We start from the raw sequence: 43,420 nt of genomic DNA on the forward strand, positions 1-43,420 counted from the left end.
GCCCGCCTGCGCTTCTCCGCCTTCGCCAAGAACGCGACCCCGGAGCTGCCGGGCAGCGTCAGCCATCTCTCCCCGGCCACCACCCGTGACCCCACCACCGGCGTCAATTTCTACACCGGCGAGATCCAGATCGACGGCGATCTCGTCGCCGCTCTCGGCGACCGCAAGCTCCAGCCCGGAATGCCGGTCGAGGTCTTCATCACCACCGAAGAGCGAACCGCGCTGTCATTCCTGACAAAGCCCTTCGCAGACCATGCCAACAGGATCTTCAAGGAACGCTGAAACGGAGCCCGCCCGAGGGGAGGGCAGTTCTCGCACCTCATCTCGGCCTACTGCCGCAAGGCCGCCTCGACCCCGGCCGCAACGGCAAGCAGGGGGCGATCGCCGCCGGTCTCGCCGGTCAGCATCAATCCGACGGGGGCTTCGCCAAGCTTATGGCAGGGCAGGCTGACCGCGCAGCGATCAAGGAAGTTGCCGAGGCTCGGGTTGCGCAACAGCAGCCCGTTCAGTCGGAAATACTCGGAATCCTCCTGCAGATCGTCCAGACGTGGCGCGATGATCGGGCAGGTCGGCATCAGCAGTGCATCATAGCCTGACGTGAGTGCATCCATTGCCGCGACGATCTCGCGCCGGGCTCGGACGAGATCGAGATAATCGGCGGCGAGCGCCTGCGCGCCACTTGCGATCCGGCTGCTGACGCGGGGGTCGTAAAGCTCGCCCTTCCTTTCGAGCAGGGCACGGTGCCAGGCAAATGCCTCTGGTGCCGCAAAGCCGAATTTGCTGTTTGCCTTGCCGATTGCCGCAAGCGGCGCGAAATCGACATCGCTGATCAGCGCTCCAAGCGCGCTCAGGCGGCTGATTGCGCTGTCGAAAGCGGCGGACACGGTCGCATCCATGCCATCCCTGACGATCTGGGTCGGTATGGCAAGGCGCAGACCAGCAATCGGGCGCGGCAACGGCGGCGCGATCGAATCTGCTGCCAGGATGCCGTCGACGATGGCACAACAGGCCACGCTGGCGCCAAGCGGCCCCAATGAATCGAGGCTACTCGACAACGGGACAACACCATCGAGCGGCACGCGTCGCGCTGTCGGCTTGTAGCCGACAATGCCGCAAAGCGCGGCCGGAATTCGGCATGACCCGCCAGTGTCGCTGCCGAGAGCGACCGGTGCCATGCCATCGGCAACCGCCACGGCGGAGCCTGACGAGCTGCCACCTGGAATGCGGCGCGAAGCCCGATCCCAGGGACTGAGCGGCGTTCCATAATGTGGATTGGCACCGATTCCCGAATAGGCGAATTCGGTCATGTTGGTCCGGCCGATCGGGATGAACCCGGCCGCAATCATGCGTGCGATCGTCGGCGCATGAGCCTTCGCCGGCGCGCAATCGACCAGTGCGCGTGAGCCGGCCATGCTCCGTTCGCCGGCAACGTCGAAGAGGTCCTTCACGGCGAAGGGAATGCCGGCGAATGGACCGGCCGCACGGCCGACACGCCGCAAGCCGTCATGGGCATCAGCCGACGCCCGGGCACTGTCTGCCGAGACCGAGATGAAGGCCCGTCGACCTTCGCCCGCCGGATCTGAGATCCGTTCGAGGCATTCCTCTACCAGCGCGCGGGCGGTGATCGTTCCACCTGCCAGAGCTTCGGCACAATCCTGCAGCGTGCGCATGGTCATCGATTCTCCGAAACAGCCATCATGTCAGCCTGTATCCGGGCTGACGGTCGAAATCCATTCCTGGCGACCGATGGCTCTGCCATGGATTTCGAGGCGCGCGGCCGCGCATCAATCGAACCGGCTCCAAGACCATGAGCCCGTGTCCGGAACGGCTGGGACATCGGCAGGCCGGGGAAGCCGCCAATCTACTTTGGCATATTGCCATAAGTTGCTGTCGTGAATGGCGTTTTTGATCTATCGATCGAGTGGCTTCCTGATCGGATGGCCATTCGGCATGCAAGGACGAGCCCGGATCAGGGGCGCGAGGATCATAGGTTTTGGTTCCATAATATGTCTTATGCGAATCAAAGAGGCGCCCTTCAGGGCACTGATGAAGCCGTCGCCCGATCCGAGCCTGACGGAGCTCAGACCGGATTGTGAGCCATCAGATTGCGGGGTGAACTGCCCTACTGCAGGTATGGGCGGACAAGGCAGCCGGCAGCAGCCGCACTTGCAGCCCGGTCGAACCAATCGGCACCAGCGGGGTACCGGAACGCTTGACGGATCCGGCCACGATCTTGCCCGGTGCATGATGACACTCAGGGAGCCGAAGCCTGACGGGCCTCGCTGAACCATCAAGCTGGCCTGTTCCCGCGCAAACCGGAGCGCCCGACGGGCCTTTCAGGTTTTCTGCTCCTCGAGAAACAGGCGCCTCGAACCAGCTGGCGCTTCGACGGTCGAAACAGGCGGACGAGCTCATCACGTGCGATCCGTGCGCTGCATGGGTTCGAAGGCAGCACGGCAATGCCTGAAACGTGCAATTGCAGCCGCTCACAGCTTGGAAGTCGCCGGAGAAAACATGCCAGTAACAATTTGGTTTTATTGATTTTTTGTGTCGTGACTGGTGTCGCTCGGTTTCGTCGTGTGTCTGCTCGACAGGACGCACTGGTACCGGCGCAACGCCTGGATCTGCACCGAAGAAACCCGGCCACCCAGGGACGCTGGCGCGCGCAGCCGAGAAAGCGGCCCCCTGCCATTCCTGCCTTCATGAGGACCGGAGCCGAAGCCCTGAGCAGGCCGTCTGGTTCCCAGTGACTCCGGGCGAGCAATCCTCCGACGTCGCAGCGGAGCCGCACTCTGCCACCCCTGATCTGGCATCCGAGACGTCCAGCTCATTGCCCAACCTGGTTCATTGCCCAATCTGGCCATGATGCAAGGCTAGGCTCTAAAATGCTGAAGCACCTCAAGCGGAGCTGCGGACATGAGGCGTGACGATCATCAGAGCTGGATGTGGTCGGAAGCGATTGCGATGCTGACACGGGCCGAGCACCTCCACCGACAGTTCTTCCAGCCACGCCAGGCAGCGCAACAGGTGTCCTGGGTTCCACCGGTCGACGTGCTTGAGCTGGAGAGTGAGGTTCTGATCCTCGTGGCCTTGCCGGGGGTGTGTACCGATCAGGTCGAGATTACCATCGAAGACGGCGAGCTGATTGTGGCCGGGCGCCGCACCCTGCCCTCGGAACTCCGGACCGCGGCCATCCATCGGCTTGAGATACCCCAGGGCCATTTCGAGCGCCGCGTTGCCTTGCCCCCAGGACGCTACGCGGCCGTGACGCGCAGCGATGCGAATGGCTGCCTGGTGCTCAGCTTGCGAAAATCGGTCTGACGTCGAGAGCTGTTCGGGAGCAATTGTCTGGGAGGTATTCATGGCTGCTGAGGATGGAAAGCTGGAAACCGGGCAGCCGGCAGCATCGCCCGCGCATCCCGCTGCGCCTTCGATCGTGCCTTCCGACGCCCTGATCATCGTCCCTGTCCGCGATATGGTTCTCTTCCCCGGCACGGTATTCCCGCTCACGATTGGCCGAGAACGTTCGGTCCTTGCCGCCCAGCAGGCGCTTCGCGAAGAGCGACCGGTCGGCATTCTGATGCAGCGCAACCCCGAGATCGAGAATCCGGCGTCGACCGATCTGCACCGGGTGGGCACGGTCGCCAATATCCTTCGCTATATCAACACCCCGGACGGCAGCCATCACCTTGTCCTGCAAGGGGAGCAACGCTTCAGCCTGGTCGAGTTTGTCGTCGAGAACCCCTTCTTCGCGGCGCGTGTCGTGCGGATCGAGCAACCCGATCTCCTGACGCCGGAGGTCGAGGCCCATACACTCCATCTGCGCCAACAGGCGCTCGAGGCTCTGCAGCTCCTGCCGCAGGTTCCGCAGGAGCTGATGGCCGCCGTCCAGTCGGCCGCTTCACCTACGGCCCTGGCCGATCTCGTTGCCGCCTATCTGGATATCGGAGCCGACGAGAAGCAGGAACTCCTCGAGACCATCGACATCACCAAGCGCATGGACAGGATCTCGCACTTCCTGGCCCGCAGGATCGAGGTTTTGCGGCTGACCCAGGAAATCGGTCGCCAGACCAAGGAATCCCTCGACGCGCGCCAACGCGAAGCGATTCTGCGCGAGCAGATGGCAGCGATTCAGCGCCAGCTGGGTGAGACGGACGGCAGGGGGCCGGAGGTCGCTGAACTGACCGAAGCGATCGCCCGGGCCGGGATGACGCCGGAAGCGGAAGAGATCGCGCGCAAGGAATTGCGCCGCTACGAGCGCATGCCGGACGCCGCCGCCGAGTCGGGCATGGTTCGCACCTATCTCGATTGGCTGATCGAGCTGCCCTGGGCCCTCCCCGAGGAGAAACCGATCGATCTGGTTGCCGCTCGCCAGATTCTCGACGACGATCATTTCGGGCTCGACAAGATCAAGCGTCGCATCATCGAATACCTCGCTGTTCGGAAGCTCGCTCCGGGAGGCAAGGCGCCGATCCTGTGTTTCGTCGGCCCGCCCGGTGTCGGAAAGACCTCGCTCGGTCAGTCGATCGCACGGGCCATGGGGCGTCCTTTTTCACGCGTGAGCCTGGGCGGTGTCCATGACGAGGCCGAGATCCGCGGCCATCGCCGAACCTATATCGGTGCCCTGCCCGGCAACATCATCCAGGCGATCCGCAAGGCCAAGGCGCGCAATTGCGTGATGATGCTCGACGAAATCGACAAGATGGGCCGGGGCATTCAAGGTGATCCTTCCGCTGCCATGCTGGAAGTGTTGGACCCGGAGCAGAACGCGACTTTCCGCGATAACTATCTCGGCGTCCCGTTCGATCTCTCCCGCGTCGTGTTCCTTACCACCGCCAACATGCTCGACACGATCCCCGGGCCGCTCCTCGATCGCATGGAGATCATCAGCCTCTCCGGATACACCGAAAGCGAAAAGCTTCAGATCGCGCGGCGCTATCTTCTGCGCCGACAGTTCGAAGCCAACGGTCTCGCGCCTGAGCAGGTCGAGATCGACGACGGCTCGTTGCGCCGGATCATCCATGACTACACCCGCGAAGCCGGCGTGCGCGGCCTCGAACGTGAAATCGGCCGGGCGCTGCGCCACGCGGCGGTGCAGGTTGCCGACGGCAGTGCCACGCTTGTGCGCATCGGGGCCGACGATCTCACGGCCATCCTCGGCCCGCCCCGTTTCGAGAATGAGGTCGCCATGCGCACAAGCGTGCCCGGCGTTGCCACGGGGCTGGCCTGGACGCCGGTTGGTGGCGACATCCTCTTCATCGAGGCGACCCGCATTCCCGGCAGGGGCAGCCTGATCCTGACCGGCCAGCTCGGCGACGTGATGCGCGAGAGTGCCCAGGCCGCTCTCAGCGTGGTCAAGAACCGTGCCTCATCATTGGGTATCGACTCTGACGTGTTCGCGGATAGCGATATCCATATCCACGTCCCCGCGGGCGCCACGCCCAAGGATGGGCCGAGCGCGGGTGTCGCGATGTTCACCGCGCTGGTTTCGCTCCTGACTGGTCGTACTGTGCGAAGCGATACCGCCATGACAGGAGAGATCAGCCTGCGCGGGCTGGTTCTGCCGGTAGGCGGCATCAAGGAGAAGGTGGTCGCGGCCGCAGCTGCCGGGCTCACCCGCGTCATGCTGCCAGCCCGCAATCGCCGGGATTTCGAGGACATTCCGGACGATGCCCGCAGGAGGCTCGAATTCATCTGGCTGGAAAAGGTCGATGACGCGATGACGGCCGCGCTCGAGGCCAAGCCCGCGGAACAGGCCGCCGCTGCGGAGTGAGGAGGTCATCAGGCGACGCCGCGGCCCTCCCCCCGATTTCGCGGGGCCGTTTCCACCTGTACCCTGGGTCGGTTAACCCAGCGTAAGGAGTGCGGTAGTGAGTATCTCATCGCTCGATGGGATGGCTGAGGCGAACGATGTCGTTCGGAAGGAAACAGCAGCACGAGCCTGGCGTGCCGGAGGCCAGCCACGTGGTCGCCAAAAGGGCTGGGCGCGTCGCCAATGCCTTGCTCATTCTTGTCCTGGTGCTGCCGATCGTGACCGCAGCGAGCATCTTCGTATCCGTGAATTTTCATCTCTGGCGCTCGACGCCGTCATTCGATCCACTGCTGACAAAGATCGAAACCGCGCAGCGTGCGAGCGGCGTCGTCTCAGGTGACGACGCCGAGGCGATGAAACGGCTCTTCCAACGCCTCGAGGGCATGACCGCACAATCTGCCGAGGCCAGGAATACCGACATGGTGCATGTCGTCTTCCTCACCGTCAGTGCGGCCGAAACGATCGCGGTGACCTCTGAGGCGCCGGCCAAACTCCCGGGCAGATCGGACCCGCAGGCCATTGCCCTGGACCTGTCCAACATTGGCGCGTCTGCCGTCGTCCTCATCGCCGACAGGCCAGCTCTATGGCAGATCAGTGGAGCACTCCCGAGCCAACGGGCGAAGATTGGCATCGAAGGACCGTTTGCGTTTGATCTCGCCGGAGCCAGGGATGGACTGCTCGCGGGGTTTCGCGTCGGCGCCTTCGGGGCCGGGGACGTGGCAAGCCCGGGAGACTATTCCGGCTTCCAAACGGATCGAGCCCGGCAGCGACTGGTCTGCAAGGCGCTGGACAGATGGCAGCGCTATTTCGACATCTCCAGAGAGAATTTGCGCGTCTGGTCCACTACGAACGCACGCCGGATCGAGATCGGCCAACGAAGCGTGAAGGCGGATTCACGCGTTGATCCGGACGGGTATGGCGCAACCAGCGTCTGCCCTCGATAGGGGCGTCGACATTGCGCGATAAGACAACACGAATGCAGTGGGATCGAGACTATGTCGTTCGGTAAGAGGAAGCTTCCGGCCGCTGATCCGCAACGCCGCAACTCGGACACGCAGGCAAACTACCGCGGAACCGCGGCCGGGAGCGGCACTCTCGGCATAGGCCTGGCCGACATCGCAATCGGCGTCGTCGCCATTCTGGCAAGCTTTTCTGGCGCCTATTTCCTGCTGGGGCGAAGCTCCAGCCCCCCGCGCCCTACTGCTCCTGCCGTTGTTGCGAGCATCGGTTTCGATCCCGCTCCGGTTGCTCGGTCCTACAACAAGCAAGGAACGGTGCCGTTCATTGTCGGCCAGTCCTGGATGATGACACTTGTGATGGAGCAAACTCCCGATGGCTTCGATGCGATCGACAGCGAGCTGCACGAACGGTGCATGAAGCCCACGAGCAGAGATGCGGCGGCCTACGCGGAAAAACGCGGGCAGACATTCCTGGGACCCGAGAAAGGAGCGGAATTCCTCGCGTGCACGATGCGCATTTACAAGAACCGGTTCTGCGACGACCAGTACCGCAAGCGCTTGGTCGCACGGCTGAGCGAATTCGTTCGCGCGCGGCGCGAACACATTTCCCTTGTAAAGAATGTCCGCGAAAGCGACATGGGTCGAATGATTGTCGCTGTCGATAGTGCAAACAGAGGCAGCGGCACTGACGTTACCTCGGGCTATCAACCTTCTGCCTTTGTGCCGGAGCCGCTCGCCGAACAAATCCGCCTCTTGTCGCGAGCCGGGTTCGTCACTCAGAAGGATGTCACCGGCCTGTTCAGCTCCACCCCGGATGAATTGAAGCCCTATCTCCAATCCGAAGGCAAAGCCCCTTGCGGGTAGCCCGAACCCGTCAGCACGGCGCGAAATCTCAGGGCGATGGCAAGGCTCCCGCACGTTGGTTGGAGTACCGCTGCGATGGGCCAGGCCTCAACGCAGTGCGTCCACGCCGCAGATTTCGCCGCTACATGATTCGATCTGCCGCGTCCCGAACCTGACGCAGGGGCGGCCGATGATCGGTGTCGCAAGAACTGGCGCGGTTCCCGGACCGGCAGATTGACGCAGGCGCTCGGCAACGCGACCCGAAGGTTATCCGAACATTTGTAGAAATCGGACGATAATCGAGCAATTCGACCAATATTTAGGCAGGCCTTCGCTCGGCTTGCGCCAGGTCTCGGATGTTTTCAGTCGTTGCTCAGGGAGGTACGTAGGGTCATCCCTTGTTTTTTCAATATAATCTCAGGTGATTGGCATCAATCAGCCAATGGCACTCTAAAGCACTGATCGATACTCTAAATATACGGTGTGAATAATCTGCAGGACGATGAAATAGCGCCGTGGCCGCGCACGCGCTGGGCGCCCAGTTTCCCGGAAGTCATCTTGACGCCGTCGGCCCAGAGTTTCACTATTCCAAAGAGAACAAAGGCGAGTATGTCGCCTTCTGGGAGGTCCGGATGCTTCAAGAGCTATCGCGCCGCCAGTTTTTGAGAGGCGCAGGAACGGGACTAGCCGGAACAGCCATAGCCGCGCTGGGGTTCGGGGAGTCGGAGCAGGCGCTGGCCCAGGCCGTGCGCCCCTTCAAGTTGGCGCAAACCACCGAGACGCGAAACACCTGCCCCTATTGCTCCGTCGCCTGCGGCGTCATCATGTATGGCTTGGGCGACAAATCGAAGAACGCCCATTCGGCGATCATTCATATCGAGGGCGATCCGGATCACCCGACGAATCGCGGCACCCTTTGCCCCAAGGGCTCGGCCCTGCTCGATTTCGTCCATGCCGAGACGCGCACGAAATTCCCGCAATATCGCGGCCCCGGCCAACGTGACTTCAAGCGCATCAGCTGGGGGGAGGCGCTCGACCGCATCGCGCGGCTGATGAAGGACGACCGCGACAAGAACTTCATCGCCACCAACCAGGATGGCGTGACGGTCAATCGCTGGTTGTCCACCGGGTTCCTGGCAGCCTCGGCGACGACCAACGAAACCGCCTTCATGACCTACAAGGTGGTGCGAAGCACCGGGATACTGGCGTTCGACAACCAGGCGCGCGTTTGACACGGACCGACGGTGGCCAGTCTGGCCCCAACATTCGGTCGCGGTGCGATGACGAACTCCTGGACGGACATCAAGAACACCGATCTCGTCGTCATCATGGGCGGCAATGCCGCCGAGGCGCATCCTTGCGGCTTCAAATGGGTCACTGAAGCGAAGGCCCAGCGAGGCGCGAAACTGATTGTCGTCGATCCGCGGTTCACGCGCTCGGCATCCGTCGCAGATTTCTATGCTCCGATCAGGCAGGGCACGGATATCGCCTTCCTCCTGGGGGTGATGAAGTACTGCATCGATAACGACAAAATCCAGCACGATTACGTGCGCGCCTTCACCAACGCGCCTTATCTCGTGAAGGAAGGCTTCGGCTATCAGGAAGGCCTGTTCACCGGGTACGACGAAGCCAAGCGCGATTACGACCGCTCAAGCTGGGAATACGAACTCGGTCCGGACGGTTACGTGCAGATCGATGAGACGCTGCAGCATCCGCGAAGCGTCTACCAACTTCTGAAGACCCACATCGCAGCCTATACGCCGGAGATGGTTGAACGCATCTGCGGAACGCCGAAGGACAAGTTCCTGACGATCTGCAAGATGATCTCGGAGACATCGGCGCGCGACAAGGTCATGACGTCGATGTATGCGCTGGGCTGGACCCAGCACTCCAAGGGCTCGCAGAACATCCGCTCGATGGCGATGCTGCAGCTGCTGCTCGGCAATATCGGCGTGCGTGGCGGCGGCATGAATGCGCTGCGCGGCCACTCCAACATCCAGGGCCTGACCGATATCGGCCTGATGTCCAACCTGATCCCCGGCTATCTGACCCTGCCGACGGACAAGGAGGTCGATTTCACGACCTATATGAGCACACGCGGTTTCAAGCCGCTGCGCCCCAACCAGATGAGTTACTGGCAGAACTACAAGAAATTCATGGTGAGCTTCCTGAAGTCGATGTGGGGCAATGCGGCGACGCCGGAAAACGATTTCGCCTATCAATGGCTGCCGAAGCTCGACGTGCCGGGCTACGATGTGCTGCGCACCTTCGAACTGATGAACCAGGGGAAGGTGAACGGCTATTTCTGCCAGGGCTTCAATCCGCTGCTGTCCTTCCCCAACCGGGGCAAGGTCACGGCTTCGCTCTCCAAGCTGAAATTCCTCGTCGTGATGGACCCGTTGCAGACGGAGACATCGCGTTTCTGGAAGGACGAGGGCGTCTTCAACGACGTCAAGCCCGAGGCTATCCAGACCGAGGTGTTCGAGCTGCCGACGACCTGCTTCGCAGAAGATGAGGGCTCGCTCGTCAACTCCGGCCGCTGGCTGCAATGGCACTGGCCGGGCGCCGAACCTCCCGGCGAGGCCAAGAGCGACACCTGGATCATGGGGCAGCTCCATCTCCGCTTGCGGGCGCTCTACCAGAAGGAAGGCGGCGCCTTCCCTGACCCGATCCTCAACCTACACTGGCCGTATCGGGTACCAGACGATCCGATGCCGGACGAATTGGCGAAGGAGATGAACGGCTACGTCGTCTCAACCGTCACCGACCCGATCGATCCGAGCAAGATCGTGCTGGAGAAGGGCAAGTTGGTCGATACGTTCGGGCAGTTGCGCGATGACGGATCGACGGCCTGTGGCTGCTGGATCTATTCGGGTTCCTGGACGGAGCGGGGCAACATGATGGCCCGCCGGGATACGAGCGACCCCGGGAATACCGGCGCCTATGCCAACTGGGCGTTCGCCTGGCCAGCCAACAGGCGCATCCTCTATAACCGCGCCTCCGCCGATATCGACGGAAAGCCGTGGGATCCGAAGCGCAGGCTGATCGAGTGGAATGGCAGCAGCTGGACCGGGTTCGACGTGCCGGACATCGCGCCGGCCGCCAAGCCGCGGGACGTCGGCCCCTTCATCATGAATCCCGAGGGTACCGCGCGGCTGTTCTCGCGGGGCATGATGAAAGACGGCCCCTTCCCGGCCCATTACGAGCCGTTTGAAAGCCCGGTTACCAATGTCATGGCGCCCAAGATCCGGGGCAACCCTGCCGCTCGCATCTTCAAGGACGATCTGGCGGCGCTGGGCACTTCGGACAAGTTCCCTTATGCGGCGACATCCTACCGGCTGACCGAGCATTTCCATTTTTGGACCAAGCATGTCTGGGTCAATGCGGTGCTGCAGCCGGAGTTCTTCGTCGAGATCAGCGAACAACTGGCCGCGGAGAAGAACATCCAGCCCGGCAGCTGGGTGAAGGTCTCGTCCAACCGTGGTTCCGTGCATGCGAAGGCCGTGGTGACCAAGCGCATCAAACCGATGATTTGCGACGGCAAAACGGTCCACATCGTCGGCATCCCGCTCCATTGGGGCTTCACCGGTGCGGCAAGGAAGGGGTTCGGCCCCAACAGCCTCACTCCGTTCGTCGGCGACGCCAACATCGAGACGCCCGAGTTCAAGGCGTTCCTGGTGAATGTCGAGCCGAGCAACGGGCCGGTCACGAGCTGAGGAGGCGGCGATGGCAGGATTGCAGAGTCAGGACTTCGCCCGCATCTCGGCCACGACCTTCAGGCCGCCGGATGTTCGGCATGATTTCGAGGTGGCGAAGCTCATCGACGTCTCGAAATGCATCGGCTGCAAGGCATGCCAGGCGGCATGTCTCGAATGGAACAACCTGCGCGAGGAGGTCGGCTTCAACATCGGCGTCTATGACAACCCGCACGATCTGACGCCGAATACCTGGACGCTGATGCGTTTCACCGAATGGGAGAATGCGGAGAGCGGCAATCTGGAATGGCTGATCCGCAAGGATGGGTGCATGCATTGCGCCGATCCGGGCTGCCTCAAGGCCTGCCCCGCCCCGGGCGCCATCGTGCAGTACAATAACGGCATCGTCGACTTCGTTTCGGAGAACTGCATTGGCTGCGGTTATTGCGTGAAGGGTTGCCCCTTCAACATCCCGCGCATCAGCCAGACCGATCACAAGGCCTATAAGTGCACGCTCTGCTCCGACCGGGTCTCGGTTGGCCAGGCGCCGGCCTGCGCTAAGGCCTGCCCGACCGGTGCCATCGTCTTCGGCACCAAGGAGGCGATGCTGAACTATGCCGAGGGCCGGATCACCGACCTGAAGTCGCGCGGCTTCAAGAATGCCGGCATCTACGATCCACCGGGCGTCGGCGGCACGCATGTGATGTATGTGCTGCACCATGCCGACAGGCCGCAACTCTATGCCAATCTTCCGCAGAACCCCCGGATCAGCCAGGTCGTCGAACTGTGGAAGGGGCTGACCAAATATACCGGCATGGCTGTCGTGGGGTTCGCCGCCATGTTCGCCTTCGTCCATGCAACCGTCGCAAGACGCAACGATGTCAGCCGTGCGGAAGATCGCGAGGCCGAGCATCTGATCGACGAGGAGGCAGCCCGTGGCCGTGAGGCGTGAGGAGGAGCGCACGACCGTCGACCGCTACCCCGGCCGCGTGCGCGTCAATCACTGGGTGACGGCGATCTCGCTGATCCTGCTTGCGCTCAGCGGGGCCGCCCTGTTTCACCCGTCGCTGTTCTTCCTGTCGAGCTTCTTCGGTGGGGGCTCGAATACACGGATGCTGCATCCGTGGATCGGCGTGGTGCTGCTGCTGAGCTTTGCCATCCTGTTCGTCCAGATGGTCCGCTACAATTTCTGGACCCGTGTCGATACGGAATGGATGCGCCATATCGGCGACGTGATGGCCGGTCGCGAGGAGAATCTCCCCGAAATCGGCAAGTATAACGGAGCGCAAAAGCTCGTCTTCTGGCTGATGACTCTGATGATCCTCGTCCTGTTCGGCACAGGTCTGATGATCTGGTATGAGTATTTCGGCACCAGCTTCACGATCGAGCAACAGCGCTTCGCCCATATCGTGCACGCGCTGGCGGCAATCGCGATGCTGTTGGTCGTCATCGTCCATATCTATGCCGGCTTCTACGTGCGCGGCACGATCAACGCGATGACGGAGGGCAAGGTGACGGGGGGCTGGGCCTTCCGGCATCATCGGCTCTGGCTCCGGCGCGAAGCCCGCAAGGGCGTCATCGACGAGCGGCAAGTGCCCCCGCGCCGTCATGGCGTGGGCCCGGCCGAATAGGATTTCGCGGGGCCGCTTCGGCTGCTCCGACTCGACGTAGCCCGTGCGGTTCGTGAGGTTGATGCTTGATGAGTGACAACCAGGATTTTGCGACCTTCGAAGATGTCGGCATCGCCGAACGCGACAAGCCCCCCTTCATCCGGCTTCCAGAACCGCGCTCAATGTTCGGGCTGCGCGCCATGCGCTTCGCAGCCCTGGCTCCGGGCCACCAGCTCCAGCCTTATCTGGCCTTTCTCGCGGCGCTCTCAACCGCCCAGGAGCAGCTGGCAGGCGTGACCGCTCCGCCGTCGATGCCATCGCTGGCCGAACAGCGGAGCCGCGCGGCCAACGCGATGCCTCTCCTGCCGCGTACGGAGTTGGCCGCGGATCAGGCGACGTCTGCATGTTTTGCAGAGCTTCTCGTTTTGCTCGGAGACGTCATCATGCCGGATCTTGCTCGCGCCGCGCTGAACCGGGCGAAGGAAACGAACACCGCCGACCGCATTAGCATGTTCACAGCCGTGCTCGACGACGCCGTGCCTGCAGAGACCACCGCCGAACACATCTTCGCGGCAGCGGCCTTGCAAGTCGTTGCGGCCCAGCGCGCGGCAATGCTCGACGCCACCCTGCCCCAGCCTGTCGCTGACGGCGTTTGTCCGTGCTGCGGCGGCCCGCCTGTCGCGAGCGCAGTCATGGCCACGGCGAACATCGAGGGTGTTCGCTATGTCCAGTGCTCGCTTTGCGCAACGCAGTGGAACCATGTCCGGGTGAAATGCGTCTCCTGCGGCTCCACCAAAGGCATCACCTATCAGGCGATCGAAGGGATCGGTGACACGATCAAGGCAGAGACCTGCGACGAGTGCGGGACTTACCTGAAGATCCTGAACCAACGGAAGGATGCGGAGTTGGAGCCAGTGGCCGACGATGTCGCGAGCCTCGGCCTCGACCTTCTGGTCTCGGAAGCAGGATGGCGCCGCGCCGGTGTGAACCCCTTCCTGCTCGGCTACTAATCATGCGTCTCCCGGAGGGAGCCTGATGAACCGACCTGAACGCTTCCGCCCGCCATCGGTGGATGAGGTGCTGCGCAGCCCGCATTGCGAGCTCGCCCTCGCGCGCCACGGCCGACCGGCGACCACGCAGGCTGTCCGTCAGGTTCTGGAGCGGATGCGGCGGGCCGAACTGCCCCACCCTGCCCCCGTCAAGGCGATCGCCGAGCGCGCGCTGGCTTTCCTGGAGGATCGGGAACGGCCGTCGCAACGACCGGTCATCAACCTCACCGGCACGGTGCTGCACACCAATCTCGGTCGCGCCCTGCTGGCCGAGGAGGCGATCGACGCCGTCATCGCGGCCATGCGCTCGCCGACCAACCTCGAATACGACATCGAGGCCGGCAAGCGCGGCGAGCGCGACGCGCATGTCCGCGACCTCGTCCGCGAACTGACGGGGGCCGAGGACGCGCTGCTCGTCAACAACAATGCCTCGGCCGTGCTGCTCGTGCTCAATACCTTCGCTCGGGAACGCGAGGCCATCGTCTCGCGCGGTGAGCTGATCGAGATCGGCGGCGCCTTCCGCATGCCCGACATCATGGCGCGTGCCGGCGCGATCCTGCGCGAGGTCGGCACGACCAACCGGACCCATCTGCGCGATTATGCCGAGGCGGTCGGCTCCGCGACAGGGCTGATCATGAAGGTCCATACATCGAATTACATGGTGCAGGGCTTCACCGCTGCCGTCGAGCCCGCAGAACTCGCGGCGCTGGCCCATCAGCATGACCTCCCCTTCGTCGATGATCTCGGCTCCGGCACGCTGATCGACCTCGCGCGCTGGGGGCTGCGCCATGAGAAGACCGTGCAGGATGCGCTGAAGGGTGGCGCGGACCTTGTCACCTTCTCGGGCGACAAGCTGCTCGGCGGGCCGCAGGCCGGCTTCATCGCTGGCCGCAAGGAACTGGTGTCTCAGCTGGCGAAGAACCCGCTCAAGCGCGCCCTGCGCCTCGACAAGCTGCGCCTTGCTGCGCTTGAAGCCACGTTGAAGCTCTATCGCAACCCCGACCAGCTGGCCGACAGGCTGCCGACGCTGCGGCTGTTCACGCGCCCTGCAGCCGCGCTGCGCAGTCTGGCCGAGCGCGTGCGGCCGCACGTCGCCGACGTGCTTGGCTCGGGCTGGATCGTCGAAATCGCCGATTGCTCCAGCCAGATCGGCTCAGGCGCGCTGCCGCTCGAAACGCTGCCGAGCGCTAGCGTTACGATGAAGCCCTCCGGCAAGGCCTCCGGCGCAGGGCTGGACAGGCTCGCCGCTGCTTTTCGCGCCCTGCCCCTGCCCGTGATCGGGCGCATCGCCCAGGGGGCGCTGGTCTTCGACCTGCGCTGCCTCGAAGACGAGGACGCCTTCATTGGTCAATTGCGTGCGTTGAAGCCAGAGACCGGCGATGCCCTTGCTTGACCGCCTCCTCCGTCGCGACCGGGCGCCGTCGGCCGACACCGCTACGGCGATGGCTGCCGCCTCCGCTGCGGTCGAGCGCGGAGATTACGGTGCGGCTCTGGCGATCTGGGGTCCGCTCGCGCATGCCGGTGTGGCGCGCGCCCAGAACAATATCGGCGCCTGCTTCGCCGAGGGACTGGGCGTCGAGCCCGATCCGGCGCTCGCGTTGCGCTGGCTCTCGCTCTCGGCCGAAGGCGGCGATCCGGTCGGCCAGCGCAATCTCGCCGCCCTGCATTTCAAGGGCGACGGCGTCGCGCAAAGCGACGCCGAGGCGGCCCGGCTCTACCGGCTCGCGGCCGAACAGGGTGATGCGCCGGCGCAGGACATGCTCTCCTGGATGCTGCTGGAGAGCGGCGATGCGGCTGATCTGCCCGAGGCGCTGCGCTGGGCGGAAGCCGCGGCCGGGGCCGGGATTGCTGCCAGCATGACCCGGCTCGGCATGATGCATCACGAGGCGCTCGGCGTAGAGCGGAACCCGGTGCTGGCGGCGCAGTGGTGGCAGCGCGGCGCCGAAGCGGGCGACGCCGACGCCAAGGCCATGCTCGGCGCCGCGATCCTGCTCGGCCAAGGCGTCGCGAAGGACGCTGCCCGCGCTCTCGGCCTTCTGCTTGACGCCGAGCGCGGCGGCAGCCTGCTCGCCGCCCCCTTCATCAAGGCAGCGCGCGCGGCCGTCGCGCCCGAAGAGGCCGCGCCATGATCATCGGCACGGCGGGCCATATCGATCATGGCAAGACCTCGCTGGTGAAACGCCTCACCGGCGTCGATACCGATCGCCTCAAGGAGGAGAAGGAGCGCGGCATCACCATCACGCTCGGCTTCGCCTTTTGGCCGCAGCGGGATGGCCGGATCATCGGGTTCATCGATGTGCCTGGTCACGAGAAATTCGTGCACACAATGCTGGCCGGCGCCTCCGGCATCGACCTGCTGCTGCTCGTCGTGGCGGCCGATGACGGGGTGATGCCGCAGACGCGCGAGCATGTCGACATCGCCCGCTTGCTCGGCATTGGCCAAGCCGTCGTCGCGATCACCAAATCCGACCTCGTCGAAGCGGCGCGCCTCACCGAGTTGCACAGCGAACTCGGCATGTTGCTTGCTGACACGACATTCCCTGACGCACCGATCCTGCCGGTCTCGACTGTGACCGGGGCGGGTATCGCCGAGCTTGCCGCGCTGCTGAGCGGACGAGCCCAGTCCTCGCATATGCGCCGTGGCGATGGCGCCTTCCGCCTGGCCGTGGATCGCTGCTTTACACTCTCCGGCGCCGGCACGGTCGTCACCGGTACGGTCCTCTCCGGAGCAGTTGCGGTCGGCGACGGCATCATTGTCTCCCCCTCGGGCATCCCGGCACGCGTGCGCTCGATCCACGCCCAGAACCTCCCCACTGAGCGAGGAACTGCCGGCGATCGCTGTGCTCTCAATCTCGCCGGGTCGGAGATCTCAAAGGACGCGATCCATCGTGGCGACATGATTGTCGCTCCGCATCTGCATGCACCGGCCACGCGGATCGACGCCGAGCTCACCATCGTCGCATCCGAGAAGAAGCCGCTGGCGATGTGGCAACCGGTGCGGCTGCACCATGCGGCAACCGAGGTGGGCGCCCGCATCGTCCTGCTTGGCGGCGAGATCGCGCCCGGCGCGACGGCGCTGGTACAGCTCGTGCTCGACAGCCCGATCGCGGCGGCCACGCTTGATCGCTTTGTGCTGCGCGACACCAGTGCCTCACGGACGATCGGCGGTGGCCGCTTCCTCGACTTGCGTGCGCCGGAGCGTCGGCGCCGAAGCCCGGAGAGGCAAGCCCAGCTGTTCGCCCTTGCCGAGACCGACGACGCGGAAGCGCTGGCAAGGCTGCTCGACGAGCCGCCCTATCATGCCGAGCTGGAGGCCTTCGCGCGTGACCGCGCTCTGGGGCCCGGGCAGTCTGAGGCACTCGCGGCCAGGCTCGGCCTTGTGCCAATCGGTGCTTCGGTCATGCTCCCGCAGAGCTGGGAGAACCTCTCCGGCTCGGTGATCGAGATCCTGACAGCCTATCACGCCGACTACCCCGACCAGCCGGGAATGGGGCTGGAAAGGCTGCGGTTGGCCGTGACGCCGCGCTTGCCCGCTGCCGTCTTCCGCACGGCGTTGACCCGGCTGGCGCACGCCGGTGAACTCGTCGTCATCGGTTCCTGGATCAGGCGGCCCGAGCACGAGGTCAGGCTGACGCCGCAGGATGAGGCGCTCTGGGCACGCGTGGGGCCGTTGATCGGGAGGGGCGAGCGCTTCCGCCCGCCCCGCGTACGCGATGTCGCTCAGATCCTCGGTTGCCGAGAGGAGGATATCCGACGCCTGTTCCGCCTTGCCGGGCGTCGCGGCGACGTCCACGAGGTCGCACTTGACCACTTTTTCCTGCGCGATACGGTCGCTGAAATGGTCGGCATCGCGGCAGATCTCGCGGCTGGGAATCCGGCCGGGTTCAACGCCGCGCAGTTCCGCGACAGGCTCGATAACGGCCGCAAGGTCGCGATCCAGATCCTCGAATTCTTCGATCGCCATGGCGTCACCATCCGCCGCGGCGATCTCAGGCGCATCAACCGCCAGCGGATCGACCTGTTCGGTCCGCTGGCGGTTGATGCGTCGAATGGAGGAGAAGCGTCCCCGGTGGGGCGTCCGGACTTCAAATCCGGGAGGGGCCGTCAGACGGTCTCTGGTGGGTTCGACTCCCATTCTCTTCCGCCAGCTCACTGAGGCGCCATGACCGAAGATACAGAAGCACTGGGCCTCGACCTGATAGCGGTCTTCGAGCAAGCGGCTGAAGCTGCCCGGCGGGCCGAGGACTCGTATCGCCGCGAGGCGGCCATGCGGATCGAGGTGCTCGCCCGCGAGCGCGCCAACGCCTTCCGCAGGCTCAACCTCATGCGCAACACGACCAAAGCCATCGCCGAGGCCGAGGACCCTGACAAGGCGACCGCGCGCGCCAGGTTCATCGTCGCCGGAACGCTCGGCTGGGACGAGATCGGTCCGCGGCAGGGGCTCGTCCTCGACAGGCTGATGCCGGTCTTCGAGGCGATACAGGACGAGATGAGAGCAAGTGAGGGGCCGCCCGGTCCAGGCTCGCAGGCCGCCCTGCTCGCCTTCGAGGACTGGTACCAGGAGGAGACCGGCACGGAGTTCTACGCTCTGTTCGAGCGCTATATGCCGGAGACCCCGCGTGTCGACTTCTAAGGGGCTGGGTACCGATTTCGACGCCTGGCTCGCCAAAGCGTTCAAAAAGGGCCCGTTCACGGCGCTGATCGTGCTGGTCCGCATTGTCGAGCCGAAGGTCGAGCCGCTGCGCTCCACCTATGTCCATGTGATTGGCGACGAGATCGACTGGGGCGACATCATCCTGATGTTTCGCAGCGCTGGCGTGAGCTGGGATGCCGTCGCGTTCTTCCCGACCCGCGCAGAAGAGGGCGGCCCGCTCGACGATGCGCTCGCCCGCATGCGTTTGCGCTCGCTGGAAGACGGTTTGGAGCGCGACCGGCTGCTCCTGAACCACGGCGAACTCTTTGACGTCTGGGGGCGCCGGATGCGGGTCGACGAAAGCTAAGGCGTCGGCCCGAATTGCCGTTTGCGGGAAGGCCGATGCAAACGCAGAAGGTCAGATCGTCGGAACGGATGTCGGATCCGGTCCGACGATCTAGCTGACGATCACCAGCGCGGGGCCGGCCTCGACTGTTCCGACGATGCGGGCCGAGGGATATCCAGCGGCCTTCACCATGGACAGAAGCTCCTTCGCCCTCCCCGCCGCACAGGAGACCAGGAGACCACCTGAGGTCTGCGGATCGGTCAGCAAATGGCGCTGCCAGTCCGGCAGTCCGGCCGGTAATTCGACGCCCTCGCCATAGCTCGACCAGTTGCGGTGCGAGGCACCCGTCACGCGCCCGTCGCGTGCCAGCTTCTCGGCCTGCGAAAGGAAGGGCAATTCAGCCAGCCGTAGCCGCAAGGTCGCCCCCGACCCGCGCGCCATCTCCAGCCCATGCCCAAGAATGCCGAAGCCGGTGACGTCGGTGATCGCATGGACGTCGCCATCCCCAGCCAGTTCGGCGCCGACGCGGTTGAGCAAGGTGGTCGAGGCGATCATCTCGTCATAGGCGGCCTTTGGCAGCAACTCCTTCTTGAAGGCCGCCGAATAGATCCCCACGCCCAATGCCTTGGTCAGGATCAGCACATCGCCCGGCCGCGCACCGCTGTTCCTGCGCAGGTTCGGCAGCTTCAACAGGCCGATCACTGCAAGTCCGTAGATCGGCTCGGGTGCATCGATGGAGTGCCCACCCGCGACCGGAATGCCGGCCTGGGCGCAGATCGAGGCCCCGCCTTTCAAGATTTCGCGCGTCGTCTCGATCGGCAGCTTGCCGAGCGGCATGCCGAGGATCGCTAAGGCCATGATCGGCTTGCCGCCCATGGCATAGACATCCGAGATCGCATTGGTCGCGGCGATCCGGCCGAAATCATGCGGGTCGTCGACCATCGGCATGAAGAAATCCGTCGTCGCGACGACGCAGGTCTCATCGTCGATCTGCCAGACCGCTGCATCGTCGCCGGTCTCCGTGCCGACCAGAAGCTGACGGTAAGGCCCTGCCGCAGGGTGGTCCGCAAGCAGTTGCTGCAGGACCGACGGCGCCAGCTTGCAGCCGCAGCCGCCGCCATGTGCCAGGCTGGTCAGGCGGGGGGGAGCGGGAGTGTCAAGTTCGATCGTGTCGCTCATGGTCCAGTCTCCAGAAGAGCAGCGCCCCATTCGCCTCGCCGACTAAGCCGTGATCTCGGCCGACCTGATCGTGTACTTGAACGTGTCGGCATCGAGACAGTCGAGCAACGCGCCAGCGATTTCAGCCTGCGGATACATCAGGAATGGCACCTTGTGGCGCGAGCCCGGCAATTCCAGGTCATGAGCCATGTTGTAGCCGAGCCAGTTGCCCTCCCAGGCGCCGAACAGCGTCCTTCGTGCGGCCACCACCTTGGGCGTGTCGATTGCATTGTTCCCTGGCGGCTCCTCCAGGACGACCTTGCGCACATCGGCGGGATCGGTTGCGACCCAACCATAGCCATCGAGCCACACCTCGGCTCGGCAATGCTGCGCCTTGGTGATGGTCGCGGAACCGGCACCGAGGCTGGCATAACCGAACTTCGACGGCGCGACGCGAATACCGTAGATGTCGCGGGCCGGGATTCCCGCGGCACGTACCAGCGCGACATAGAGCGCGTTCAGGTCCGCACATTTGCCGCCGAGATTGCCGGTGCGCAGCATCGAGGCGACGTCGCCGGTACCGCAGCCGCGTGTCCTGGCGTCACGGAACGTGTTCACGACAACCCATTCGTAGATCGCCCGCGCCTTGTCGAGGTCGCTCGCCTTGCCGGCAATCGCCTTCTCGGCAGTCTCCTTGACGATGCCGTCGGTGGGCATCAGCTCGGTCGCCTCGAGATAGAGTCTGCGCTCGGCCGCGCTCAGAATTGGCGCCTGGGATCTTGCGCCGAGATCCTCGGCCCGGTCGCGCAGCGAAAAACTGCTGCGAACCTCGATAGCGGACGCTGCCTCACCGTCCTTGAAGACAACATGCAGCAACTGCGCGCCATATTTTGGATCACTGACGACCTCCGCCGAGGCAGCGTTGCCCTGCCAGGTGTTTTTGCCCCACCTGATCCATTCGTCCTTCTGCACTGACGGCAGCGGAATCCAGGCCTGTGCCCTGCCCTTCGCCGGCAATTCGAGACGGGTCAGCACCTCGAACTCGCGCCAAACACCGGGCGTAGGTGCAAAGACGGCGTCCTGGGCAAGGACGCGCTGCGGAGCCACAAGCCCCGCGGCTGCGACCACGGCACCGGTTTTCAGCACGTCACGACGCGTGATCATCGGGTCTCCTCCCTGCTCTGGTTTCCATCGATCGCCTGTACGGCCGGCGCACCGTCCTTGCGCTGCGACAGTTGCGTCAGCGCGCTGATGACGACCGGCCCCGTCCAGTCGAGCGGCTCTTCGGCCTTCAACGCGGGGCTCAGGTCGCGATTGAGCACGAAGCTCGTCGGCAATCCCTCAACATGCCAGGCCTTCATCGTGCTGCGGTCGCGGTCCAGCAGGATGGGGAATGAAACCGGGCGCTCGCGGAAGAAGGTCCTGACACGGGCATCGACCTCGCCGACATCGACGGCCAGGATCGTGAGCTGGACCGGCTGCTGGCCCGCGAGTGCGTTCAGCGACGCCATCTCCTCGATGCAGGGCGCGCACCATGTCGCGAAGAAGTGGACGATCACGGGACCGCCGCGCAGCTCCGCCAGATCGATACGAGCGCCATCGAGGCGGTCGAGAACGAGTGTCGGGGCGGTTTCGGCAAACCAAGGCTTGAGCTCTTCAGCCGAGCCCGACGTGCTGGCGAGCACCAGCGACGAGGCGATCAACAGCACCCGCCAGGAGCGCCTTTGACCGGCATTCAGTCGATGAGCGCCCCGAAACTCGGGAGCCGTGACCGTAACCACGCCACATCTTGTCCCAGATGCTCCGGCAAGGTCAATTTCGACTTTCGCCGCGGCTCGTGAAGACTGCGCGTCCGGGCGAAGACGTGGTCAGGCACAATGCTCCCGACAAGCTGGTGGGCGCACCCACTCGCCGGAAGCCGGAGGCCGAGAGCGGAATACGCACGGCGGCCGACGCTGATCGGGATCGCGCGTGGCGGCGGATTCAAATATTCGCGCATCCCGCTCGCATATCGCGGATCTAACGGATCGGCCCGAAAAGGTGGATTGCGGCTTTCGGGAAAGCCGATGCGAACAGCAAAAGTGAGATCATGCGACCGGATACAAGATCCGATCCCATGAACTAGGCGGAGAGGATTTCCTCAGGGATCAGAATTCCTTCGGCGCGGGCCTTCGCACGCAGGTTCAAGCGCCTCGTCCCCGGCAGGCGCGTGCCCGGCTGGTCCTCGATTGCGTGGGCCAGCAGCTTCATGCGCTCGGCGAACCAGTTGCCGCCCATGCTGGCGGGATCGATCGCGAGGATGAGTTGGCCCGTATCGGGTGGACCGCCCTTGTCGTCGATGAAGGAGGATGCCTGGAAGGCGAAATGCGTGCCGACCAGTGCCGCGGCGAGGATTTCCACCATCATCGCCAAAGTCGCGCCCTTGGCGTCGCCGAGCGGCACCATGGTGCCGGCAATCGCGGCGGCCGGGTCGGTCGTCGGCTTGCCATACGTATCGAGCGCCCAGCCTTCGGGGATGGGCTCACCCTTCTGTCTGGCCGCGACGATCGGCCCGCGCGCGACCTTGCTCAGCGCCATGTCGATGACGACTGGCTCACGCCCGGCGAGCGGAGCGGCAAAGGCAATGGGATTGGTGCCGAAGACGGGCTTCGAGCCGCCCCAGGGAGCCATCGCGCCCGGGGTATTGGCAAAGAGCAACGCGACGAGCCCCTGCTCGGCCAGGCGCTCGACATGCAGCCCGGCAGCGCCGCAATGGTTCGAGCGCCTGATCGGTGCCGCGACGACGCCCTGTGCGCGTGCGAGTTCGGGCAGTTCGCTGACCGCAAGATCGATCGCGGGATAGGCGAAGCCATGGGCGGCATCGATGGCGAGCACGCCGGGCTTCGGTCGCCGGGCGATCGGCACGGCCTGGCCATCGATCTTTCCCGATTTCAGCATGGCCAGATAGGTCGGCACGCGCGTAAGGCCGTGACCCTTCAAGCCGTCGGCCTCGGCCATCACCAGGGCCCAGGCGACGGAGGCGGCATTGGCCGCCGAAGTGCCCGCTGCGGCGAACAGCGCCGCAATTCTGGCTTCAGCCTCCTCCAGAGAAAGGCGGGTCATGTCCGCCCCTCCAGCGCGGCGATGACGCGCTCCGCGACGAGGCCGGAAACACGCCCGTTCGATTCGACGGTATTGCCGGCGATATGCGGAGTCAGGATCAGGTTCGGCGTGCCGGCGAAGAGCTTGGCGCCGCCGCGCAGCGGCTCCTCCTCGAAGACGTCGAGGGCTGCGCCGGCGAGTCTGCCGCTCTTCAGGGCTTCGACCAGCGCGGCCTCGTCCATGACCCCGCCACGCGAGGCGTTGATCAGGATCGCGTCCGGCTTCATGCGCGCGAAGGACGCGCTTCCGATCAGCCCCTTGGTCTCCGATGTCAGCGGCAGGTGCAGGCTGATCACATCCGAGGTCTCAAGCAGGGCATCGAGCTCCAGCCGCTCGACATTGCTCCAGACCGGATCATCGGCTGGAACATAGGGGTCGTAGGCGGCGATGCTCATCCCGAGCAAGCGGGCATGCGCCGCAGCGTCGCGCGCGATGGCGCCGAAGCCGACGAGCCCCATGCGCTTGCCGGCGATCTCGCGGCCGATCAGCTTTGTCTTCGGAAACTCGCCGGCCAGCATGGCTGCATTGGCGAAATAGGCGCCGCGCAACAGGGTCATCGCCGTGCCGATGACATATTCGACAACCGAGAGGCTGTTTGCCCCGGACGCCGGGAAAACCTTGATGCCGCGGCCGGCGCAGGCTTCCATGTCGATATTGTCGAGGCCGACGCCAAGCCGGCCGATGACCTTCAAATTCTTCGCGCCTGCCAGCAGCGCCCCCCTCACCTGTGTCTGGTTGCGGACGATGAGGGCCGGGATGTCGGCGACCAGCCGGGCGAGTTCGTCCGGCTTGCCGAAGAGTTCGGAGTCGTGATGAACCGCGTAGCGGGCACTGAGGCTTGCGACCGCCGCCTCATCCATGAATTCGGTGATGACGATATCGGTCATGGCTCTCCCGCCTTGCGTGGCTGTTCAACCCAATGCTGTCAGGCCGCCGAGGACGAGCCCGAGAATGACGAGGCTGGTCCCGGTGACGACGACAAGATGCCGCCAGCCCAGCCGCACCATCGAGCCGATCGAGGTGCCGAGCCCGAGCGCGGCGATCGCGATCAAAAGCCCCCAGCGCGAGGCCTCCAGCAAGGCCGCGCGCACCGGCTCATAGAACCCGGCCAGTGCCGGCTGTGTTGCAAACGCGCTGTTGACCAGGCAAAGCGCCAGGAAGACGAAGGCGAAAACCGGGACCGGCACCTTGGCATCGCTGGGATGGCCGCCTTCGCGCGCCATCCACCAGCCGACGAGCAGCACCGCCGGAAGCAGCAGGAAGACGCGGAACAGCTTGACGATGACGGCGGCATTGGCCGCATCGTCGGAAACAGACTGACCGGCGCCGACGACCTGCGCGACGTCGTGAATCGAGGCCCCCAGCATGACGCCGGTCTGGGTCGGGCTCAGGCCGAGCCAGACGCAGATCAGCGGGTAGGCCAGCATCGCGATCGTCGCGAGCGCATTCATGGCGATGACCGTGAAGGCGACATCGGCGGCCTTGCCGCGATAATCCGGAAGCACGCTCGCCGTCGCCAGCGCCGCAGAGGCGCCGCAAACCGCGGTCGCAACCCCGGCAAGCGCGCCAAAACCGTGTTCGCGCCCAAGCAGGCGCGCCAGCCAGAAGCCGGAGATGACCGTCACGATCATCGAGAACACGACCAGCAAGGCTGTGGACAGGCCGAGCGCGATGATGTCGCCGAGCGCGATGCGCAGGCCGAGCAGCGCGATAGCCCAGCGCAGCATCTTTTTGACGCAGAACACCATGCCGGCCTGGAACCGGACGGTATTCGCCAGCGGATGCAAGGCCATGCCGATCAGCAGAGCGATGACAACGGCGGGGATGCCGATCTTGCCGCCAAGCCAGGTCTTCAGGACCGGCTCAGCCAGGACCGACGCAATGGCGACAGCGGTCGAGAGCACGATCCCGTCGAGAAGCGGGCGCCAGGCGCTCAGCGGAGAGGATGAGGCGACGGACAAGAACTCTGCTCCGGCTTGCTCTGCCGGACTTCGGCAGGTGGAGGGCGGGCGGCATGGCGCCCGCCCGCCGGTTTAGTGCCCGGTCAGGCCGAGCGATAGAGCTTGGTCATCGAAAACTCGCGATGCCCCAAGGCTTCGGCCGCCGTCATACGCCCATTGGCGGTGCGCACGATATTCTGGATGAGCGCATCGCCGGCCTGCGAAATCGTCAGGTCGCGGCGCAGGATGCCGGAGACGTCGACATCGATATGCTCCGGCATGGTGCGCATCGTCTTGGGATTGCCGGTGATCTTGATCACCGGGACGATCGGATTGCCGATGACATTGCCCTGCCCCGTCGGGAATGTGTGCACGACATAGCCGCCGGCCGCCATCAGGGTCACGCATTCGGCCGCGGCCGAGGAGGTGTCCATGTAGTAGAGGCCGGGGCCCTTGGTCGGCGCTTCCGCCGGCTCGAGGATGTCGATGAACTTGCACTCCCGGCCGATCTTCTCGAGATTGCCGAGCGCCTTTTCCTCGATCGTGGTCAGGCCGCCGGCGATGTTGCCCTTGGTCGGCTGGCTGTCGGAGAGGTCGTCGGTCTTGTGGGCCTCGATCACGTCGTCCTGATAGGCCTTCCACATCTTGTACCAGCGCTCGCCGACCTCCGGTGTCGCGGCGCGGGCCTTGCAGAGATGCTCCGCACCGGTGATCTCGGAGGTCTCGCCGAAGACGCCATAAACGCCGCGCGGGATCCATTTGTCGTACATGTTGCCGACGGTCGGGCAGGAGGAGAGCCCGGTCGTGGTGTCGGATTCACCGCATTTGGTCGAGACCCAGAGCTCCTCGATGCCGCATTTCTCGCGCTGCAGCTCGGTCGCCCACTGCACGAACTCCTTGGCGACATAGGACGCCTTGGCGATCGTGGCGATGTCGCCATGGCCCTCGATGCCGAAGCCGACGACCGGCTTGCCGGTCTTGGCGATGCCGTCGACGACGCGCTTGGTCCAGCCATCCTCGATGCCGATGACGATGACGGCGGCGACATTGGGATTGGAGCCCGTGCCGATCAGGGTGCGGAAATGGACCTCGAGATCCTCGCCGAACTGCAAGCGGCCATAGGCATGCGGGATCGCGAGCGTGCCCTTGATATTATTGGCGACGGCCTCGCAGGCGGCATTGGAGAGGTCGTCGAGCGGCAGCAGCAGGACGTGGTTGCGCACGCCGACGCGGCCATTCTCCCGGCGCCAGCCATGGAACGAATCGAGGCTGCGGCCGGTCGGGCGCTTCACCATCGGCACCTTGAACTCGGGCGCTTCGATCTTGCGGCCCTTGATGCGTCCGAGCTTGCCCTTCACGAGATCGAAATTGGCGACGATCGACATGGCGTTTCCTTCGTTTTCTTGACGGGCTCGACCCTGGCGGGAGCCCCGGAACAGGTCAGGCGGCGAACGTGCCGATCACCAGCGCTTGGTCTTCGCGTTGTGCACGTGGAGATGCTCGCCCTTGCCGATATCGGCGACGGCCTTGCCGATGTCCTGGCCGTATTTCCAGATCGTGTCGCCCTTCTTGATGTCCTTGAGCGCGACCTTGTGGCCGATCGGGATGTCCATCTTCGCGGCTAGGCGAAAATCTGAATTGTCGTGGGTGACGACGCAGAGCATGTCCGTTCCGGCCTTCAGGCCCTCGACGACGACGACACCGACGGTGTCCTTCTGCTCATGCACCAGGAGATGGGGCTTGCTCATGTAACGCCTCCTTCAAGCTTGCGAAGGTTCGCTCTGGCCCGTGCGAAAATCGGGCTCGACCTGCGCTTGGCTAAGTCTTATATAAGACACATGAGTGTGCACAAGCTCGAAAATGCAGAGCGGCGCGGCGCGGTCGACACGGCTGAGCCGCTGGGCTTTCGGCCGCTCTATCGCCAGGTGAAGGCGATCCTCGTTCGCCGGCTCGTCGACGGCGTCTGGGCGCCGGGCGAAGGTCTGCCGAGCGAAGGGCAACTCGCTGCCGAGATCGGCGTCAGCCAGGGCACGGTGCGCAAGGCGCTGGACGAACTCGCGGCCGAGAACCTCGTCGTTCGCCGACAGGGGCGCGGCACTTTCGTGGCCGAGCACGACGAGCGACGCATCCTGTTCCAGTTCTTCAAGCTGGTGCCCGACCATGGCGAGCGGCGCTTTCCCGACAGTGCCGTGCTGAGCATCGCGACCGGACCGGCTGACGCAGCCGAGCAAGCTGCGCTGGAACTCGACGACAAGGCCCCGGTCATTCGTATCCGCCGTATGCGCTCGCTCGATGCGGCACCGCTGATCGTCGAAACGCTGACCCTGCCGCGACACCTGTTCCCGGGACTGGAAGACGGCCCGGTTCCGAACAATCTCTACAGCCTGTTCGCGGCGCGCTATGGTGTGACGATCGCGAATGCGCGGGAGAAGCTGAAGGCCGTCGCCCTGTCCCCCGAGGATGCGGCTGCGCTCGGAGTCGAAGCCGGCCGACCGGCGTTGCAGATCGATCGCGTGGCTCTGGCGCTCGACGGCATGCCCGTCGAACGACGCCTCAGCCTCTGTCTGACCGAGGAGGCTCATTACCTTTCCGACCTGCGCTGAGGCGCGGGCGGCATGCCCGTTCCATACCAAGCCGCCGGAGAGCGGTTCGTCACGACCGGAGGAAATGAATGATTGCCAAGACGACGAGACGCCTCGCACTCGCGGGGTTGCTGGCGCTAGGGCTTGCCGCGCCCGCGGCGGCGCAAGGATTTCCAACCAAGCCACTGACATTGATCGTGCCCTTTGCGGCAGGCGGACCGAGCGACGTGATCGCGCGGTTGCTGGCCGACCATATGGGCCGCACGCTCGGCCAGCAGGTGGTGGTCGAGAACATCGCCGGTGCCGGCGGCACGGCCGGCGCCAAGCGCCTCGCCGCATCCGACGCCGACGGCCACACCCTGCTGATCCACCATCTCGCGCTTGCGGCTGCGCCTTCGCTCTACAACAATCTCGGATACGACACGCAGACTGCCTTCGCGCCCGTCGGGCTGGTGAATACCGGGCCCATGGTGGTGGCCGGCAAGCTCGCATTGCCGCCGGTGGACGCCAAGGCGTTCTTCCCCTTCGCCAAGCTGCAGGCCGACAAGCTGACCATCGCCCATGCCGGGATCGGCTCGAACGCCCATCTCTGCGCGGTCCTGCTCTCGCAGGCGCTCGGCGCGAAGTTCACACAGGTCGCCTATCGCGGCACGGGGCCCGCGATGAACGATCTCGTCGCCGGGCAGGTCGACGTGCTCTGCGACCAGTCGACCACCGCGGTGCCCCAGGTCCAGGGCGACAAGGTCCGCGCCTATGCGGTGACCTCGACCGAGCGCCTCGGCGTGCTGCCGAACACGCCGACCGCACGCGAGGCCGGCACCGATCTGGAGATGACGATCTGGCACGGACTCTACGCGCCGAAGGCAACTCCGGCAGCGGCGCTCGACAAGCTGAACGGCGCGCTGAAGGCCGCCCTCAAGGACCCGTTGGTGCTTGAGCGCTTCAAATCGGTCGGCACCAGCGCCTTTCCGGAAGCCGAGTGGAGCCGGGAAGCGCATGCCAAGCGCTTTGGCAGCGAAATCAGCAAATGGGCGACCTCACTCAAGGCCGCCGGTGTGACCCCACAGAACGTCAACTAGCCGCCATCCCCCACGCGCCGCTCGCCACTGCGGGCGGCGCGTGCTACCCGGCCCTGATGTCAGCCAATCTGGTTCCGCTCGAAACCTTCCTGAATCTGCCCGATCACGCGCGGCTGCTCGGCCTCGATCTCGGCACCAAGACGATCGGCCTCGCGCTGTCCGATGTGGAGCGCCAGATCGCAACGCCGCTGGAGACGATCAAGCGGGTCAAATTCGGGCTCGACGCAGCAGCCCTGCTGAAGATCGCCGCGAAATTCGACGTCGCAGGGCTGGTCATCGGCCTGCCGCTCAACATGGATGGCACAGAGGGACCGCGCGTCCAGTCGACACGGGCCTTCGTCCGCAACCTCGCCCCCCTCACCGCCTTGCCGATCGCATTCTGGGACGAGCGCATGTCGACGCTGGCGGTGACCCGGACCTTGCTCTCGGCTGACGCCTCCAGAGCCAAGCGCGCCGAGGTGGTCGACAAGATGGCTGCGGCCTACATCCTGCAGGGCGCGCTCGACCGCCTGATGCGCATGGAGCCCCCGGACACCGAAGAGGCCTGACATGCGAACGCCGCCACGGTTTCCCGCGGCGGCGCCTCCATCCTGACATTTCCAGGCGCCGGTTACGGAATGACGTAGCCGCGCTTGATCGCCTTCTTCTGCGCCTCTCTGTGATTCTTGAGTGCGCGTTTCTGATCCTCGAGGCTCATGCCGGCCATCGGATTGTTGTTGCGCCGACCGCGGTCATAGTTGCCGCCATTATAGGAGCCGCGTCGGTCGTCGTAGCGCGGGCCGCGCCTGTCGTCATAACGCGGGCCGCGATCGTAGCCGCGGTCATACCCGCGATCAGAGCCACGCCCGTAACGCGGGCCGGGCTCATAATAAGGATCGCGGTTGCCGCCGCCATAGTACTGCGCCGAGGCGGGAGCCGCCCACAGCACTGCCGACGCCGCAAGTCCAAGGCCGACCAGCAGGGCCTTGCCGTAAACGCTCATTCTCGTCCTCCATGACCGTGCACAGGGCCGGTCCGCCTTAAAGCTCAGATCCCGGGGCGGCGATCAGTTGCCGCCGCGCGCCGGATCGATCGTTCCGTTACGGGAACCACCATAGGGGCCACGCCCTGAATAATAGTTACCGGGACCGTAATACCCGCCATGGTAGCGCGGTCGCTGATAGACAACCACGGGCTCCTCATAGACATAGGCCGGCTGGTAGCCGTAGCTCGGCTGGTAGCCGTATCCGCCGTAGGCGTAGCCATCATCGTAATAGTAGGTCCCGGAATAGGCCGGCCGGCTGGCTGCGATGGCAGCCGCGCCGAGAAGACCAACGCCCACGGCGCCTGCGATGGCAGCGTTTCGATTGCCCCAGCCCCAGCCCCGACCACGATAGTAGCTGTAGCCGGCAGCGGCCTTGTCGAGGCGGCTTGCGTCAACGCCGGCGCGGGGCTCGCTGGCCGCCGCCGGCAGGACGAATCCAGCGGCCGCGACTGAGCCGGCGGCCAAAGCCACGATGGCGGATTTCATGAGAGAAGACACAGTCATATCTCCTGCGATTCGCTCGCCTGAACCTGGATCTCATGATCAGGCATCATGCTTGAATGCGGCCTGAACCAATCACGGCGGGATTGCGGCGGACGCAACTCGGACTTCGCGGGACGCGCGCTTGTTCGGGGCCGGCTGTCGTGAGAGGGGTTACGAAACGCCTCGATGACAGTTCCCCCTCCATCAACGTCAGCTTTGGCAGATTGTTCCGGCGCCCGGATTCGCGCGGCCGGTGCCAAGCGCCGTCGCAGCCAGGTCCCGATATGAATCCGATCATCAACAGCCTGGGGGCGATCTTCCTGGTGCTCGCGACTGGCTGGGCCCTGAAGGCTCGCGGTTTCGTCTCCCCCAGCCACTGGGCCGGGGTCGAAAGGCTGACCTATCAGGTGCTGTTCCCGGCCGTCGTCATTCACACCCTGGCCGTCGCGGATCTGAGCCAGTTGCCGGTGCTGGCGATGGGGCTGACCCTGGTCACCGCGATCCTCGGCGTATCGACCGTCCTCCTGATCGTTCGCCCCCTGCTTTCGCGCGTCGGGATCAACGGCCCGGCCTTCACCTCGGTCCTGCAGGGCTCGGTGCGCTGGAACACCTTCGTCGCGCTGGCCCTGGCGGCTGGGCTGCACGGCCGGGAAGGCGCAACGCTGATGGCGATCGCGGTGGCTTCGATGATCCCGCTCTTGAACGTGCTCTGCGTCCTCGTCCTGGCGCGCTTCGCTGTCGGGCGCCCGATGAGTGCGGCGGAGACGGCGCGCTCGATCGCGGTGAACCCATTCATCTGGTCCTCGGCTGTCGGGCTTCTGCTCAACCAGATGCAATGGATGCTGCCCGCCGCTCTGACGACCTATGTCGATATCCTCGGCCGGGCGGCGCTGGGCGTCGGGCTGCTCGTGGTCGGCGCCGGGCTCGAGATCCATCGCCTGAAGCAACCGCGGCTCGCCCACGGCCTTGCTATTGGGCTCAAGCTCGTCGTGATGCCGCTCTTCGCCTGGATGCTGGCGCGACAGTTCGGCGTCACCGGCACGGCACTGACGATCACGGTGGTCGCGGCTGCGGTCCCGACGGCCACGGCCGCCTATTTCCTCGCGCGCGACATGGGTGGCGACGCCCCGTTGATGGCTGAGATCACCACGATGCAGACACTGCTGGCGCTCGTGACGTTGCCAGTGGCTGTCCTGCTGCTGGGCTGATTCCAGGGATGTGGCAGGCCTAAATGCGTATGCACGCAGAAATTGAATTCATCATTCCGCTGGGTCATTCTGCGGCTTGAGATCGCGTCGCTGCACGACCGCAGCGCCGCGCCGTTCAAGGGCAAGCCGCCATGACTGTGCGAGGGCCGAGGCCAAGCCGCAAGACCAGAAATCCTTCGCCTTCCCCATTCGAGGCCGCTTCGTTCCGGAACACTCCCTTCAGCCGGGAGAGCTCCGCCGCGCAGCAACTAGCAGTTGCTGAGTACATCGAGAGCTTCTGTGTGGAATTGCGTATGATGGCCCAGGCGGCCAAGCTTGATACGCTGGTCACCTTCCTCGACATGGCCCGGATCGAGGCCACGATCCAGATCGAGAGCCACCGGACGCTCGGCAAGCCGTTCGACTGAGGACGTTCTCCGCCCGAGGACGCCGTCCAACTGACCGCCGATTCCGCGAGGTTGATGACCGGGCGGGCCCTCCCGAGGATCTCAGAGCATGACGCGCGAAAGCGCGCCACCGGGATGGCGCAGAATCGCGCCGTCGAGCTCCAGCTCGATCAGCAGACGGCCGACATCGCGGGCGGACTGGCCACTGGCCCGGATCAGGTCGTCCAGAGAAACGGGAGCCGCGCCAAGCAGGGCCAGGACGCGCGCGCGGATCTCATCGCCTCCCCCTTCGCCTCCCCCCTCTCCTTCCGCTTCGCCTGCCGCTTCCGGCGGTCGTGCGAGATCGGAGCCGGCGATGGCAGGGGGCAGAATGGTCCTCGGCGCCGGGGAGATTTCCGGCAGATCGAGTTCGTCCCAGAGGCATTCTGATTCCGGATCATAGCCCTCGCGGGCCTGTGCGAGGCCAGTCGGCAGGGCGCTGCCATGGCCCAGCAAGGGCGTCAGCGCCTCGATGACATGAGCGGCCTCCGCGCAGAGCGTCGCGCCTTCACGGATTAGGTGATTGCCGCCCTCGGCGCGCGGATCGAGCGGCGAGCCCGGTACGGCAAAGACCTGGCGCCCCTGTTCATTGGCGAAGCGGGCGGTGATCAACGACCCAGACTTGCGTGCCGCCTCGACGACGACAGTGCCCAGCGCAAGGCCGGAAACAAGGCGGTTGCGCCGCGGAAAGTCGCGTCCACGCGGGGCCCAGCCCATCGGCATTTCGCTGACCGCCGCGCCCGACATGATCAGCCGCTCGAATAATTGAGCGTTCTGGGGCGGGTAGATCTCGTCGAGCCCGCCCGCGAGCACTGCGATCGTGCCGGTGCCCAGGCTCGCGCCATGGGCCGCGGTATCGATGCCGCGCGCCAGCCCCGACACCACCACGAAGCCGGCCTCTCCGAGATCCTGCGCTAACCTGGCCGTGAATTTCAGACCGGCTGCCGAGGCATTGCGCGAACCGACCAACGCGACGCAGGGGCGCAGCAGCACCTCGCCGCGACCAAGCACGAGCAGCAGCGGTGGCGCGGAATCGATCGCCTGCAGCGGCCGCGGATAGTCGGGCTCTCCGAGCGCGATCAGTCGGCCGCCGCGTCGGCGCAGCGCCTCGATCTCGCGTTCCGCCTCGGCCATGGAGCAGATCTTGATGCTGCGACCGGTGCTCCGCGCCAGTTCCGGCAATGCATCGAGCGCGGCCGCGGCACCGCCATATCGATTCATCAGGGCGCGAAAGGTGCGTGGGCCGATGCTTTCGCTGCGGATGAGCCGGAGCCAGTCGAGACGCTGGCGATCGGTGAGTGCGATGCCAGCCATCCCTGATCAGCCCTTCTGGCCGATCTTGCCCTCGCTGCGGTCCAGCAGCCTTGCAATGTTCTCGCGGTGCATGAACCAGAGCAGCGCAGTCAGAACGGCCATCAGCACGGCCATGCGCGGCTCGTTCGCCCAGAACCAGAGCAGCAGCGGCGTCAGCAGGCTGGCGAGCAGCGCAGCAAGCGATGAATAGCGGCTGAGATAGGCGACGCTGAGCCAGATCGCCGCGAAGGTCACCGCGATCGGCCATTTCAACCCGATCAGAATGCCGAGATAGGTGGCGACGCCCTTGCCGCCCTTGAAGCGCAGCCAGACCGGGAAGAGATGCCCGAGAAAGGCGCCGAGCCCGGCGAGGAGCGCAGCATCCCGGCCGCCGATCAGATAGAGCCCGACGAGCACGGCTGCCGTGCCCTTGAGCATGTCTCCCACCAGGGTCAGAGCCGCCAGCTTCTTGTTGCCTGTGCGCAGGACATTGGTGGCGCCGATATTGCCCGAGCCGATGCTGCGAAGATCTGGTCCACCGCTGAGGCGCGTCAACACGACGCCGAAAGGGATCGAGCCCAGCAGATAGCCGATGGCCACGGCAGCCAGTGCCGAGGACCCGGACAGGCCCAAACTCATCAACTCAGGCATGCCGCCCCCGCTTCCCCAAGGCCATCGCCGCCAGAGCTTAGACTGCGTCAGCCTCGTAGACCACTCGTCCGGCAACGAAGGTTGTGCGTACCAACCCGTCAAGCCGCGCCTCGTCGAAGGGCGAATTCTTGGCCCGCGATTTCAGCTTGCGCTTGTCGACGACATAGGGCGCATCCGGATCGAGCAGGATCAGATCGGCTGGCGCTCCGACCGAGAGGCGACCGCACGGCAATCCAAGCAGAGCGGCCGGGCGCGTCGAGAGCGCCGCCAGCAGCGTCGGCAGATCGGTCTGCCCGGCATGGACCATGCGCAGAGCGGCCGACAGCATCGTCTCGATGCCGAGCGCGCCATTGGCGGCCTCGGCGAAGGGCTGGCGCTTGGTCTCGACATCCTGCGGGTCATGGTCGGAGACCACAACATCGATCACGCCCTCGGCCAGCGCCGCGACCATGGCGAGCCGCTCGTCCTCATGGCGGAGCGGCGGCGAGACCTTGCAGAAGGTGCGGTAGTCGCCGACGTCGTTCTCGTTCAGCGTCAGATTGTTGATCGAGATGCCGCACGTGATCCGCACGCCATCGGCCTTGGCCCGGCGCACGAGTTCGACAGATTCGGCGCAGGAGATCATCGCGGCGTGGTAGCGCGCGCCGGTCGCCCGGGCGAGGCGGATGTCCCGCTCGAGCATGATCGTCTCGGCTTCGACCGGAATGCCCGGCAGGCCCTTGCGGCTGGCGAACTCACCCTCGTTCATCACGCCGGCGCCGCGCAGGTCCGGATCCTCGAGATGGTTCATCAGCAGCGCATCGAAATCGCGGCCGTAGATCATGGCGCGGCGCATGACCTGGGGATTGCGCACGGCTCGGGAGCCATCGGTGAAGGCGACCGCGCCGGCTTCGAGCAGCAGGCCGAATTCGGTGATCTCCCTGCCCTCAATCCCCTTGGTCAGGGCTGCAGCCGGCAGCACATTGACGATCGCCTTGTCGCGGGCACGGCGCTTGATGAAATCGATGATGGCGGGATCGTCGATCGGCGGATCGGTATCCGGCCTGCAGACGACCGTGGTGACCCCCCCCGCTGCGGCAGCCTGCGAGCCCGTGCCGAGCGTTTCGCGGAACTCCGCTCCCGGCTCACCGAGAAAGGCGCGCAGATCGACCAGTCCCGGCGCGACGATCAGGCCGCCGGCATCGACCCGCTGCACGCCCTCGCCCGTCCCCGGGGCGGCGCCCCAGGCGATCTCCGCAATGGCACCATCGCGCAGCAGAAGCGCACCCGGCCCCTGGCGGCCTGATGCCGGATCCACCAGTTGGGCGTTGACGATCGCAAGCTCGCGCATTTCGGACATGATCTCGCTCGGTCTCGCCTTCAGTATTGTGTTCCAACCGGCCGGGGAACGGCTCGGCCGCTCAGCCATTGGGCAGATGCTGGGCTAGCGCATCCAGAACCGCCATTCGGACGGCGACCCCCATCTCGACCTGCTCGCGAATCAGGGACTGAGCGCCGTCAGCGACTTCCGAGGAAATCTCGACACCGCGATTCATCGGGCCAGGATGCATCACGAGCGCGTCCGGGCTGGCCAGCGCGAGCTTGTCGCGGTCAAGGCCGAAATAGCGGAAATACTCCTTCGGCGACGGCACGAAGGCGCCGTGCATGCGCTCGAGCTGGAGGCGCAGCATCATCACGATATCAGCCCCTTCCAGTCCCTTCTTCATGTCGGTGAAGACGGAGACGCCCATACGCTCGATGCCAACTGGAAGTAGGGTCGAGGGAGCGATCAGGCGGACCTTTGCGCCAAGCGCATTGAGCAGGATGATGTTGGAGCGTGCGACCCGCGAATGCACGATGTCGCCGCAGATCGCGACGGTCAGCCCGGCGATCCGGCCCTTGTTGCGGCGGATCGTCAGCGCGTCGAGCAGGGCCTGGGTCGGGTGCTCATGCGCACCGTCGCCGGCATTGACGACGGAGCAGTCGACCTTGCGGGCGAGCAGGTTGACCGCACCGGCGGCATGATGGCGCACCACCAGAATATCGGGCCGCATCGCGTTCAGGGTCGCGGCCGTGTCGATCAGCGTCTCGCCCTTCTTCACGGAAGAGGATGCTACCGACATGTTCATCACGTCGGCGCCGAGGCGCTTGCCGGCAAGCTCGAAGGAGGCCTGCGTGCGCGTCGAGGGCTCGAAAAAGAGATTGATCTGGGTCCGGCCGCGCAGGGTCGCCGTCTTCTTCTCGACCTGTCGCGAAAGCGCGACATAGTCCTCGGCGCGATCGAGGAGAGCCTCGATATCCAGATGCGACAGGCCCTCGATGCCGAGGAGGTGGCGGTGCGGATAGGTCGGGGCTGGCGATGTCATTTGAAGGTGGTTGTTTAGGCACAGACTCAAGACGGCGCAAGCGGCGAGATGGTCATTGTCCAGCGCTTCGTCCGATAGCAGAGCCGGAGCGACCGCGCCGTGCGGCTACAGTTGATCGTCGAACCACTGTTGCATTCGCGCAGCAATCCCTATTTGACAGCGCTGTCGTGCTGAACCACTTTCGCGCGCAATTCCGAACCTGACCCCGGGCGCCCAGCGCCAAGCCAGGCCGGACCGGCACGGTGCGTGCTGGCCCTGCCCCTTTGTCATGAGACTTTAGCTGCCATGAAGCTCCTCGTCGTCGAGTCGCCGGCCAAGGCCAAGACGATCAACAAGTACCTGGGCTCCGATTACGAGGTCATCGCCTCGTTCGGGCATATTCGCGACTTGCCCGCGAAGGACGGCTCGGTTGATCCCGAGGACGACTTCAAGATGCTCTGGGAAATCGAGGGGCGCGGCGCCAAGCAGGTCGCGGAGATCGCCAGGGCCGCCAAGGGGGCCGAGAAGATCATTCTCGCAACCGACCCGGATCGCGAGGGTGAGGCGATTTCCTGGCACGTGCTGGAAGCGCTGAACCAGAAGCGCGCCATCAAGGGCATTCCGGTCGAGCGCGTGACCTTCAACGCCGTGACCAAGGATGCGGTGCAGAAGGCGCTCGCCAACCCGCGCCAGATCGATCAGGCATTGGTCGATGCCTATCTGGCGCGCCGCGCACTGGACTATCTCGTCGGCTTCACCCTGTCTCCGGTGCTCTGGCGCAAGCTGCCCGGCGCCCGCTCTGCGGGGCGCGTACAGTCGGTGGCCCTGCGCCTGGTCTGCGAGCGCGAACGCGAGATCGAAGCCTTCAGGGCCCGGGAATACTGGTCGCTGGTTGCGACGCTCGCAACCGACACCGGCGCCACCTTCGAGGCCCGCCTGGTCGGCGCCGACGGCAAGAAGATCACCCGCCTCGACATCGGCACGGGGGCGGAAGCCGAAGCCTTCAAGGCGGCGCTGGAGACCGCTCTCTTCAATGTGGCGCAGGTCGAGGCCAAGCCGGTCAAGCGCCACCCCTACCCGCCCTTCCAGACGTCGACGCTGCAGCAGGAAGCCTCGCGCAAGCTCGGCATGGCGCCAGCCCGCACCATGCAGGTGGCGCAGCGGCTGTATGAAGGCGTGGATATTGGCGGCGAGACCGTCGGTCTGATCACCTATATGCGAACCGATGGCGTCGACATGGACGGCAGCGCCATCACGGCTGCCCGCAGCGTCATCGGCAAGGAGTTCGGTGCAGCCTATGTGCCGAGCGCCCCCCGCAAATATACGGTCAAGGCCAAGAACGCGCAGGAAGCCCACGAGGCCATCCGCCCGACCGATCTCGGCCGGCTGCCGGCGATGGTCGTGCGTCATCTCGAACCCGAACAGGCAAAGCTCTACGAGCTGATCTGGAAGCGCACCATTGCGAGCCAGATGGAATCGGCCTCGCTCGAGCGCACGACGGTGGACGTCGCCGCAAAGGTCGGTTCGCGCCATCTGGAGTTGCGCGCCACCGGCCAGGTCGTGCTTTTCGACGGCTTCCTGACGCTCTATCAGGAGAGCCGCGACGACGAAGAGGATGAGGACAGCAAGAAGCTGCCGCCGATGAAGGCCGGGGACGGACTGGAAAAGCGCGCCATCGCCGCCGACCAGCACTTCACCGAGCCGCCGCCGCGCTTCTCCGAGGCGAGCCTGGTCAAGCGCATGGAAGAGCTCGGCATCGGCCGGCCTTCGACCTATGCCGCGACGCTGGCCACGCTGCGCGACCGCGAATATGTCCGCATCGAGAAGAAGCGACTGGTGCCCGAGGACAAGGGCATGCTGGTCACAGCTTTCCTCGAGAGCTTCTTCGGGCGCTATGTCGAGTTCGATTTCACGGCGAGCCTGGAAGAGAAGCTCGACCGCGTCTCAAATGCCGAGATCGACTGGAAGGCGCTGCTGCGCGAGTTCTGGGAGGAGTTTACCCAGGCCATCGCCGGGACCAAGGACCTGCGCGTCACCGAGGTGCTGGAAGCGCTGAACGGCGTCCTGGGAGAACACATCTTCCCGGCGCGCGGCGATGGCGGCGACCCGCGCACCTGCCCGACCTGTGGCACGGGCCAGCTCTCGCTGAAGCTTGGCAAGTTCGGCGCCTTCGTCGGCTGCTCCAACTACCCGGAATGCCGCTACACCCGGCCGCTGACCGTTCCGGCCAATGACGGCGAGGCTACCGCCGAGGGGGGCCAGGGCGCGCCTGGCGTGCGCGTCCTTGGCAAGGATCCGGTCACGGAACAGGATGTGACGTTACGTGACGGTCGTTTCGGCCCCTATGTCCAGCTCGGCGAGGGCGAGAAGCCGAAGCGCCAGAGCCTGCCCAAGGGCATGAGCGCGGCTGCTGTCGATCTCGACAAGGCGCTGGCACTGCTTGCACTGCCCAAGGAGGTAGCGAAGCATCCGGAAAGCGGCGAGCCGATCTTGGTCGGCATCGGTCGCTACGGCCCCTATGTCCAGCACGGCAAGACCTACGCCAATATCGACAAGGATGATGACGTCCTCGCGCTTGGCGGCAACCGCGCCATCGACCTTATCGTCGCCAAGGAAAGCGGTGCGGGCGGAGGACGGTTCGGGCGGGGAGCGGCGGTACCCGGACGGGAGCTCGGCGAGCATCCTGCTGGCGGCAAGCTCGTCGTGCGCGCCGGCAAATACGGCCCCTATGTCAATTGGGGCAAGGTCAACGCGACCCTGCCGAAGGCGATGACACAGGAAAGCCTGACGCTCGAACAGGCGGTCGAACTCGTCAACGCCAAGGCCGAAGCCGGCGGCGTGAAGGGCGGAGCCAAGGCGGCCGCCAAGACGAAGCGTCCAAGCGCGGCGAAAGCGCCAGCCAAGAAGGCTGCCGGCAAGACTGCGGCCAGCAAAACAGCAGCCAAGGCTGCGCCGAAGTCGAAAGCCAAGACCAAGGCCGCCGAGGGCTGACCCTCAGCGTGCTCTCGCAGGCAATTCTCCCCTTCAACCTCTGGAGGGAGAGGCTGGACAGGTCTATCGCGGCGAGGGTTCGGCGCGGCTACCGCGCCCTATGGACATTGCCCCCATAGGGCCAGTGCCGTTCTTGATGTCGATAGGCTGACTCTGGTCCAGGATCGACGCGGCTGCCCCCTGGAAAAGCGGCCAGCCTGGGTCGGCACAGCGCGGCGACCGCTTGCATTCGTTGGCGCGTTGGGGGACGCGGGCCGCCAAGGCCAGCCTACATGCTGGCGACAACGACCAGGCGTTTGACCTCGCCCCTGAGATAGGCCTGCAGGAACTTGTCGTAGTCCTTGAACGAGACGCATCCGTTCGAATCGCCCCTCGGTCCGAGGAGGTAGGTATGCGCCAACAAGCCAGCGCGGCCGTGGATGGCGCCGCTGCCCCCGACCGGGTGGAGCCGGATGGCCCGCACGCCGTGGAAAAGAGCCTCGCGCTCCTTCAGATCGTAGATATGCGGCGGCGTGACACCCTGCATCCTCACATGCGCGAAACGTGGGTCGTCCATCTTGTCGCCGAGGCCGGAATGCGCCTCGAGCCGGTCGCCGTTCGGCATGTACACCATGCGCGCCGAGATATCGTAGATGGCCGTCGCCTGGGCCGAAACTCCCGCCGATGGCAGCGTCGGGCTTAGTCTTCTGCCACGGCTCCTGTCGACGACGTCGTCCTCCGGCGCCGCATAGGCGAGAGCTGGCCCCGACGAGCGCTGCACCCCAAAGATCTTCTCGAAGAACGAGCGGTTATCCGCAGCCGTCGGTGCGGGCGGGACGGCTGCTGTCCGTGTCCGCCGTGTGGCCTGGCGCTCGGCTACGCGCGGAGCCTCCGGATCGGCGGGAAGGCGAAGCTCGGACGGGCGCGGCACCGGAAGCGGCGTCATCTGAGCGAGCTTGGGCGCGTCCTGCGCCTGCGGCACCGGTTCGACGATCTCCGGTTCGACGACCGGAGCCGGCGGCTCGACCGGGGCGTCAAGTGGCGCCAGAGCGGACTGGAAGCTTGCGGCCAGAGGAGAGTTCCCACCAAGGGTGAGAGGAGCCGGGCCCAGCGAATAGCCGGGATCAAGGAGTGGATCGTAGCGTCTGCTGGAAGCGACCAAGACCGGTTCCAGCATGGGGGCAAGCTCGCGCACGGCAGAGACGAGCGGCTGAGCGTCCTTCTGTGCCCAGAAGCCGGCTGCGGCGCTGAGGCCCAGGGTCGCGACGATGAAGGCAATTCGGGAGAAGCGGATCCTGTGCCGGCGATTGCGCGCACGAGGGGCGAGGCCAGTAGTCGGACCGGACGAAAAACTCATGCGTCGTACTCTCGGGATACTCTGGTACTCTTCCCGCCTCCGACGCGCGCCAACACCCACCCCACTCATGCAGACTCATCACGATGAGCTGCATGCGGGCCGGCTTGCTGTCCCGATCTTCAGTGCTGGGAAACCCTAACTGTGTTCGATCTTGATTAAGCGCGCGCTTGGTTAATCATGAATGAAGCTGAATCATGTTTTCCAAAGTGCGACCCTTTGGCGCGTCGGATGCGCGGTCCCCTCGGCAAGCACTGCGGCAGGCCCCGTATCTAACGACGATGAGGGAAGCTGTGGCGTTGCGCGACACGCTCCGTCCAGGCTGAGTTTCACGAGGCGTTAACTCTGCCCCGATACCCATTCAGCAGCGCCGTCCCTTCCAAAATAGTAGCCGTAACTGTCGATGCGTAAGTTGAAACTCTATCCGCAACGTATCGACGGAAACGACGATCATTGCCCGACATCCATGCCCGGCAGCTCTGATGAGAGGGCCGCGAGGCACCTCCCTCACGGTCTGCGCGCTCAGCTGCCCGTTGCTCCTGTCATCACTCCCGTGCACCGAGCGCCAGACCCCGACGCAGCGCCCAGTCGTGTGCGCTACACAAGGACGCCGGACCATCTCCTGCGGAAGGTCTGGGGTGGGCTGGAAGCTACGACGCCCCCCATGCTGGACCTCGATGCGGTCGTTGAGGCCAAGGCCGAGATCGACGCATGCGATGCGATCCCGCTTGCGGACGAAGGCCAGGTGAGTTTCGAAGATGCCATGCCGGAAGTAACCACGCCGGAAGTAGCCACGCTGGAAGTCATGGAGATCGTTCCAGCGGAGAGCGAGGCGGATGACGATCTCCGGCTCTATGCCAATATCTCGGACCACGCGTTCTGGGATCTTGGGTCGATTTCCGCCGAAGGCATGTCGAGCCCGGCGCCTGAGGCGCCGTGGGAGGAGCCAGCGACGCCTCGGCATCGGGATTATGCCGAACACGCTCCATCCTCGGTCGAGAGCCGGGACACCGCTGCTGCTCCCACTCTTCCTGGTCGCGACCTGCCGCTGAACGTCCTTCCCAGTCCCGCTCCGGCCCTCAGCTGGTCGCAAACCTATACGGTCAACCTCCAGCTCGGAGGTGCTGCATGGTCCAAGGCCGACATCGCGCCCGGTGTGCCGGCGGCCGACGAAAGCCGCTCGCATGCCAAGCCTCCCGTAGCGCAAGCCGTCCCGCCTGCCGCGAAGCTGGAAAGCGAGCCTGAGCCAACCCGGAATGGCGAGGCCGACGGACCTGTCGCTGTCGATCGCCAGGCAAGGCGACGCAACGCGCTGCCTCCTCCCGCACCCATCATGCAGACAGGCGTCTTCGAGCTGCCGCCGCTGAGCTATCTTGCCGAGCCGAAGATCCAGCCCGAGGCGGCGGTCTCGACCGAGACCCTGCAACAGAATGCGGGATTGCTCGAAGGGGTGCTCGAGGATTTCAACATACGCGGCGAGATCGTCCAGGCCTGTCCCGGCCCTGTCGTCACGCTCTACGAGCTCGAGCCGGCGCCGGGCATCAAGTCGTCGCGGGTGATCTCGCTGGCTGACGACATCGCCCGCTCGATGAGCGCGATCTCGGCGCGTGTCGCCGTCGTCCAGGGCAAGAACGCGATCGGCATCGAACTGCCCAATGCCAAGCGCGAGACCGTCTTCCTGCGCGAGCTGCTCGCCAGCCAGGATTTCGAATCGACCAAGCACAAGCTGGCGCTTTGCCTCGGCAAGACCATCGGCGGCGAGCCGGTGATCGCCGATCTCGCCCGCATGCCGCATCTGCTCGTCGCCGGCACCACAGGCTCGGGCAAGTCGGTCGCGATCAACACCATGATCCTGTCGATCCTCTACCGGCTGACGCCCGCACAGTGCCGGCTGATCATGGTCGATCCCAAGATGCTCGAGCTCTCCGTCTATGACGGCATCCCGCATCTGCTCACCCCTGTCGTCACCGACCCGAAGAAGGCGGTGGTCGCGCTGAAATGGGCGGTGCGCGAGATGGAGGAACGCTACAAGAAGATGTCGAGGCTCGGTGTCCGCAACATCGACGGCTTCAATGTCCGGGTCGGCGAGGCGCTGGCTGCCGGCGAGATCATCACCCGCACCGTGCAGACCGGCTTCGACAAGCATTCCGGCGAGGCGATCTACGAAGAAGAGGTGATGGATCTGGGCCCCCTGCCCTATATCGTCGTCATCGTCGACGAGATGGCCGACCTGATGATGGTCGCCGGCAAGGAGATCGAGGGCACGATCCAGCGTCTGGCGCAGATGGCGCGCGCTGCAGGCATCCATGTCGTGCTGGCGACCCAGCGGCCGTCGGTCGACGTCATCACCGGCACGATCAAGGCCAATTTCCCGACCCGCATCTCGTTCCAGGTCACCTCGAAGATCGACAGCCGCACCATTCTCGGCGAGATGGGCGCCGAGCAGCTGCTCGGCCAGGGCGACATGCTCTACATGGCCGGTGGCGGCCGCATCACCCGCGTGCACGGGCCGTTCGTCTCGGATGCCGAGGTCGAGAAGGTCGTGGCGCATCTGAAGACGCAAGGCCGGCCGGACTATCTCGACGCGGTCACCGCCGAGGAGGAGGCCGGCAGCGATGACGAGGATGGCGGCGCCGTCTTCGACAAGAGCGGCATGGGCCAGGCCGAGAGCGACGATCCCTACGACCAGGCTGTCGCGGTCGTGCTGCGCGACAAGAAGGCCTCGACCTCCTATATCCAGCGCCGCCTGCAGATCGGCTACAACCGCGCCGCCTCGATCATGGAGCGCATGGAGAACGAGGGCATCGTCGGCCCCGCCAACCACGCCGGCAAGCGAGAGAT

General features: G+C 65.0%; 34 protein-coding genes, 1 tRNA gene and 2 pseudogenes. 21 read left to right on the top strand and 16 right to left on the bottom strand.

Going from position 1 to position 43,420, the window contains the following annotated elements; translation table 11 throughout:
* Positions 1-282, top strand: a pseudogene (locus AB4099_RS33090) (HlyD family type I secretion periplasmic adaptor subunit); the annotation flags it as partial.
* A 47-nt stretch (positions 283-329) separates the two neighbouring features.
* On the opposite strand, the gene AB4099_RS33095 reads toward AB4099_RS33090, so the two are convergent.
* Entirely contained in the window at positions 330-1,676 is a 1,347-nt protein-coding gene (locus AB4099_RS33095) for an amidase (protein ID WP_441481202.1), read from the bottom strand.
* 1,240 nt (positions 1,677-2,916) lie between these two features.
* Here AB4099_RS33095 and AB4099_RS33100 point away from each other — a divergent pair.
* From AB4099_RS33100 to AB4099_RS33165, 14 genes and pseudogenes are all read left to right on the top strand, one after another.
* Entirely contained in the window at positions 2,917-3,321 is a 405-nt protein-coding gene (locus AB4099_RS33100; RefSeq protein WP_113512066.1) for an Hsp20/alpha crystallin family protein, read from the top strand.
* Between the two features lie 40 nt (positions 3,322-3,361).
* Positions 3,362-5,773 carry an endopeptidase La gene (lon, locus tag AB4099_RS33105; RefSeq protein ID WP_441481203.1) on the top strand — a complete coding sequence of 804 codons (2,412 nt, stop codon included), beginning with the start codon at positions 3,362-3,364 and terminating at the stop codon, positions 5,771-5,773.
* Between the two features lie 137 nt (positions 5,774-5,910).
* Positions 5,911-6,756, top strand: a complete 846-nt coding sequence (locus tag AB4099_RS33110) for a hypothetical protein (RefSeq protein WP_441481204.1) — start codon at positions 5,911-5,913, stop codon at positions 6,754-6,756.
* A 51-nt stretch (positions 6,757-6,807) separates the two neighbouring features.
* Positions 6,808-7,635, top strand: a complete 828-nt coding sequence (locus AB4099_RS33115) for a hypothetical protein (protein ID WP_441481205.1) — start codon at positions 6,808-6,810, stop codon at positions 7,633-7,635.
* 611 nt (positions 7,636-8,246) lie between these two features.
* On the top strand, positions 8,247-11,330 hold the full coding sequence (gene fdnG, locus AB4099_RS33120; RefSeq protein ID WP_441481206.1) for a formate dehydrogenase-N subunit alpha: 3,084 nt from the start codon (positions 8,247-8,249) through the stop codon (positions 11,328-11,330).
* 10 nt (positions 11,331-11,340) lie between these two features.
* Entirely contained in the window at positions 11,341-12,261 is a 921-nt protein-coding gene (gene fdxH, locus AB4099_RS33125) for a formate dehydrogenase subunit beta (protein ID WP_113512077.1), read from the top strand.
* Positions 12,245-12,940, top strand: coding sequence for a formate dehydrogenase subunit gamma (locus tag AB4099_RS33130; RefSeq protein WP_113512133.1), 696 nt, complete (start codon positions 12,245-12,247; stop codon positions 12,938-12,940). Before fdxH ends, AB4099_RS33130 begins: the two co-directional genes overlap by 17 nt.
* A gap of 68 nt (positions 12,941-13,008) precedes the next feature.
* Positions 13,009-13,929, top strand: coding sequence for a formate dehydrogenase accessory protein FdhE (fdhE, locus tag AB4099_RS33135; protein WP_441481207.1), 921 nt, complete (start codon positions 13,009-13,011; stop codon positions 13,927-13,929).
* 25 nt (positions 13,930-13,954) lie between these two features.
* Positions 13,955-15,361, top strand: a complete 1,407-nt coding sequence (gene selA, locus AB4099_RS33140) for an L-seryl-tRNA(Sec) selenium transferase (protein ID WP_441481208.1) — start codon at positions 13,955-13,957, stop codon at positions 15,359-15,361.
* A complete protein-coding gene (locus tag AB4099_RS33145) occupies positions 15,348-16,097 on the top strand; it encodes a tetratricopeptide repeat protein (protein ID WP_441481209.1) in 750 nt (249 codons plus the stop codon). The genes selA and AB4099_RS33145 overlap by 14 nt, the downstream gene beginning before the upstream one ends.
* Positions 16,094-17,908, top strand: a pseudogene (gene selB, locus AB4099_RS33150) (selenocysteine-specific translation elongation factor); the annotation flags it as partial. The gene AB4099_RS33145 and the pseudogene selB, both read left to right, overlap by 4 nt.
* 111 nt (positions 17,909-18,019) lie before the next feature.
* A tRNA-Sec gene (locus AB4099_RS33155) sits at positions 18,020-18,115 on the top strand.
* A gap of 15 nt (positions 18,116-18,130) precedes the next feature.
* Complete coding sequence (locus tag AB4099_RS33160; protein ID WP_113512104.1) at positions 18,131-18,601, top strand: hypothetical protein; 471 nt, start codon at positions 18,131-18,133, stop codon at positions 18,599-18,601.
* Positions 18,588-18,968, top strand: a complete 381-nt coding sequence (locus AB4099_RS33165) for a hypothetical protein (protein ID WP_441481210.1) — start codon at positions 18,588-18,590, stop codon at positions 18,966-18,968. Before AB4099_RS33160 ends, AB4099_RS33165 begins: the two co-directional genes overlap by 14 nt.
* A gap of 90 nt (positions 18,969-19,058) precedes the next feature.
* Here the strand turns inward: AB4099_RS33165 and selD are convergent, their stop codons facing one another.
* From selD to AB4099_RS33205, 8 genes are all read right to left on the bottom strand, one after another.
* Positions 19,059-20,126 carry a selenide, water dikinase SelD gene (gene selD / locus AB4099_RS33170; RefSeq protein ID WP_441481211.1) on the bottom strand — a complete coding sequence of 356 codons (1,068 nt, stop codon included), beginning with the start codon at positions 20,124-20,126 and terminating at the stop codon, positions 19,059-19,061.
* 42 nt (positions 20,127-20,168) lie between these two features.
* Entirely contained in the window at positions 20,169-21,269 is a 1,101-nt protein-coding gene (locus AB4099_RS33175) for a transglutaminase-like domain-containing protein (protein WP_441481212.1), read from the bottom strand.
* Positions 21,266-21,814, bottom strand: a complete 549-nt coding sequence (locus AB4099_RS33180; protein ID WP_113512108.1) for a TlpA family protein disulfide reductase — start codon at positions 21,812-21,814, stop codon at positions 21,266-21,268. Before AB4099_RS33180 ends, AB4099_RS33175 begins: the two co-directional genes overlap by 4 nt.
* 412 nt (positions 21,815-22,226) lie before the next feature.
* On the bottom strand, positions 22,227-23,207 hold the full coding sequence (locus AB4099_RS33185) for an Ldh family oxidoreductase (protein ID WP_441481213.1): 981 nt from the start codon (positions 23,205-23,207) through the stop codon (positions 22,227-22,229).
* Positions 23,204-24,133 (bottom strand): hydroxyacid dehydrogenase, encoded by a 930-nt coding sequence (locus AB4099_RS33190; protein WP_113512113.1) that lies wholly within the window; start codon positions 24,131-24,133, stop codon positions 23,204-23,206. Before AB4099_RS33190 ends, AB4099_RS33185 begins: the two co-directional genes overlap by 4 nt.
* Positions 24,134-24,157: 24 nt before the next feature.
* A complete protein-coding gene (locus tag AB4099_RS33195) occupies positions 24,158-25,207 on the bottom strand; it encodes a YeiH family protein (RefSeq protein WP_441481214.1) in 1,050 nt (349 codons plus the stop codon).
* A gap of 83 nt (positions 25,208-25,290) precedes the next feature.
* Positions 25,291-26,481, bottom strand: a complete 1,191-nt coding sequence (locus AB4099_RS33200; RefSeq protein ID WP_113512141.1) for a UxaA family hydrolase — start codon at positions 26,479-26,481, stop codon at positions 25,291-25,293.
* 165 nt (positions 26,482-26,646) lie between these two features.
* Positions 26,647-26,934, bottom strand: coding sequence for a UxaA family hydrolase (locus AB4099_RS33205; RefSeq protein WP_043234293.1), 288 nt, complete (start codon positions 26,932-26,934; stop codon positions 26,647-26,649).
* 90 nt (positions 26,935-27,024) lie between these two features.
* Here AB4099_RS33205 and AB4099_RS33210 point away from each other — a divergent pair, with 90 nt between their 5' ends.
* The 3 genes from AB4099_RS33210 (at position 27,025) to ruvX (ending at position 29,395) form a co-directional block, all read left to right on the top strand.
* Positions 27,025-27,789: a GntR family transcriptional regulator gene (locus AB4099_RS33210; protein ID WP_441481215.1), complete on the top strand. Its 765-nt coding sequence runs from the start codon at positions 27,025-27,027 to the stop codon at positions 27,787-27,789.
* A 68-nt stretch (positions 27,790-27,857) separates the two neighbouring features.
* Entirely contained in the window at positions 27,858-28,847 is a 990-nt protein-coding gene (locus AB4099_RS33215) for a tripartite tricarboxylate transporter substrate-binding protein (protein ID WP_113512117.1), read from the top strand.
* 56 nt (positions 28,848-28,903) lie between these two features.
* Positions 28,904-29,395: a Holliday junction resolvase RuvX gene (ruvX, locus tag AB4099_RS33220; RefSeq protein WP_113512119.1), complete on the top strand. Its 492-nt coding sequence runs from the start codon at positions 28,904-28,906 to the stop codon at positions 29,393-29,395.
* 62 nt (positions 29,396-29,457) lie between these two features.
* Here the strand turns inward: ruvX and AB4099_RS33225 are convergent, their stop codons facing one another.
* Together AB4099_RS33225 and AB4099_RS33230 are read right to left on the bottom strand one after the other, a co-directional pair.
* A complete protein-coding gene (locus tag AB4099_RS33225) occupies positions 29,458-29,829 on the bottom strand; it encodes a hypothetical protein (RefSeq protein WP_441481216.1) in 372 nt (123 codons plus the stop codon).
* A 63-nt stretch (positions 29,830-29,892) separates the two neighbouring features.
* Positions 29,893-30,369, bottom strand: a complete 477-nt coding sequence (locus AB4099_RS33230) for a hypothetical protein (RefSeq protein ID WP_441481217.1) — start codon at positions 30,367-30,369, stop codon at positions 29,893-29,895.
* 269 nt (positions 30,370-30,638) lie between these two features.
* On the opposite strand from AB4099_RS33230, the gene AB4099_RS33235 reads away from it, so the two are divergent.
* Positions 30,639-31,562 (top strand): AEC family transporter, encoded by a 924-nt coding sequence (locus AB4099_RS33235; protein WP_441481218.1) that lies wholly within the window; start codon positions 30,639-30,641, stop codon positions 31,560-31,562.
* A gap of 488 nt (positions 31,563-32,050) precedes the next feature.
* On the opposite strand, the gene dprA is transcribed toward AB4099_RS33235, so the two are convergent.
* The 4 genes from dprA to AB4099_RS33255 form a co-directional block, all read right to left on the bottom strand.
* Positions 32,051-33,292: a DNA-processing protein DprA gene (dprA, locus tag AB4099_RS33240; protein ID WP_113512143.1), complete on the bottom strand. Its 1,242-nt coding sequence runs from the start codon at positions 33,290-33,292 to the stop codon at positions 32,051-32,053.
* 15 nt (positions 33,293-33,307) lie between these two features.
* On the bottom strand, positions 33,308-33,919 hold the full coding sequence (gene plsY, locus AB4099_RS33245; RefSeq protein ID WP_113512145.1) for a glycerol-3-phosphate 1-O-acyltransferase PlsY: 612 nt from the start codon (positions 33,917-33,919) through the stop codon (positions 33,308-33,310).
* Positions 33,920-33,968: 49 nt separating this feature from the next.
* Positions 33,969-35,261, bottom strand: coding sequence for a dihydroorotase (pyrC, locus tag AB4099_RS33250; protein WP_113512147.1), 1,293 nt, complete (start codon positions 35,259-35,261; stop codon positions 33,969-33,971).
* A gap of 70 nt (positions 35,262-35,331) precedes the next feature.
* Positions 35,332-36,276 (bottom strand): aspartate carbamoyltransferase catalytic subunit, encoded by a 945-nt coding sequence (locus AB4099_RS33255; RefSeq protein ID WP_069880943.1) that lies wholly within the window; start codon positions 36,274-36,276, stop codon positions 35,332-35,334.
* A 285-nt stretch (positions 36,277-36,561) separates the two neighbouring features.
* Between AB4099_RS33255 and topA the strand changes: the two genes are divergently transcribed.
* Positions 36,562-39,246, top strand: coding sequence for a type I DNA topoisomerase (gene topA / locus AB4099_RS33260; protein ID WP_441481219.1), 2,685 nt, complete (start codon positions 36,562-36,564; stop codon positions 39,244-39,246).
* A 268-nt stretch (positions 39,247-39,514) separates the two neighbouring features.
* Here the strand turns inward: topA and AB4099_RS33265 are convergent, their stop codons facing one another.
* The gene (locus AB4099_RS33265; RefSeq protein WP_441481220.1) at positions 39,515-40,582 is read right to left on the bottom strand and encodes a DUF2778 domain-containing protein; all 1,068 of its coding nucleotides are present in this window, start codon (positions 40,580-40,582) and stop codon (positions 39,515-39,517) included.
* Positions 40,583-41,243: 661 nt separating this feature from the next.
* Here AB4099_RS33265 and AB4099_RS33270 point away from each other — a divergent pair.
* Positions 41,244-43,420, top strand: a 2,177-nt coding sequence (locus AB4099_RS33270; RefSeq protein WP_441481221.1) for a DNA translocase FtsK, incomplete at its 3' end; no start/stop codon positions are given.

It is taken from the genome of Allobosea sp. 2KB_26, from assembly GCF_052115715.1.
In the GTDB taxonomy this organism is placed as follows: Bacteria; Pseudomonadota; Alphaproteobacteria; order Rhizobiales; family Beijerinckiaceae; genus Allobosea.

Coding starts and splice junctions, on each gene's coding strand:
- AB4099_RS33095 (WP_441481202.1), bottom strand. CDS start 1,676: ATGACCATGCGCACGCTGCAGGATTGTGCCGAAGCTCTGGCAGGTGGA.
- AB4099_RS33100 (WP_113512066.1), top strand. CDS start 2,917: ATGAGGCGTGACGATCATCAGAGCTGGATGTGGTCGGAAGCGATTGCG.
- lon (WP_441481203.1), top strand. CDS start 3,362: ATGGCTGCTGAGGATGGAAAGCTGGAAACCGGGCAGCCGGCAGCATCG.
- AB4099_RS33110 (WP_441481204.1), top strand. CDS start 5,911: ATGTCGTTCGGAAGGAAACAGCAGCACGAGCCTGGCGTGCCGGAGGCC.
- AB4099_RS33115 (WP_441481205.1), top strand. CDS start 6,808: ATGTCGTTCGGTAAGAGGAAGCTTCCGGCCGCTGATCCGCAACGCCGC.
- fdxH (WP_113512077.1), top strand. CDS start 11,341: ATGGCAGGATTGCAGAGTCAGGACTTCGCCCGCATCTCGGCCACGACC.
- fdhE (WP_441481207.1), top strand. CDS start 13,009: ATGAGTGACAACCAGGATTTTGCGACCTTCGAAGATGTCGGCATCGCC.
- selA (WP_441481208.1), top strand. CDS start 13,955: ATGAACCGACCTGAACGCTTCCGCCCGCCATCGGTGGATGAGGTGCTG.
- AB4099_RS33145 (WP_441481209.1), top strand. CDS start 15,348: ATGCCCTTGCTTGACCGCCTCCTCCGTCGCGACCGGGCGCCGTCGGCC.
- AB4099_RS33160 (WP_113512104.1), top strand. CDS start 18,131: ATGACCGAAGATACAGAAGCACTGGGCCTCGACCTGATAGCGGTCTTC.
- selD (WP_441481211.1), bottom strand. CDS start 20,126: ATGAGCGACACGATCGAACTTGACACTCCCGCTCCCCCCCGCCTGACC.
- AB4099_RS33175 (WP_441481212.1), bottom strand. CDS start 21,269: ATGATCACGCGTCGTGACGTGCTGAAAACCGGTGCCGTGGTCGCAGCC.
- AB4099_RS33185 (WP_441481213.1), bottom strand. CDS start 23,207: ATGACCCGCCTTTCTCTGGAGGAGGCTGAAGCCAGAATTGCGGCGCTG.
- AB4099_RS33190 (WP_113512113.1), bottom strand. CDS start 24,133: ATGACCGATATCGTCATCACCGAATTCATGGATGAGGCGGCGGTCGCA.
- AB4099_RS33200 (WP_113512141.1), bottom strand. CDS start 26,481: ATGGTGAAGCGCCCGACCGGCCGCAGCCTCGATTCGTTCCATGGCTGG.
- AB4099_RS33205 (WP_043234293.1), bottom strand. CDS start 26,934: ATGAGCAAGCCCCATCTCCTGGTGCATGAGCAGAAGGACACCGTCGGT.
- AB4099_RS33210 (WP_441481215.1), top strand. CDS start 27,025: ATGAGTGTGCACAAGCTCGAAAATGCAGAGCGGCGCGGCGCGGTCGAC.
- AB4099_RS33215 (WP_113512117.1), top strand. CDS start 27,858: ATGATTGCCAAGACGACGAGACGCCTCGCACTCGCGGGGTTGCTGGCG.
- ruvX (WP_113512119.1), top strand. CDS start 28,904: ATGTCAGCCAATCTGGTTCCGCTCGAAACCTTCCTGAATCTGCCCGAT.
- AB4099_RS33225 (WP_441481216.1), bottom strand. CDS start 29,829: ATGAGCGTTTACGGCAAGGCCCTGCTGGTCGGCCTTGGACTTGCGGCG.
- AB4099_RS33235 (WP_441481218.1), top strand. CDS start 30,639: ATGAATCCGATCATCAACAGCCTGGGGGCGATCTTCCTGGTGCTCGCG.
- plsY (WP_113512145.1), bottom strand. CDS start 33,919: ATGAGTTTGGGCCTGTCCGGGTCCTCGGCACTGGCTGCCGTGGCCATC.
- pyrC (WP_113512147.1), bottom strand. CDS start 35,261: ATGCGCGAGCTTGCGATCGTCAACGCCCAACTGGTGGATCCGGCATCA.
- AB4099_RS33255 (WP_069880943.1), bottom strand. CDS start 36,276: ATGACATCGCCAGCCCCGACCTATCCGCACCGCCACCTCCTCGGCATC.
- topA (WP_441481219.1), top strand. CDS start 36,562: ATGAAGCTCCTCGTCGTCGAGTCGCCGGCCAAGGCCAAGACGATCAAC.
- AB4099_RS33265 (WP_441481220.1), bottom strand. CDS start 40,582: ATGAGTTTTTCGTCCGGTCCGACTACTGGCCTCGCCCCTCGTGCGCGC.